54 protein-coding genes (1 of these 54 only partly in view) are annotated in these 56,488 nt (G+C 64.0%); 15 read left to right on the forward strand and 39 right to left on the reverse strand.

Going from position 1 to position 56,488, the window contains the following annotated elements; genetic code table 11:
• Positions 1 to 146 precede the first annotated feature (146 nt).
• Entirely contained in the window at positions 147 to 827 is a 681-nt protein-coding gene (locus tag I3J27_RS31675; protein ID WP_270162777.1) for a TetR/AcrR family transcriptional regulator, read from the reverse strand.
• Between the two features lie 444 nt (positions 828 to 1,271).
• A complete protein-coding gene (locus I3J27_RS31680; RefSeq protein WP_014439808.1) occupies positions 1,272 to 1,436 on the reverse strand; it encodes a Flp family type IVb pilin in 165 nt (54 codons plus the stop codon).
• A 303-nt stretch (positions 1,437 to 1,739) separates the two neighbouring features.
• On the opposite strand from I3J27_RS31680, the gene I3J27_RS31685 reads away from it, so the two are divergent.
• From I3J27_RS31685 to I3J27_RS31700, 4 genes are all read left to right on the forward strand, one after another.
• Positions 1,740 to 3,233 (forward strand): hypothetical protein, encoded by a 1,494-nt coding sequence (locus tag I3J27_RS31685; protein ID WP_270162779.1) that lies wholly within the window; start codon positions 1,740 to 1,742, stop codon positions 3,231 to 3,233.
• 1 nt (position 3,234) lies between these two features.
• Complete coding sequence (locus I3J27_RS31690; RefSeq protein WP_270162780.1) at positions 3,235 to 3,963, forward strand: hypothetical protein; 729 nt, start codon at positions 3,235 to 3,237, stop codon at positions 3,961 to 3,963.
• A gap of 156 nt (positions 3,964 to 4,119) precedes the next feature.
• Positions 4,120 to 4,656, forward strand: a complete 537-nt coding sequence (locus I3J27_RS31695; RefSeq protein WP_270162781.1) for a TetR/AcrR family transcriptional regulator — start codon at positions 4,120 to 4,122, stop codon at positions 4,654 to 4,656.
• A gap of 83 nt (positions 4,657 to 4,739) precedes the next feature.
• Entirely contained in the window at positions 4,740 to 5,591 is an 852-nt protein-coding gene (locus I3J27_RS31700) for a DMT family transporter (RefSeq protein ID WP_270162784.1), read from the forward strand.
• Positions 5,592 to 5,615: 24 nt separating this feature from the next.
• Here the strand turns inward: I3J27_RS31700 and I3J27_RS31705 are convergent, their stop codons facing one another.
• Positions 5,616 to 7,400 (reverse strand): hypothetical protein, encoded by a 1,785-nt coding sequence (locus I3J27_RS31705; RefSeq protein WP_270162785.1) that lies wholly within the window; start codon positions 7,398 to 7,400, stop codon positions 5,616 to 5,618.
• Between the two features lie 391 nt (positions 7,401 to 7,791).
• On the opposite strand from I3J27_RS31705, the gene I3J27_RS31710 reads away from it, so the two are divergent.
• Entirely contained in the window at positions 7,792 to 8,646 is an 855-nt protein-coding gene (locus tag I3J27_RS31710; RefSeq protein WP_270162786.1) for an alpha/beta fold hydrolase, read from the forward strand.
• Between the two features lie 107 nt (positions 8,647 to 8,753).
• Here I3J27_RS31710 and I3J27_RS31715 read toward each other — a convergent pair whose 3' ends face one another.
• From I3J27_RS31715 to tolQ, 12 genes are all read right to left on the reverse strand, one after another.
• The gene (locus I3J27_RS31715; protein WP_270162787.1) at positions 8,754 to 9,173 is read right to left on the reverse strand and encodes a DUF3052 domain-containing protein; all 420 of its coding nucleotides are present in this window, start codon (positions 9,171 to 9,173) and stop codon (positions 8,754 to 8,756) included.
• Between the two features lie 14 nt (positions 9,174 to 9,187).
• Positions 9,188 to 9,709 carry a DUF2867 domain-containing protein gene (locus I3J27_RS31720; RefSeq protein WP_270162789.1) on the reverse strand — a complete coding sequence of 174 codons (522 nt, stop codon included), beginning with the start codon at positions 9,707 to 9,709 and terminating at the stop codon, positions 9,188 to 9,190.
• Positions 9,710 to 9,794: 85 nt separating this feature from the next.
• On the reverse strand, positions 9,795 to 11,717 hold the full coding sequence (gene ftsH / locus I3J27_RS31725; protein ID WP_270162790.1) for an ATP-dependent zinc metalloprotease FtsH: 1,923 nt from the start codon (positions 11,715 to 11,717) through the stop codon (positions 9,795 to 9,797).
• Positions 11,718 to 11,982: 265 nt separating this feature from the next.
• Positions 11,983 to 13,056: a tRNA lysidine(34) synthetase TilS gene (tilS, locus tag I3J27_RS31730; RefSeq protein ID WP_270162791.1), complete on the reverse strand. Its 1,074-nt coding sequence runs from the start codon at positions 13,054 to 13,056 to the stop codon at positions 11,983 to 11,985.
• 71 nt (positions 13,057 to 13,127) lie between these two features.
• Positions 13,128 to 14,165 carry a tol-pal system protein YbgF gene (ybgF, locus tag I3J27_RS31735; protein ID WP_270162792.1) on the reverse strand — a complete coding sequence of 346 codons (1,038 nt, stop codon included), beginning with the start codon at positions 14,163 to 14,165 and terminating at the stop codon, positions 13,128 to 13,130.
• A 204-nt stretch (positions 14,166 to 14,369) separates the two neighbouring features.
• A complete protein-coding gene (gene pal, locus I3J27_RS31740) occupies positions 14,370 to 14,858 on the reverse strand; it encodes a peptidoglycan-associated lipoprotein Pal (protein WP_028152222.1) in 489 nt (162 codons plus the stop codon).
• A 279-nt stretch (positions 14,859 to 15,137) separates the two neighbouring features.
• The gene (locus I3J27_RS31745) at positions 15,138 to 15,866 is read right to left on the reverse strand and encodes an N-acyl amino acid synthase FeeM domain-containing protein (protein ID WP_270162794.1); all 729 of its coding nucleotides are present in this window, start codon (positions 15,864 to 15,866) and stop codon (positions 15,138 to 15,140) included.
• A 157-nt stretch (positions 15,867 to 16,023) separates the two neighbouring features.
• On the reverse strand, positions 16,024 to 18,357 hold the full coding sequence (locus tag I3J27_RS31750; protein ID WP_270162796.1) for a putative bifunctional diguanylate cyclase/phosphodiesterase: 2,334 nt from the start codon (positions 18,355 to 18,357) through the stop codon (positions 16,024 to 16,026).
• 356 nt (positions 18,358 to 18,713) lie between these two features.
• Complete coding sequence (gene tolB / locus I3J27_RS31755; RefSeq protein WP_270162797.1) at positions 18,714 to 20,084, reverse strand: Tol-Pal system beta propeller repeat protein TolB; 1,371 nt, start codon at positions 20,082 to 20,084, stop codon at positions 18,714 to 18,716.
• Positions 20,085 to 20,107: 23 nt separating this feature from the next.
• A complete protein-coding gene (gene tolA, locus I3J27_RS31760; protein ID WP_270162798.1) occupies positions 20,108 to 21,067 on the reverse strand; it encodes a cell envelope integrity protein TolA in 960 nt (319 codons plus the stop codon).
• A gap of 4 nt (positions 21,068 to 21,071) precedes the next feature.
• Positions 21,072 to 21,521, reverse strand: a complete 450-nt coding sequence (gene tolR / locus I3J27_RS31765; protein ID WP_270162799.1) for a protein TolR — start codon at positions 21,519 to 21,521, stop codon at positions 21,072 to 21,074.
• A 43-nt stretch (positions 21,522 to 21,564) separates the two neighbouring features.
• Complete coding sequence (gene tolQ / locus I3J27_RS31770) at positions 21,565 to 22,281, reverse strand: protein TolQ (protein WP_254116151.1); 717 nt, start codon at positions 22,279 to 22,281, stop codon at positions 21,565 to 21,567.
• 529 nt (positions 22,282 to 22,810) lie between these two features.
• Between tolQ and ggt the strand changes: the two genes are divergently transcribed.
• Positions 22,811 to 24,547, forward strand: a complete 1,737-nt coding sequence (gene ggt, locus I3J27_RS31775) for a gamma-glutamyltransferase (protein ID WP_270162800.1) — start codon at positions 22,811 to 22,813, stop codon at positions 24,545 to 24,547.
• Positions 24,548 to 24,776: 229 nt separating this feature from the next.
• On the opposite strand, the gene I3J27_RS31780 is transcribed toward ggt, so the two are convergent.
• From I3J27_RS31780 to I3J27_RS31805, 6 genes are all read right to left on the reverse strand, one after another.
• Positions 24,777 to 25,544: a serine acetyltransferase domain-containing protein gene (locus tag I3J27_RS31780; protein WP_270162801.1), complete on the reverse strand. Its 768-nt coding sequence runs from the start codon at positions 25,542 to 25,544 to the stop codon at positions 24,777 to 24,779.
• Positions 25,545 to 25,744: 200 nt separating this feature from the next.
• Complete coding sequence (locus tag I3J27_RS31785) at positions 25,745 to 26,236, reverse strand: DUF2852 domain-containing protein (protein ID WP_270162803.1); 492 nt, start codon at positions 26,234 to 26,236, stop codon at positions 25,745 to 25,747.
• A 121-nt stretch (positions 26,237 to 26,357) separates the two neighbouring features.
• On the reverse strand, positions 26,358 to 27,098 hold the full coding sequence (locus I3J27_RS31790) for a TetR/AcrR family transcriptional regulator (RefSeq protein WP_270162805.1): 741 nt from the start codon (positions 27,096 to 27,098) through the stop codon (positions 26,358 to 26,360).
• A gap of 127 nt (positions 27,099 to 27,225) precedes the next feature.
• Positions 27,226 to 27,591 carry a YciI family protein gene (locus I3J27_RS31795; RefSeq protein ID WP_270162806.1) on the reverse strand — a complete coding sequence of 122 codons (366 nt, stop codon included), beginning with the start codon at positions 27,589 to 27,591 and terminating at the stop codon, positions 27,226 to 27,228.
• Between the two features lie 58 nt (positions 27,592 to 27,649).
• Positions 27,650 to 28,054 carry a YciI family protein gene (locus I3J27_RS31800; RefSeq protein WP_270162807.1) on the reverse strand — a complete coding sequence of 135 codons (405 nt, stop codon included), beginning with the start codon at positions 28,052 to 28,054 and terminating at the stop codon, positions 27,650 to 27,652.
• A 163-nt stretch (positions 28,055 to 28,217) separates the two neighbouring features.
• Entirely contained in the window at positions 28,218 to 28,583 is a 366-nt protein-coding gene (locus tag I3J27_RS31805; RefSeq protein WP_270162809.1) for a nuclear transport factor 2 family protein, read from the reverse strand.
• A gap of 324 nt (positions 28,584 to 28,907) precedes the next feature.
• Between I3J27_RS31805 and I3J27_RS31810 the strand changes: the two genes are divergently transcribed.
• The 6 genes from I3J27_RS31810 to I3J27_RS31835 all read left to right on the forward strand — a co-directional run bounded on the left by I3J27_RS31810 (position 28,908) and on the right by I3J27_RS31835 (position 34,063).
• Positions 28,908 to 30,572 carry a methyl-accepting chemotaxis protein gene (locus I3J27_RS31810; RefSeq protein WP_270162810.1) on the forward strand — a complete coding sequence of 555 codons (1,665 nt, stop codon included), beginning with the start codon at positions 28,908 to 28,910 and terminating at the stop codon, positions 30,570 to 30,572.
• Between the two features lie 232 nt (positions 30,573 to 30,804).
• Positions 30,805 to 31,245 carry a DUF2846 domain-containing protein gene (locus I3J27_RS31815; RefSeq protein WP_270162811.1) on the forward strand — a complete coding sequence of 147 codons (441 nt, stop codon included), beginning with the start codon at positions 30,805 to 30,807 and terminating at the stop codon, positions 31,243 to 31,245.
• A gap of 70 nt (positions 31,246 to 31,315) precedes the next feature.
• Complete coding sequence (locus I3J27_RS31820) at positions 31,316 to 32,104, forward strand: SDR family NAD(P)-dependent oxidoreductase (RefSeq protein ID WP_270162812.1); 789 nt, start codon at positions 31,316 to 31,318, stop codon at positions 32,102 to 32,104.
• Positions 32,105 to 32,231: 127 nt separating this feature from the next.
• The gene (locus I3J27_RS31825) at positions 32,232 to 32,669 is read left to right on the forward strand and encodes a hypothetical protein (protein ID WP_270162813.1); all 438 of its coding nucleotides are present in this window, start codon (positions 32,232 to 32,234) and stop codon (positions 32,667 to 32,669) included.
• Positions 32,670 to 32,918: 249 nt separating this feature from the next.
• Entirely contained in the window at positions 32,919 to 33,260 is a 342-nt protein-coding gene (locus I3J27_RS31830) for a hypothetical protein (RefSeq protein WP_270162815.1), read from the forward strand.
• Between the two features lie 428 nt (positions 33,261 to 33,688).
• Positions 33,689 to 34,063 (forward strand): hypothetical protein, encoded by a 375-nt coding sequence (locus tag I3J27_RS31835; protein ID WP_270162816.1) that lies wholly within the window; start codon positions 33,689 to 33,691, stop codon positions 34,061 to 34,063.
• 109 nt (positions 34,064 to 34,172) lie between these two features.
• Here I3J27_RS31835 and I3J27_RS31840 read toward each other — a convergent pair whose 3' ends face one another.
• From I3J27_RS31840 to I3J27_RS31855, 4 genes are all read right to left on the reverse strand, one after another.
• Entirely contained in the window at positions 34,173 to 34,586 is a 414-nt protein-coding gene (locus tag I3J27_RS31840) for a VOC family protein (RefSeq protein ID WP_270172925.1), read from the reverse strand.
• Positions 34,587 to 34,627: 41 nt separating this feature from the next.
• The gene (locus tag I3J27_RS31845; protein WP_270162817.1) at positions 34,628 to 35,164 is read right to left on the reverse strand and encodes an SRPBCC family protein; all 537 of its coding nucleotides are present in this window, start codon (positions 35,162 to 35,164) and stop codon (positions 34,628 to 34,630) included.
• Between the two features lie 78 nt (positions 35,165 to 35,242).
• Positions 35,243 to 36,544, reverse strand: a complete 1,302-nt coding sequence (locus I3J27_RS31850) for an RNA polymerase sigma factor (RefSeq protein WP_270162818.1) — start codon at positions 36,542 to 36,544, stop codon at positions 35,243 to 35,245.
• Positions 36,541 to 36,909 carry a YciI family protein gene (locus tag I3J27_RS31855; RefSeq protein ID WP_270162819.1) on the reverse strand — a complete coding sequence of 123 codons (369 nt, stop codon included), beginning with the start codon at positions 36,907 to 36,909 and terminating at the stop codon, positions 36,541 to 36,543. The genes I3J27_RS31850 and I3J27_RS31855 overlap by 4 nt, the downstream gene beginning before the upstream one ends.
• A gap of 142 nt (positions 36,910 to 37,051) precedes the next feature.
• On the opposite strand from I3J27_RS31855, the gene I3J27_RS31860 reads away from it, so the two are divergent.
• Together I3J27_RS31860 and I3J27_RS31865 are read left to right on the forward strand one after the other, a co-directional pair.
• Positions 37,052 to 38,017 carry a 2-hydroxyacid dehydrogenase gene (locus I3J27_RS31860; protein WP_270162821.1) on the forward strand — a complete coding sequence of 322 codons (966 nt, stop codon included), beginning with the start codon at positions 37,052 to 37,054 and terminating at the stop codon, positions 38,015 to 38,017.
• A gap of 112 nt (positions 38,018 to 38,129) precedes the next feature.
• On the forward strand, positions 38,130 to 40,097 hold the full coding sequence (locus I3J27_RS31865) for a methyl-accepting chemotaxis protein (RefSeq protein ID WP_270162823.1): 1,968 nt from the start codon (positions 38,130 to 38,132) through the stop codon (positions 40,095 to 40,097).
• 2 nt (positions 40,098 to 40,099) lie between these two features.
• Here I3J27_RS31865 and I3J27_RS31870 read toward each other — a convergent pair whose 3' ends face one another.
• Complete coding sequence (locus I3J27_RS31870; protein ID WP_270162824.1) at positions 40,100 to 40,762, reverse strand: TetR/AcrR family transcriptional regulator; 663 nt, start codon at positions 40,760 to 40,762, stop codon at positions 40,100 to 40,102.
• A 128-nt stretch (positions 40,763 to 40,890) separates the two neighbouring features.
• Between I3J27_RS31870 and I3J27_RS31875 the strand changes: the two genes are divergently transcribed.
• Positions 40,891 to 41,535 carry a glutathione binding-like protein gene (locus tag I3J27_RS31875; RefSeq protein WP_270162825.1) on the forward strand — a complete coding sequence of 215 codons (645 nt, stop codon included), beginning with the start codon at positions 40,891 to 40,893 and terminating at the stop codon, positions 41,533 to 41,535.
• An 83-nt stretch (positions 41,536 to 41,618) separates the two neighbouring features.
• Here the strand turns inward: I3J27_RS31875 and I3J27_RS31880 are convergent, their stop codons facing one another.
• From I3J27_RS31880 to I3J27_RS31940, 13 genes are all read right to left on the reverse strand, one after another.
• Positions 41,619 to 42,386: a substrate-binding periplasmic protein gene (locus I3J27_RS31880; protein ID WP_270162826.1), complete on the reverse strand. Its 768-nt coding sequence runs from the start codon at positions 42,384 to 42,386 to the stop codon at positions 41,619 to 41,621.
• A 26-nt stretch (positions 42,387 to 42,412) separates the two neighbouring features.
• Positions 42,413 to 42,754 carry a c-type cytochrome gene (locus tag I3J27_RS31885; RefSeq protein WP_270162827.1) on the reverse strand — a complete coding sequence of 114 codons (342 nt, stop codon included), beginning with the start codon at positions 42,752 to 42,754 and terminating at the stop codon, positions 42,413 to 42,415.
• A gap of 86 nt (positions 42,755 to 42,840) precedes the next feature.
• Positions 42,841 to 44,559, reverse strand: coding sequence for a pyrroloquinoline quinone-dependent dehydrogenase (locus tag I3J27_RS31890; RefSeq protein WP_370691892.1), 1,719 nt, complete (start codon positions 44,557 to 44,559; stop codon positions 42,841 to 42,843).
• A 329-nt stretch (positions 44,560 to 44,888) separates the two neighbouring features.
• Positions 44,889 to 46,193 carry a TRAP transporter large permease gene (locus I3J27_RS31895; RefSeq protein ID WP_270162830.1) on the reverse strand — a complete coding sequence of 435 codons (1,305 nt, stop codon included), beginning with the start codon at positions 46,191 to 46,193 and terminating at the stop codon, positions 44,889 to 44,891.
• 31 nt (positions 46,194 to 46,224) lie between these two features.
• A complete protein-coding gene (locus I3J27_RS31900) occupies positions 46,225 to 46,818 on the reverse strand; it encodes a TRAP transporter small permease subunit (RefSeq protein ID WP_270162832.1) in 594 nt (197 codons plus the stop codon).
• Positions 46,819 to 46,827: 9 nt separating this feature from the next.
• Positions 46,828 to 47,829 carry a TRAP transporter substrate-binding protein gene (locus I3J27_RS31905; RefSeq protein ID WP_270162833.1) on the reverse strand — a complete coding sequence of 334 codons (1,002 nt, stop codon included), beginning with the start codon at positions 47,827 to 47,829 and terminating at the stop codon, positions 46,828 to 46,830.
• 39 nt (positions 47,830 to 47,868) lie between these two features.
• Positions 47,869 to 49,527 carry a hydantoinase B/oxoprolinase family protein gene (locus I3J27_RS31910; protein ID WP_270162834.1) on the reverse strand — a complete coding sequence of 553 codons (1,659 nt, stop codon included), beginning with the start codon at positions 49,525 to 49,527 and terminating at the stop codon, positions 47,869 to 47,871.
• 2 nt (positions 49,528 to 49,529) lie between these two features.
• Positions 49,530 to 51,614, reverse strand: a complete 2,085-nt coding sequence (locus tag I3J27_RS31915; protein ID WP_270162835.1) for a hydantoinase/oxoprolinase family protein — start codon at positions 51,612 to 51,614, stop codon at positions 49,530 to 49,532.
• 141 nt (positions 51,615 to 51,755) lie between these two features.
• Positions 51,756 to 52,577, reverse strand: a complete 822-nt coding sequence (locus I3J27_RS31920; protein WP_270162836.1) for an NAD-dependent protein deacetylase — start codon at positions 52,575 to 52,577, stop codon at positions 51,756 to 51,758.
• A gap of 37 nt (positions 52,578 to 52,614) precedes the next feature.
• The gene (locus I3J27_RS31925) at positions 52,615 to 53,745 is read right to left on the reverse strand and encodes a helix-turn-helix transcriptional regulator (protein WP_270162837.1); all 1,131 of its coding nucleotides are present in this window, start codon (positions 53,743 to 53,745) and stop codon (positions 52,615 to 52,617) included.
• An 80-nt stretch (positions 53,746 to 53,825) separates the two neighbouring features.
• Complete coding sequence (locus tag I3J27_RS31930) at positions 53,826 to 54,419, reverse strand: hypothetical protein (protein ID WP_370691893.1); 594 nt, start codon at positions 54,417 to 54,419, stop codon at positions 53,826 to 53,828.
• 182 nt (positions 54,420 to 54,601) lie between these two features.
• On the reverse strand, positions 54,602 to 55,438 hold the full coding sequence (locus I3J27_RS31935; protein ID WP_270162839.1) for an SDR family oxidoreductase: 837 nt from the start codon (positions 55,436 to 55,438) through the stop codon (positions 54,602 to 54,604).
• A 73-nt stretch (positions 55,439 to 55,511) separates the two neighbouring features.
• Positions 55,512 to 56,488: the 3' portion of a solute carrier family 23 protein gene (locus I3J27_RS31940; protein ID WP_270162841.1), read on the reverse strand. It continues 343 nt past the right edge of the window; 977 of the gene's 1,320 nt are visible here — the last part of the coding sequence; the start codon falls outside the window, past its right edge — the gene reads right to left on this strand; the stop codon is at positions 55,512 to 55,514.

The following is a 56,488-nucleotide window of genomic DNA, read 5'->3' on the forward strand; positions in this document are numbered from 1 at the left end:
CTGAGCGCGGCAAAACAAAAATGTCGAAAACAACCCCATGCACAGTAGCCGGCCGGTCCGGCTAAAATGCGCGGGTTTCGTGAAAAGACCTGCTCGTGCAACGACCTGAGCACGATCAGGCCGCACCCCCGGTCGCACGCCGCTTTTTACGCCCCGACCAGCGCTTTCGTGGTCGGGAGCAGCGTCTGCTGCACCACCAGCCCACGCGCGCGGGCGTCCATGACGCCGACGGCGCGCAGCGCCAGCAGGGTCACGGTCTGGACCGCATCGCGCATCTTGATGGGATCTTCGAGATTGTCGGGCGCGAGCGGCCCGACCAGGGCCTCGTGCAGCGCCCCGAGCAGCGCGGTGGCGGCAAGCGCGGTGTCCTGCGCCGGCAAATGGCCGGCGCGCACGGCGGCGTCGATCCGCGCAGCGATCTCGCCCGCGATCTCGCGCCGGCTGGCGAGGCGGGAGGCGCTGACATCGACATCGACGGGCTCGGCCAGGATGCCCCAGGCCAGCCTGCGCTGCGACAGCGTATGGACCGCCACGGTCGTGACGGCTGCCGCCAGCGCCGAGGACGGGCCCGGCGCAGCATCGGCCGCCCGGCGGATCGCGGCGAGTTCGTCGCGCGACACCTCGGCGATCAATTCGGAGATCAACTCAGCCTTGGACGGGAAGTAACGGTAGACCGTTCCGGCCGCGACACTGGCGCGAACCGCGACCGGCGCGATCTGCACCGCCGCCATCCCGCCTTCCGCCGCAGCCTCCCGCGCCGCCGCCAGTATCGCACTGCGCCTGGCCGCAAGGCGCTTAACCACTTGATGCGTCCGCCGATAAACCATGGCGCGCTTCCTGTCCCACACGCCTGCCGCACGCCCCGCGGCCGAACGCTTCGTCACTGCATAGATGCAAATCGCCCCGCAAGGACTGAACAACTATTCAGAGTGGATGACAAGACGCAAATGCGTGGAGCGTCACGGCGAACGGACGAACGCGCCATGCCCGGCGATGCGGGCTGGAGGACCCCTGAAGAAAGAGGGTGGGGGAAAGCCCTGCCTGTAGCTATCCTTCGAGACACCCGCCTGCGGCGGACCCTCAGGATGAGGACTCGTTTTGCGGCGAGGTATCAGATCCTCATGGTGAGGAGCCTGCAAAGCGGGCGTCCGGACGATGCTCCGCATCGCCGGCGAAACATGCAGGCCGAGCAGCCGCCGGCCGACTGTACCACCCCAAAAGAAAAGAGCCCCGTCGAAGACGGGGCTCTCAAAACTGTCAGATCGTCCGGCTTACTTCAGGCTGGACGAGATCGAGCCAAACTTGGTGTTCAGCGAGGTGCCGAGGTTGTTGACGACGGTGATGATCGCCAGCGCGATGCCGGCAGCGATCAGGCCGTATTCAATGGCGGTGGCGCCGGATTCGTCCTTCACGAAACGCGAAACGAGGTTCTTCATAGACTGCTCCCAAAGAGTACACGAGGCTTACAAATGGTCTGGTCTATTCGGCTTCCCAGCGCCGCCCGACCATGGAACCGAACGTAGGGGCAAAGAATTGCGCCGCAGTTAATTCGACTGCGTAAACACCGGGCGCATTGCGTGTATTCGCCGATGGTAAAGAGGAATTAAAAACAATCCGTTAAATTGCAGGCATCCGCGGCAGCGTCTGCGCCCGCGGGTTTACCCGAAGTTATGACCGCGCATGGTCCAATGCCGCCCGCTCGGCCAACCCGACAAGAACAAGCAGGACGACGAGGCGGCATGTCCCTCTCCTTTGCCAACAGCACCGTGGTGCAGAGCCGCGCACGCGCCCTGGTGCCGCTCTGCGTCGGTGCCGGCGTTTATCTCTTTTTCTTCTTCGTCGGCGACACCCTGCTTCAGGATTCCGACTCGTTCTGGCAGATCAAGATCGGGCAATGGATCCTCGATCACGGCGCCCTCCCCACCACGGACTTCTATTCCTTCACGCGGACCGGCGAGACGTGGATCTCGACGTCGTGGCTGTCGCAGGTTCTGTTCGCCTTCTCCCATGCGCAATGGGACTGGGCCGGGCCCGTGATCCTCACCGCGATCGGGATGGCGCTCACGGCCGCGATCTTCGTCTATCTGCTCGATGCGCAGATCGAGGCGCCGCGCGCGGTGCTGTTCGCCATGCTGGCGTTGCTGCTGACGATCCATCATGTGCTGGCGCGTCCGCATATCCTGGCGCTGCCCGTCATGGTGGCATGGGTCGGCCTGCTGATGGCGGCTGCCGATCGCAGAAGTGCGCCATCCTGGCATTGGCTGCCGCTGATGGCGCTCTGGGCCAACCTGCATGGCGGCTTCGTGCTGGGCCTCGCGCTGATCGGCCCGATCTCGCTCGAAGCAGTCGAGCATGCCGAGAAGGGACAGCGGCTGCGGCTGTTCCTGCGCTGGGTGCTGTTCGGGGTCGGCGCGCTGATCGCGAGCTGCTGCACGCCCTACGGCTGGCGGACGCTGATGGGCGCGACCAACATCCTCGGCCTCGGCGAGCTGCTGTCGGTGATTTTCGAATGGATGCCGGCGAATTTTGCGACCTTCACCGCGTTCGAAGGCGCGCTGCTCGGCCTGATCGCGCTCGGCTATTATCGCGGCATCGTGCTCTCGGCGCCCAGGATTTTCCTGATCCTGTTCCTGACCTGGAGCGCGCTGACCCATTTCAGAAGCATCGAAGCCTTTGCCTTCCTGGTGCCGCTTGTGCTGGCAAAACCGCTCGGCGAGATGTTCGCGCGTCCGCAAGGCGACGCCGCTGGCGGCGACCGCTGGCCGGCCCGCACCGTCACGGCACTCGGCGCGCTGATGATCGTTGCCGCCAGTTGGACCTCGACCTCGCTCTACATGGCGCACCACCGCTTCACCTTCACGATGACGCAGACGCCGGCTGCAGCGGCGGATCTGCTCGAGAAGCTCAAGGTGAAGCGCATCTTCAACGCCTATCAGTTCGGCGGCTATCTGATCTCGCGCGACATCCCTGTCTTCGTCGACGGCCGCGCCGAGCTCTATGGCGAAAAATTCGTGATGGACTTCTTCAAGGCGACGGAAGGCAAGAAGCCCGAGCTGCTGCCGCGCCTGCTGGATGAATACAAGATCGACGCGACGCTATTGGTCGCCGATGCGCCGGGCCCGCAAATCCTCGACCAGCTCAAGGGCTGGAAGCGGGCTTATGCGGATGACATCGCGGTGGTGCATGTAAGGGAGAAGGTGGAGGGCGGGGCGGCGGTCGCGCCGTCGAATTGAGATGTCCTCGCGCCTCAAACCGTGGCTTCTAGGGCTCGCTTCCGTCTTTGTCGTTGCAACGCTCGTCTTGCATCAGTGGGATCGCCCCCGGTTCTCCCTGAACCCGTTTTGCAGCGTACGCTTCGCATATCGCGTGGACGCCACTATCGAAGTTGACGGCCGCCAGTATGCATCGAAAGCGTTCGGCGAACTGCAGCACAATCGGATCAATACCGGAGGCGGATGCCTCCAGCCTGTTGGGTCCATAATCGCATTTCGCCTCGCAGATAGTCGTCTTGTTCTTCTCTATGCAACGCTCTGCCGCGATGCGGTCGCTATCTTCTCCGGCGGGCGCAACGCCTCGCCAACCGATCAGGGAGAAGAGGAGACTTTCGCGGATGACAGCTTCGTTGTCGCAATGAAGGAGCACAAAAAGGTCGACTTGATAGCCAATTGCAACGGCAAATTTCATGACCGATACGACGGTTACATTGTCGACAATGCGGATACACCAACCAAGTGGCGAGGGTTTACTTTCAACGGCACGAGTCCGCGAGATCCACGGCTCCTCTCGGCCATCGCGGAAGGCGCCAATCTTCCGCCTGACGACAGCATCGAGATCATCGCTCCAGCAACTCTGGAGACAGACTTCAAATATAATAGATGGGAATATAGCCCCAGCGGGATGCTTTATTCGCGCCGGCGCGTCAATCAAAAAAATAGTTACACTGCGACAGAGGAGCGAACCTAAGTTCCCACTCTCTCGATAACTACCTCCAACCGAATTGACCACTTGTGATTTAAAGACCAATCGGTTTATATATCGTTCATGCCTCGCCCAGCCCCACCGCAATTGCCCCGCGGCCGCCCCCGAAACTTCGATGTGGAGGCCGCGGTCGAACGCGCGATGAATGCGTTCTGGTCGCGCGGCTATCACGCCACCGCACTCCCGGACCTGCTTCGTGCAACGAAACTCTCGCGGGGCAGCCTTTATGCCGCGTTTGGTGACAAGCACTCGCTGTTCCTGCGCGCGCTCGATCGCTACATCGCGGATGCCGTGACAAGGATGGATCTCGAGTTTGCGCAAAGCAGAGATCCGGTCGAGGGCCTGCGGGCCTATCTTGCCGGCTATGTCGAGCGCACCAGCGGCGCCAACGGCCGGCGTGGATGCTTGCTGGTGGCCACGGCGATGGAGCTGGCTGGCGAGGACGCGACCGTCGCACGCCGCGTCGCGGGTTTCTTCAAGGCGATGGAGACCAGGGTGGCGGGTGCGTTGTGCCGTGCTCAAGCGGCGGGCCAGCTGGCCAAGGGAGTCGATCCCGCGAGCGCCGCGAAAATTCTCGTCTGCTTCGTCGAGGGGCTGCGCGTGGTCGGCAAGACGGCACCGGCTCAGGCCGCATCGCAAGCCACCGCTGACGCGCTGCTCGACCGCTTCATCGAGTAGGCAATCCAATCAGGTCCAGCCATGAACACCTCCGTCATCGATTGGCCCATATCTGGACTGAATGATCTTGAAAGGAAGATGCCATGACTGCGATCCAGATCGTCTGCGCCGTGGCCGTTCCGCTGCTCTGGGGCTATCAGTTCGTGGCCATCAAGGTCGGCGTTGCCGAGTTTCCGCCGCTGTTCTTCCTCGCCCTGCGCTTCGTCGCCATCGCGCTGCTGCTCGTTCCGTTCGTCAAAAGGCCCACGCGCGAGCAGCTCGGCCCTGTCGCAGTCATTTCGATCTTCCTGGGCGGCCTGAACTTCGGGCTGTTCTATGTTGGCCTTGGACTTGGCTCAGGAAGCTTGTCGGCCGTCGCCTATCAGCTTGCCACGCCCTTCGCCGTCCTATTGGCCTGGCCGCTGCTTGGCGAGCGACCGTCTCTCACCACGTCTGCCGGTGTGGTGCTTGCCTTTGCCGGCGTGGTCGTGCTGGCGACGGGACCAGCCTTGTCGGCAAGTGCACTTCCGCTTCTGCTTGTGGTCGGCGCCGCCTTCGCATTCGCGGTGTCCAATGTCCTGACGAAATGCTACGGCCCTTTTGATTCCCTGATGCTGATGGGCTGGTCGTCGCTGCTCACCGTGCCGCAGGTCATGTCGATGTCGCTGCTCCTTGAACACGGACAAACGGCAAGCCTCGTCGCCGCGGATGAAATTGGCTGGCTCGCGCTCGCCTATACGATCTTCATCGGAGGAATCTTGGGATTTGGCCTCTGGTTCTGGCTGATCGGGCGCTGCTCCATGAGCCGCGTCGCTCCCTTCGGCCTGCTGCTTCCGGTGTTCGCCCTGATGTCGAGCGTGCTGTTCCTCGGCGAGCCCGTGACCCCGAAGCTGATCGTCGGCGGACTGCTCGCGGTGTCAGGCGTGGCGATGACGCAGGTCAGGCCGAAGGCGTAATCAATTTGTCCCGCGGAAGTCGCATCATGAGGAGCTCCGGAGCCGGCCGTCAGGCGGCAGCCCGCGGACCGATGCGTCCTTCCGTACCGTGGGCTCGGTTGCGTCCGTTGAGTATACGCAGAGCCGCTTCGTTCGATAGACGGCGCCGCTCTGCGCTTCAGGGCTCTGACAGATATCGATGACATAGCCGATGCCGTTGCGCGACGCATAAGCCATTCGCTCCGCAAGCGAATTCAAGCCCTCGACATCCGTCAACCTGCTTCGCCACGTCGGATAATACGAAGGCGTCAACATCGCCGATCCGCCGCGCTTGAAGTCGACCCAGACGCGACGATGTGAGACGAACTCAAACACACCGCCGCGATCGAGCGCCATGTCGGCGATGCTCACTTCAGCCCGGCCATCAAGCTCCGGCCTTCTGGGCGTGAGGAACACCGCAGTCAAAGGCGTACTGCGCGCCCACTTGCCGACGTCGGTCCATTCCGCGACCGCCTCATTGCAGATCCGGTTGAAGTTGAGGCTGGACCTGATCGCGAGCGGGTATGCGACCAGAACGGTCATGGCAAGCACCAGATAGCCGATGGTGCGCTGGCGGGATGGGGCTGGTCCCGGGACAGTTGCTCGAAGAGCAAAGATCAGAACGGCGAGGACGGAGGCGAGGCCAGTCCAGCCATCAAAGCTCAGGAACAGGATGACAAGACAGGCCGGAAGGAAGGCCGCGTCCTTGTCGCGCCGCAACCAGTTCGTCGCCAGTGCCGCAATCGCCAGGGCAGCAAGCAGATGGATGACCGTTCCCGATCGCAGGAGATGAAGGTTGAGAATAAGCGGCGATGCGGTCACGAAGGGAACGGCGATGCCGATCAGGTAGACGAGGATCGCGCCCAAATAGGCGGCCTGCAAATCAGAGGCGGGCCGGCCCGGCCAGAACAGCGCGAGCGCTCCGATCAGGGTGACCGCCGACAGCCCCACGATGTCGGCGAGCGATGTCGAGTCTATCAGCACATGCCCTGGAAAATACTGGCGAAGGAAACCCGCAAGGTCGAACGGATGGCCAAATTCGGGATTTGCGAGAAACCCATTGAGCACGACCAGCCCAAGCGGCACGCACGGGACGAGGCCGATCAGCACGCGCAAGGAGATTTGGCCGATCGTCACTTTCCGCTGCGACAGGTGACGGATCCCGATCAACACCAGCGGCGGAACGAGCCAGACCGCAAAGAAGGCGTTGATGAAGAAGATGATGCCGACCGCGATGACCGCTGTTGTGTAGCGGCCGCGCGCGGCAAAGTAGATCGCCAGCAGGGCCACGCCATTCGCCATCTCCGAATGGGTGAAGTAGTTGATGAACAGGCCGCCGGAGCCGGCGTAGCTGTAGCCGTCAAGAAACGCGGTGAAGCAGACAACCAGACTGAAGACGATCTTGTCGCGCCTCTCCGTCACCCCGAGCAGGGAGGCGCAGCAGAGCAATCCGACAAAGCTGACCAGCCGGGAGAGGAAAAACAGGACGAAGAAGAGCAACGGAACGTCGTCGACATATCTCTCGACGCCGCTCAGCATCAGCCAGACGCCGGAAGCAAAGTACCGCAACGACTGGATAAACCCGTCGTCACGATACTGCGGCTCGTTGTAGAGTCCTGCGACGATCGGCAAATGATAGAGATTGCTGGTCAGGCCGAAGACAAATCCCGAGCGCAATACGGAGATCGCCGACGCGAACAAGGCGATCGAAAACGTCTCGACCCGGAAGTTCGGGGTGCTCGTCGCGCGAGCGCGGCGGACCATGTCAGAGGTGACGTTGACGTCCGCCATCGGGGTGCCGGAGGGAGTGACGGGTGCGCGGCTCAGCCTCGGTAAAGCGCCGTGATTACCGCCCGCCTTCAAGCGTCTAGCTGGCCGGGCCCGCGGAGCGACGAAGACGGATGACAGCAGAACTACCCCACAAACGCTAATGGCGGATTAATCAGAGCGCGAGAATTCGGCGCGCCGGGCTGACGGCAAGTTCCGAACCAAGCCACGTGACCAAATCGCTGCTGTCGGCGGCCTGTTGGTTCGCCGTCTGCATCTCATTGTCGCCGCACGCCCCCGATGGTTCGGCCCCTGGCGCTCGCAGTCATTCACGTCTCAGTGCTGTACCGTCCTGACGGTGGCGCGTCCGATTTGCGATGCGGTAATGTCGGATGGTCGAACAGGAATGCTGATCATGATGTTTCGCAATTTTTGCGCCGCGCTTGTCATCACGGTCTCGCTCGGCTCTGCGCAGGCGGCGCCGCAATGGCTGAGCCTCCCGCCGACGCCGACATTGCCCAAGGCGGCGCAAAGCGGCCTCGCTCCCGTCAACGGGGTGAAGATCTGGTACGCGGTCTATGGCCGCGGCGAGCCCGTCATCCTGCTGCATGGCGGCCTCGCCAACGCGAATTACTGGGGCCACCAGGTCCGCGCGCTGCAACGGCACTATCAGGTCATCGTCATGGAAAGCCGCGGGCATGGGCGCAGCAGCCGCAATCAGGAACCGTATGGCTACGATGTGATGGCCTCGGACGTGGTCGCCCTGCTCGATCGTCTCAAGATCAAGAAGGCTGCGATCGTGGGCTGGAGCGACGGCGCCATCATCGGCCTCGACATCGCCATGAAGCACCCGGAGCGCGTCAGCAGGCTGTTCGCCTTCGCGGCGAACTCCGATCCGTCAGGCGTTGCGGATATCGCGTCGAGCGAGGTCTTCAACGCCTACATCGCAAGGGCCGGCGAAGAGTACAAGCGCCTCTCGCCGACGCCGACGGAGTACAAGAACTTCGTCGCGGAGATTACAAAGATGTGGGAGAGCCAGCCGAAATGGACGGCGTCGGATCTTGCGGCCATCAAGGTCCCGACCTGGATCGTGGACGGCGACCACGACGAGGCGATCAAGCGTGACAACACCGAATTCATGGCGGCGAACATTCCCGGCGCCGGTCTGCTGATCCAGCCGCAGGTCAGTCACTTCTCGTTTTTGCAGGATCCCGAGCAGTTCAACGAGGATGTGCTGCGGTTTTTGGGGCGTGGAGCCGCGGCGAAGTAAGATATCGCAGGGTGGGCAAAGCGACAGCGTGCCCACCACGTCTGTCGTGACAATCAAGAGATCGTGGGCACGGCGCAAGAACGCCTTTGCCCATCCTTGCACTGTCGCTATTTCGCGGGCTTTGCCCGGTCCTTCACCGGGATCACGAGCTTCAAGCCGGACCAGACGTCGTCGACGGCGCAGACCTTGATATCGACGAGGCCGTTCGCAAGCGCGGTCTCGCGCACCAGCGTCTCGGTCACGTCGCTTACGACGCCTGACGCCTTCTTCGGCCAGGACGCCCAGATCATCCCGGCGGGCGCGATCGCCTTGCGGTAGCTGCGCAGCTTTGCAGCGAGACCTTTGGCTTCTGTCGCGAAGAGATGCACCACATCGAGTGGCGCCTTGGCGGTCTTTGCGATCGTCACGTCGTCAGGAAGCTCGCCGACAATGTCGCTGTAGGCGACCGAAAGACCGTCCACAAAAATGCAAAAGCCCGGCTTGATGCCGAGCTTTTGCACGGTCGACCTGCCGGAATAGCCCGCCATGACCGCCTGCCCTTTCACAAGCGTCGCGCCGCAACCGCGTTCGACATCAGGGCCCGAACGCCGGTGCGATGAAACGGAAGGATGACGAACAGATAGATCTTCCCGAAGACGTTGTGCACGGTGCAGACCGTCGTGACGACGACATCGGTCGCGACGCCTCCCTTCACTTTCAGCACTGACAATCTGAAATCGAGGTGCTTGTTATCGCGCCCCGCCACGATCTCGTTCTCGGCGATGAAATAGATCGGCCATGGCCCGATCTTGTCGCCGACCCGGTGTCCGCTCCTGATCGCGGGGCTCATGACCTCACCGATGGTCGGCGTGTCGAGCCCTGCGAACCTCGCGATGACGTTGCGGACGATCAGCAGCAGCTTCATCCAGAGCGGCGTATGCCCGAACAGCGCGAAGAAGATATCGACAATCCCGAGTTCCGGATGTGCCAGTGCCGCACGATAGGAATCGTGGAAATATGCACTCTCGACAAACTCGCGACCAAGCGCGCTGTCCGAGGGACAATTACAGTCGACGACGTCCATGGCGCCCCTCGAACAGTGTGCCCAACATGAAAAAACGGGCGCCGCGAGGCGCCCGTTCTGAATCAATCGTTGCAAGCCATCTCCGTCAGGCCTGCGGCTGCGGCTCCAGGCCGGGATCCGGGTCGGGCCGCGGGCGCGACTTGCCGGCCGGGGGCACCGCGGAAGCGCGCGGCGTGGTCGGTTCCAGCACGGACTCGCGGTTCGGCTTCTTGCCCTTGAGCAGGTCGACGATCTCGTCGCCGGAGAGCGTCTCGAACTCGAGCAGGCCCTTGGCGAGAGCTTCGAGATCGGCGCGCTTCTCGGTGAGAATGCGGGTCGCTTCGTTGTAGCCCTCTTCCACGAAGCGCCGGATCTCGGAGTCGATCTTCTGGACGGTCGCTTCAGAGGCGTTCTGCGTGCGCGACACCGACATGCCCAGGAACACCTCGTCCTGGTTCTCGCCGTAGGACACCGTGCCAAGCTCTTCCGACAGGCCCCAGCGCGTCACCATCATGCGCGCCAGACGCGTTGCCTGCTCGATGTCGGAGGACGCACCCGAGGTCACCTTCTCGCGGCCGAAGATCAGCTCTTCGGCGACACGGCCGCCCATCATGATGGCGAGGCGCGACGTCATCTGCTCCAGCGACATCGACAGCTTGTCGCGCTCGGGCAGTTGCATGACCATGCCGAGCGCACGGCCGCGCGGAATGATGGTCGCCTTGTGGATCGGGTCGGTCGCGACGACGTTGAGGCCGACGATGGCGTGGCCACCCTCGTGATAGGCCGTGAGCAGCTTCTCTTCCTCGGTCATGACGAGCGACTTGCGCTCGGCGCCCATCATCACCTTGTCTTTGGCTTCCTCGAACTCGGCCTGGGTGACCATGCGCTTGTTGCGGCGCGCAGCCGTCAAGGCGGCCTCATTGACGAGGTTCATTAGGTCTGCGCCGGAGAAGCCCGGGGTGCCGCGCGCGATGGTCTTGAGGTTGATATCGGGCGCCAGCGGCACCTTGCGGACGTGAACCTTGAGGATCTGCTCGCGGCCGACGACATCGGGATTGGGCACCACGACCTGGCGGTCGAAGCGGCCCGGACGCAGCAGCGCCGGATCGAGCACGTCGGGGCGGTTGGTCGCGGCGATCAGGATCACGCCCTCGTTGGCCTCGAAGCCGTCCATCTCGACCAGCAACTGGTTCAGCGTCTGCTCGCGCTCGTCATTGCCGCCGCCAAGGCCGGCGCCACGGTGACGACCGACCGCGTCGATTTCATCGATGAAGATGATGCAGGGCGCATTCTTCTTGGCCTGCTCGAACATGTCGCGGACGCGGGAAGCGCCGACGCCGACGAACATCTCGACGAAGTCCGAACCGGAGATGGTGAAGAACGGCACGTTGGCTTCGCCCGCGACCGCACGCGCGATCAGGGTCTTGCCGGTGCCGGGAGGACCGACCAGCAGCACGCCACGCGGAATGCGGCCGCCGAGGCGCTGGAATTTGCCGGGGTCGCGGAGGAATTCGACGATCTCCTGAAGGTCCTGCTTGGCTTCGTCGACGCCGGCGACGTCCTCGAAGGTGACGCGGCCATGCGCTTCGGTCAGCATCTTGGCGCGCGACTTGCCGAAGCCCATCGCCTTGCCGGCGCCGCCCTGCATCTGCCGCGACAGGAAGATCCAGACGCCGATCAGCGCGATGAAGGGCAGCCAGGAGACCAGCAGCGAGACGAACCAGGGCACGTTGTCGCCCGGCGGCTTCGCGGTGATCTGCACCTTGCTGTCATAGAGACGCTTCACCAGCGTCGGATCGCTCGGCGAGTAGGTCTGGAAGCTCGAGCCGTTGGTGAAGGTGCCGTGGATGTCCGGCCCCTGGATCACGACGTCGCGGACATTGCCGCGGTCAACTTCGCTCAGGAGCTGCGAGAAGGCGATGTCCTGCGAGGAGGCCCGCTGACCCGGATTCTGGAAGAGCGTGAACAACGCCAATAGCAGCAAGACAATGATGACCCAGAGGGCGAAATTGCGCAGATTGGCGTTCATCGATCTTCCTTCGTGGTCGCGCGGATCGCGGCCTGATCCTTGGGCGGTATCTTGGACGATTACTTTGTCAGTGCGAGGAAATCCCCAAGGAATCCTCTTGGTTAGACGCATACAATTTAGGTGCCGCCCCGGTCGCTGCCAAGGGAACGAGATGGGACTATTTATCCCATCTTAGCGCGATTCCCGCTGAAATAATGGCATCAAGGCCGGGGTTTTTCCTGCCTGGTTAAGGTGTCCTGACGCGGTCCATCGCAAATGGCCGGTGTCATGATCCGCCCCTGAACCGGCGCGCCGGCGCAGGCGTGATGTGGATACGCCCCCCGGCAAGGCTGATCAAGGCTCCCGCAAGGGTCTGCTTCAGGATCGCACGGCCATTTGCGGGTGCAGGGGGCCTTGCGGCCATTACCTGATTCACGGCCTGATCGAGCGCGGCCAGGAGGGCCTCGACCTTGCCGAGTTCCGCCGGCCCTTCACGGCCGAGGGCATTGACCGTCCGCAGCAGCAGCCGCAGCCGGACCTCCTCCGGCAGGAGGGCAAAGGCTTCGGCCTCGAAGCTTCGGCCATTCGCCTGCGGCGCATCGCCGCGCGCCCGGAGCTGAAGGAAGCGCTCGGCGCCATCGACCAGCACCTCGACCGCCGCATTGGCGCGCGCCAGCCTTGCGGCGAGCCGCGCCAGGCTCCTGCTATCGCCGCCCTCGGCCGCGAGTTGCGGCAGCAGCGCACGCAGCCGCGGCCGGGTGAAGGCGGTGTCGCGGTTGGTGGGGTCGTCGGCAAAGCCAATCCTGGCACGCTTCAGCGTCGCGACGAGCTGCGACTTCGGGACATCGAGCAGGGGACGCGCCAGCACGATGCCGTCACGCTCCGTCAGGCGCGCCATCGCCGACAGTCCGGCAAGTCCACTGCCGCGAAGCATGCGCATCAACAGGGTCTCGGCCTGGTCGTCGCGGGTGTGGGCGGTCAGCACATGGCTGGCGCCGGCCTTGCGCGCGGCCTCGTTGAGCAGGCGGTAGCGGGCTTCGCGCGCAGCGGCGGGCAATCCCGTGTCCGGCTTCGCGCCGCGCCAGCGCAGGGTCCGGTGCGTCAGCCCGAGCTCGGTTGCCAGCCCCTTCACCTCGCGCGCCTCGCGCGCAGCTTCCGGCCGCAGGCCGTGATCGACGGTGACGACAGTGAGCTGGGGGCCACGTGCAAGGCCGCGCCGCCAGCGCGCGGCGAGCCACATCAGCGCGACCGAGTCGGGCCCGCCGGAGACCGCGAGCACCAGTCCCGGCGCGCTTCTCAACCCGGCGAAGAGCTGCTTCCCCGCGCGCGCCGTGATCGGTGAATTGTCGTCGTCTGACATGACGTTGCCCAGCAGAATGAGCACCGTTTTAGCGCAGCGTTGTCCGCCTTGTCAGGGATGAATGCGGCGCCTCAGCACTTCACCCGCTTCTGCTCGCGATCGACCGCGGCTTTGACGCCGGCGGAGGCGCGCGGATATTTGCGGCCGACTTCGCCGAAGGCGGCGCAGGCGGCCTCCTTCTCCTTCAGAGCGGCCAGCGACTGGCCGAGCCGCAGCAGGGCATCCGGCGCCTTGGCCGATTTGTCGTACTTGGTGGTGACGGCAAGGAAGGCTTCCGCGGAGTCACGATATTGCTGGCGCTGGAAGTAGCTTTCGCCAAGCCAATATTGCGCATCGCCGAGCAGCGGGTCGCTCGGATATTTCTGCGCAAAGTTCTTCATCGTTTGCTCGGCGAGCGCGTAGTCCTTGCGCTGCATGTAGCCGATGCCGAGGTCGAACTCATCGCGCGGCGTGGCCGAGGGCGGCAGGGTCGCAAGGCCCGTGCCGCCCGACGGCGCGGGATTGCCCTGTTGGGCCGGCGGATAGCCCGGCTGTGTCGGCACCGCGGCTTGCGGGTAGCGGGGGCCGTTGTTGGAGAGATCGAGCGGCTCGCCATAGCCGCGGCCGCCGGGCGCACCTGCCTGAGTGCCTGCCGGCATCGGCTGCTGCCCGCCACCGAGCGCGCGCGGCGCGCCGGGTGCGTTCGGGTTCTGGCTCGGGTCGAAGGAATCACCGCGGCGGCGCGTGCCGGGCGCGCCCGGTGCCGGCTGCTCCTGAACGATCGGCGCGGCGGCCTGCGGCTGCTCGTAATTCGGCTGGGCCTGCTGCTGCTGGCGAGAGGCCGGCGCGACCTGGGTCGGCGCGATCTGGGCTGGCGGCATCGCCGAGACATTGGGCACCTGTCCGGGCGCGCCTGGCGCGCCGCCCTCGAGCGCCCGCAGCCGCTCTTCGAGCTGGCGGTTGCGATATTGCAGCTCTTCGTTCTGGCCGGTGAGCTGGCGCAGCTGGTTCTCCAGCCGCTCGATCCGCATCTCCGGGTCGTCGTCCGACTGCGCGCATACGGGCGCGCAGAAAGAGAGCAGCGCAGCGATCGCCACGGTGCCGGTAATTGCCTTGAATTTCGATGACATCTTGCCCTGACGACAAAAGCGGCGTGGCACGCGGCGGACCGTTGGCCGCGGCTCACAATGAGGAAGGGAGTACGCCAAAACTGTGACTGCCACCAAGGGGTTTTAGGTCACGGATTGCTGAAACGAAACCGGCGCCCGAGAGGGCGCCGGCATAATCGGTCTTTGAAGATGAACGGCGCCTGACTGAGCGTCAGTATCCCGGCGTCAGGAGCTCGCGTTCAGCACGGTGACGGCGCGACGGTTCTGCGACCAGCAGGAGATGTCGTTACAGACGGCGACCGGCCGCTCCTTGCCGTAGGAGATCGTGCGCATGCGGTTCGGATCGATGCCGCGCGAGGCAAGGAACGAACGCACCGACTGGGCGCGGCGGGCGCCGAGCGCGATGTTGTATTCGCGGGTGCCGCGCTCGTCGGCATGACCTTCGATGGTGAAGCTGTATTGGCGGTAGTTCTGGAGCCACTGCGCCTGCTTCTCCAGGGTCACGATCGCCTGCGGGGTCAGATCGGTCTGGTCGCTTTCGAAGAACACGCGGTCGCCCACGTTCACCACGAAGTCCTGCTGGCTGCCAGGCGTCGCCGCGTTGGCCATCGCATCCGTCGCAGCATTCTTGTTGGCGCAGGCGCCCATCGACAGCGCAATTGCAACCACTGCAGCCAGCTTCAATCCCTGGAGGATACGCATAGGATATTTCATTCCGGAGCCTCCACGCTCACGTTCGTCCACTGCTTCCGGTCTACAGGGGGTTGGTTAAGCGAACGTTCCGTCAACCTTGATGGAACCTTGCTTCAGCCGGTCAAATGCCCCCAACCCGCGAAAAGCACCCGTCATGGTTAATGGGTTGTAAATGTGGCGCGAGGGTGAAGGCAAGCCGCGCCGGTCGGCAAAACGCCGGTTTTTGCTGGAAATCTGGGCCGTGTGATCGGCGAACCGCCCCATAGCGGCCGGCGGCGATGCGGGGATCCCAGCCGGAATTCAGCCTTGCGCAGCACCCGCGACAAGCACGGGGCGCGGCACGGCGGCGCGGATGTTGTTACCGCGGTCGAACAGCATCCGCCGCTCGAAGGCACTCGAACGCATGATCGGAAAGCGGGTCAAGACGCGCTCGCGGAGGCTTCGGAAATCGGACGCCATCAGGGCGACCGGCTTCAACACGTTCGGAAACGAGCGCGGTTCCGTGATCGCCTCATGCAGAAAGACCCGGCGGTAGAATGCCTGATGCTCCGCCCGGACCTGCGCAAGCCCGGTGTCGGCATTGAAGTGTTCGCAGGCGAGATAAGCGAGGCGCAGGGTGACATAGGGCAGCTCCGGAAATCGCCCGGCCTGCTCAGGGTCGGCAACGAACCGCGCCGGATCGACGAAAACCTCGCCGCGGTCGAGACGGGGATGAAGCACGTCGCCGAACAATTCGGTCGCATAGGACATGCGCTGATCCGACGTCAGGACATGCAGACGGACGGAGCTGCAGAGCTCGCCATCGATGTAGATTCCGAAGGTCCAGGCGTTCGGCGCATCATCATAGCGATCGCTGACGCGATGCGCCTCGGACGGCAGGATCAATCCACCGTGCAGATAGGCCCGGTAGCGCATTTGATAGAGGCGATCTTTGTCTTCCGGAGTTTCGATGAGTCTGTAGTCGACCCGATCAAAAATCCCTGCCCCCCGCATAACCAACGGAGCGCGCGGCTCGGCCCGGGATTCCATCTGACACTCCACAACTCGTCCAACAACTTCCGCGAGTTTGAAAAGATTAACGCCTCCTTAACGGAATTGCAAAGGCTTGAATTGATTAGGGTTAATCCCCGTAGGACTACGGTGGACTGTAACGAGTTGAAACGATGAGAAATCTTGGAACGGGATGTCAGGCGAAGGAGCGCGAGGAGATCGCGACAACCTGATCTTCGTGCAGGCGACGGCCATGCGAGGCGTTGAGCAATTGGCGCACCCGCACCGCCGGGACCGGCCGGCTGAACAGATAACCCTGCCCCTCGCTCACCGTCCCGTCGGCGCTGATCAGCTCGAGCTGCTCGTTGGTCTCGATGCCCTCGACCACCACGGCCATGCCGAGATCGGCGGACAGCCGCGCCACGCCGCGCAGCAGCGTCAGCGGCCGGTCGGTGTCGATTCCCTCGAGGAAGGAGCGGTCGATCTTGACCTTCTGCATCGGGAAATTGTGCAGGTAGCTGAGGCTCGAATAGCCGGTGCCGAAATCGTCCAGCGAGATGCGCACGCCGAGCGCATGCAGCTGCGACAGGATGTCGTGGGTGAGCTGGGTGTTGCGCAGCAGCGACGACTCGGTGATCTCGATCTCGAGCCGATGGGCCGGCAGGCCCGAGACCTCGAGCGCGTAGCGGATTTCGCTGAGCACGTCGCGCTGGTGGAATTGCTGCGGCGAGAAGTTGACGGCGACGCTGACGCCGTCCGGCCACTTCATGCATTCCATGCAGGCGCGGCGCAGGATCCAGCGGCCGAGATCGACGATCAGGCCCATGTCCTCGGCGACCGGGATGATGTCGACCGGCGAGACCGTGCCGCGCACCGGATGATTCCAGCGCAACAGCGCCTCGCAGGTGGTGATCTTGCCGGACTTCAGGTTGACCAGCGGCTGGTAGAACAGCTCGAACTCCTCGTTGGCGAGCGCCTTGCGCAGGTCCAGCTCGAGGATGCGGCGGGCCTCGACGGTGGCCGCCATCTCGTCGCGGAAGAAGCAGAAGGTGCCGCGGCCGTCGGCCTTGGCGCGGTACAGCGCCATGTCGGCGTTCTTGAGCAGCGTGTCGGCGCTGACGTCGCCGTCCGGCGAGGTCAGCGCGATGCCGACGCTGGCGCCGATTTCGACCAGATGATTGTCGATGCGGTAGCGCTCGCTCAGGCGTTCGACGATTCGGCGGGCAAGGCTGGCTGCGTCCTCGGGCGAGCTGATGTTCTGCTGGAACACGACGAACTCGTCGCCGCCGAAGCGGGCGACGAAATCCTCGGGGCGCAGCATCTCGCGCAGACGGTTGGCGACCGCGCACAGAAGCTGGTCGCCGCAGGGGTGACCGAGCGTATCATTGACTTGCTTGAACTGGTCGAGGTCGACGAACAGCAGCGCGCAGAGGCGTTCAGAGCTGTGCGAGATCGCCAGCAGCCGCTCGATCTCGTCGCGGAAGCTGACGCGGTTGGGAAGCGCCGTGAGCTCGTCGTAGCGGGCCAGATGGCTGATCTTCGCCTCGGCGCTCTTGCGCTCGGTAATGTCCTCCAGCAGGACGACGGCGCCTCCGTCCGTCATCGGCTGAATGGTCCATGACAGCGTCCGCCCCCGTGCGGGGTCGGGGTCCGTGGTCACGATCTCCTTGTTCTGAAGCTCGCGGATGTCGTGCAGGATCAGATCGCCGCTCTCCCTCGATAGCGAGACGGACTCGATGCACGCCGCGATGATCTGGGATGCGCTGGGGCCGCTCTGCACGAGGTCGTCGGGCAGGTTCATCATCTCGCCGAAACGATGATTCATGACCGCGAGCTGGCCGTCGACGTGGAACATGCACAGGCCGTGCGGCATGTTGTTCAAGGCGGTGTCGAACCGGCCGGCGAGTGCGGCTTCGCGCTCACGCGCGACCAGCGCGCGCATGAATATCCGGTGCAGATTGGCCGACAGTCCCATCAGCGACAGGAGGAAGGCGGCGCTCACGACCGCCATCGCGACGTAGAACGGCGTGCCGCGCAACGCCAGCGCGATCACGATGGGAACGAAGACGAGGCTGACCTGCAGCTGGAAGATCCACTGTCGGCCATAGGCCCTGCCGGCGCCGCCTGCCGCAATTCCGGTGGTGACGGACAGGGCGATCATATGGGCGACGGCATCGTCGCTGCTGAACAGGGTCGTCGAGCACCAGGTGCCGATCGCGGCCGCCTGAACCATCGCCCCGACCTGGTAGCGCGTCTGCCAGTGCGACGCCTCCCTGGTCGTCAGCGTCAGCTTGCGCCTCTGGTACAGGTACAGGTTGAACGCGCGGAAGATGCCGGCAACGACGAGAAGCCCGACGCAGGCCCAGATAAGTGGTTCTCCCGTCTTCAGCGCAGTCATCGCGGCGCCGATGGAGACGAATACCAGGCCGGCCAGCAGAGGACGGGGGGCTTCGAACAGCGAATCGATCAGCGCTGCCGAAACCGTCGGCGAGGCCTGCTCGGATTCTCCGCTCTGGCTTGCGAACTGCATTTGTGTTTGTACGCGTCCTGTCTGGCGCATACTTTTACCCAGCCGAGATGAAGCCTTTCTGAGGGAACATCGTTAAAGGCGAGTTGTTTTTCGGCAATAGCGAACCGGTTTCTGCTGACATATCAAGCAACTAGGCAAGCTTTGCCGAGCACAAGGTGAAGGAAAGCTTGCTGTTCCCGCCAAGCCCGAAAAAATCGGCGCATTTTTTCGAAAACATCGCGCGGCTGAACACGCGATGTTTTAGCTCGATGGTTCTAGAGCCTGATCCGGAAAAGTGCGAAGCGGTTTTCCGAAAAGATCATGCCCAAAACAACAACCTAAAGCGCGATGACTATTCACCGTAATCTCATCGCGCTTTAGCCGGGTGTCGAGGACAGCAGCGGCGACCAGGCCGGGTCGGAAGCGAAGCCCGGCGTCGGCACCTTGAGCTCGTTGCGACCGGAGATGTCGACGGAGTACAGCGACGGTCCGCCGTTGCCGCCTGGATCGCGGAAGAACATCAGCACGCGGCCGTTCGGCGAGAAGGTCGGGCCTTCATTGTGGAAGCCCGAGGTGAGCAGCCGCTCGCCGGAGCCGTCAGGCTTCATGACGCCAATCGAGAATTGCCCGCCGCCCTGACGGGTGAAGGCGATGTAATCGCCGCGCGGCGACCACACCGGCGTCGAATAGCTGGCGTTGGTGTCGTCCTTGGAGAAGGAGATGCGCTGCGCCGCTCCGCCGCCTGCCGACATCACGTAGATCTGCGAGCGACCGCCACGATCGGACTCGAAGCAGATGCGGGTGCCGTCCGGTGAGTAGGACGGAGACGTGTCGATCGCCGGCGTGTCGGTGAGGCGCGTGGTCGAGCGCGAGCGCAGATCCATCGCGAACAGGTTGGAATTGCCACCCTGCTGCAAGCTCATGATGACGCGCTGGCCGTCCGGCGAGAAGCGCGGCGCGAAGGTCATGCCGGGGAAGTTGCCGACGATCTCGCGCTGGCCGGTCTCGATGTTGAAGAGATAGACCTTCGGATCGCCCTGGCCGAATTCCATGTAGGTGATCTCTTGCGAGTTCGGCGAGAAGCGCGGCGTCAGCACGAGGTCGGAGCCGCGGGTCAGGTAGCGCACGTTGGCGCCGTCCTGGTCCATCATCGCGAGCCGCTTGACGCGGCGCTCTTTCGGCCCGGTCTCGTCGACGAACACGACGCGGCTGTCGAAATAGCCCTTCTCGCCGGTCATCTGCTCATAGATCTGGTCGGAGATGATGTGGGCGATGCGGCGCCAATATTCCGGCGAGGTGAAATATTGCTGTCCCGTGAGCTGCTGGCCGGTGACCACGTCCCAGAGGCGGAATTCGGCCTTGAGCCTTCCGTCCTGCCCCCGCGTCATGCGGCCGGTGACCAGCGCCTGCGCGTTGATGGTCTTCCAGTTCTGGAATTGCGGCGCGACGTCGATGTTGCTGATGCGCTCGATGAAGGCAGCCTGGTCGATCGGGGCGAACAGGCCCGAGCGCTTCAGATTGTTGGTGATGACCTGCGTGACGCCGTTGCTGACATCGCCGTCGGCGGGAGAGCCCGGCACGAAGTTGGAGATCGCGATCGGAATCGGCCGAAACTCGGTGGGATCGATGCGGAGCCGCCCCTGCTGGGGCTGGGCCTGAGCAAGGACACGTCCGCCCCCGAGCATCGCGAGCGTCGATCCGGTCAGGGTCATGAAGCGGCGGCGGTTCATCGAACTCACGTCATTCATTGCAAAATTCTTTTGTTCGGATGTCACAACATGTCTTTCAGACCGAAAGTCATCGGAATGAGCTTCCAGGTGTCGTATTGCTGTTTCGGCAAGAATGAATAGACCTGACACTGCACGATGGCGCGCTTGGCGCTTTCCGCCACAGCCTGGGCGATCGACCGTGACGGTCCTCGCACTGCGACGATGACTGGCTCGGACGCGAGCGAGCCGTCGATCTTCATGGGAATGTCGATGTCGGCTTCATACAGGTTGGCGTCCTGCCCGTTGTAAGTGGGCGTGAAGCAGCGCTTGACCGCACCCTGGAATGCACCTTGCCAGGTCGCGACGTTGTTGGCGGACGTTCCCGTGGTCGATCCCAGCGCCGCCGACGCATTCAGCGCCGCGCCGGAGAGCTCGTGCCGGGTCGCGGAACGCTTGTCGAGATCGCGCTGGATCTGCGCGGGGTCGAACGAGCGCTCCTTCGGCTTCGGCTGCTGCTGAGGCTGCACCGCCGCGACCTTCTGCTCAACGGGCTTCGGCGGCGGCTTCTTGGTCTCCATCTTCTTCTGGAGCTCGGCGATCGGATCTTCCTTGGCCGGATCAGGCTTCTTTTCCTGTGGCTTCGGTTCTTCCTTCGGCTTGGCCTCGGCGACGGGCTTGGGCGGCTCGGGCTTCTTCTCGACCGGTTTCTCGACGGGCTTCGGCGGCGGCTCGGGCTGCGAGTTGGTCTTGATCAGCTCCTTCTTCTCGGTGACCTTGCCGACGGCATCTTCCTCGGGCTTGGCTTCCGCGATCTTCTCGACCTTGGGCTTCGGCTCTTTCTTGTCGCCGGTCTTCTGCCCCGACATCATCTTCGCGAGCTGATCGCTGGAGATGATGTCGACCGGAAGCGACTCTTCCGGCGCGATGAAAGCCTTGCTGCTAAAGGTGACCAGCCCCCATCCCAGCACGAGGATGTGCAGAGCAATCGACGCAACGAATGTCTTGTCGACGTTCACCCTCACTGGCTTACCCCTGATCCGCCTCGGTGACGAGCGCCAGCTTCTTGAAGCCTGCCCCCGACAACAGGCCCATGACCCTGGCCACCGTGCCGTAATCTGCCTTCTTGTCGGCACGCAGATAGATGCGTTCCTCGAGCCCGCCGCGCGCGTCCGTGATCGCCTTCAGCTTCGGCACCAGATCGTTGATCGCAACCTCGGCGTCGTTGATGAACACCTTGCCCTTGATGTCGACCGACATCTGAAGCGGCTTCTGGTCGTTGTTTTCGAGGCTCTTGGCCTGGGTCTGCGGCAGGTCGAGCGGCACGCCGACCGTCAGCATCGGCGCCGACACCATGAAGATGATGAGCAGCACCAGCATCACGTCGACCATCGGCGTGACATTGATCTCGGCCACGACCGGCTTGCGCCGGCCACGGCGTCCGCCGCCTCCGGACGAACTCGCTACGTTCATCGCCATGATCGAATGCCCAAATTGCCCTTCACACTATACATGCCGTCCGTCAGCCTCGCTCGTCGATCTGACGGGAGAGAATGGCTGAAAATTCATCGGCGAAGCCTTCAAGTCGCTGGGCCTGCCGGTTCACCTCGGAGGTGAACTTATTGTAGAAAATAGTGGCAGGAATGGCGGCGATAAGGCCGACGGCGGTCGCAAACAGCGCTTCGGCAATACCGGGAGCCACCACCGCCAGAGAGGTATTTTTCGACGCCGCGATCGACTGGAAGCTCGACATGATGCCCCAGACCGTGCCGAACAGGCCGACGAAGGGGCCGGCGGAGCCGACGGTCGCGAGCACCAGCAGGCGGCGTTCCAGGCGCTCGACCTCGCGCGCGATCGAGACGTTCATCACCTTGTCGATGCGCATCTGGAGGCCGGCGACCGAGCGCGCGTGGCTCTCGAACGAGCGCTTCCACTCGCGCATCGCCGCCACGAAACAGGCCGCCATCGAATGCGTCGGCTTGGCCGACAGGGTGCGATAGAGCTCCTCGATCGACTCGCCGGACCAGAAGGCCTGCTCGAAGCGGTCCATCGAGCGGCGGGTGCGCGCATAAAGGAAGATCTTGTCGATGGCGATGGCCCAGACCCACACCGAGCAGGCGAGAAGCCCCAGCATGACCCCTTTCACGATCCAGTGAGCCTGCCAGAACAGCGCGATCAGCGACACGTCCGCGGAAGCGGCAACCGGAAGGGCTGACTGAGCCACGTCGGCCGGATTCATAAGCAGTATCCTCTCAAGGCGATCGTTACCTGATGTCTCCGGCAAGCAAATGGCTGCCGGTTCCCCAACAGCCGCGCAAACCGGCGCGGCCGGCAAGCCCGCTCAAAGCCTTGTCTTTCTGGGGTGCAGGGGCTCATCCAAAGCCGGCCGCCTGCATTCCCTGCCAAGATGTCAAAACTATGGGCCTCAAGCTCGGCTCCGGGCGTGACTGTCCGCAATTACCAGAGCCCGCCGATGGTTAACGTGCGGTTACCATGGGCGAATTTGGCTGCCGGAAAGGTAGGCCGCGCAGGGGGATGGGGACGGCGGGGTGCGAGACAGGATGTCGCGTGGCGTTGCCGGATAGGGAGCTGCGGGCCCCGCAATGCGGCCGGTTCCCTTCCCCTTACGGCTGTTCAGACGGGTGTTCGGACACATCGTGGACACTTCCAACAGCAAGGAGGCTGTCGGATACCGTTCCACGAGCTGATAGGCTGCGCTCGCGAACAACAACGTGCCGGTATCACCGGCCCAGCCTGAGGAGCGTCCAGTGCCGAAACCACAAACCCATGTGCGGTGGATCTTCGCCGCGATCGTATCGGTCAGCTTCGTCGCGTTCGGCCCCGCGCGCGCGGCGTCGGTTGCGCCGGTCGCCGCCGAAAACGGCATGGTCGTCTCCGCGCAACATCTGGCGACCCAGGTCGGCGTCGACGTGCTGAAGCGCGGTGGCAACGCCGTCGATGCCGCTGTGGCTGTCGGTTATGCCCTGGCCGTCGTCTATCCGGCAGCCGGCAATCTCGGCGGCGGCGGCTTCATGACCATCAATCTCGCCGATGGCCGCAAGACCTTTCTCGACTTCCGCGAGACGGCGCCCAAGGGCGCGACCGCCAACATGTATCTCGACAAGGATGGCAACGTCATCAAGGGCATCTCGACCAAGGGACATCTCGCCGTGGGCGTTCCAGGATCCGTCTCGGGCATGGAATATGCGCGCGAAAAATACGGCACCATGAAACGCGCCGACCTGCTCGCCCCCGCGATCCAGCTCGCCGAGCAGGGCTTTGCGCTGGACCAGGGCGACATCGACCTGTTGCTCACCGCCACTCAGGATTTTCGGGACGATCCCGCCTCCGCCGCCATTTTCCTCAATAACGGTCAGCCGTTCCGGGTGGGCGAGAAGCTGACGCAGTCGGAGCTCGCCAAGACCCTGCGCGAGATCAGCAGCAAAGGCACCGATGGCTTCTACAAAGGCTGGGTCGGCGGCGCCATCGCGGCATCGAGCCAGGCCGGCAAGGGCCTGATCACGCAGGATGACCTCGACAATTACAAGACCCGCGAGCTCGCCCCGGTCGAATGCGACTATCGCGGCTACCATGTGATCTCCGCGCCGCCGCCGAGCTCGGGCGGCGTCGTCATTTGCGAGATCCTCAATATCCTGGAGGGCTATCAACTGAAGGAGCTGGGCTACCACTCCGCGCAGGCCGTGCACGTGCAGATCGAAGCCATGCGGCACGCTTACGTGGACCGCAACAGCTATCTCGGCGATCCGGACTTCGTGAAGAATCCGCTCGACCGCCTCCTCGACAAGAATTACGCGACCAAGATCCGCGCCGTGATCGATCCGAACAAGGCCGGCGTCTCCAAGGACATCAAGCCGGGCGTTGCGCCGCATGAGGGCAGCAACACCACGCATTATTCAATCGCGGACAAGGACGGCAACGCCGTATCGGTGACCTACACGCTGAACGACTGGTTCGGCGCCAAGGTGACGGCGGCCAAGACCGGCGTCCTGCTGAACGATGAAATGGACGACTTCACCGCCAAGGTCGGCGTACCGAACCTGTATGGCCTGGTGCAGGGCGAGGCCAATTCCATCGCTCCCGGCAAGCGGCCGCTGTCCTCGATGAGCCCGACCATCGTCACCAAGGACGGCAAGACGGTCATGGTGGTGGGGACACCCGGCGGCAGCCGCATCATCACGGCGGTCTTGCAGACCATGATCAACGCGATCGATTACGGCATGAATGCGCAGGAAGCGGTCGACATGCCGCGCATCCACCAGCAATGGCTGCCGGACCTGACCAACGTCGAGACTTATGCCCTGTCGCCGGACACGCAAAAGATTCTGGAAGGCATGGGCCACAAGTTCGGACCGCCGCAGCCGGCCAACCATCTGGCAGTCATCATCGTCGGCGCGCCGTCACTCAACGGCAAGCAGGTCGGCAACAACCGCTACTATGGCGCCAACGATCCCCGCCGCAACTCGGGGCAGGCCGCCGGGTATTAGATGGACGCCGGTTCGCGTCAAGAAAACGCGTCAAAACAAGAATCCAGAGCCGTGATTCCATCGGAACGAAAACGGCTCTGGAGACGGCGGAGTGCCTCACCACTTCTCCTTGGAGGTCCGCACGTCGAGCTCGAACGACCAGGCACGTTCGGGCTGGCGGTACAGGAAGGCGAAGGCATCGACGATGCCTTCGATGTCGATCAGGCTGCCCTCGGATCTCCTTGATGGCTCAAGCCGCAGTGGCAGGCTCAGGGCAGTTGGTCAGCCGTGCGGGATTGCCGACCGCCGTGCAGCCGCCGGGAACGTTCGATGTCACCACCGTGCCGGCACCGATCTTGGCAAATGCGCCGATGCCGATGTCGCCGAGGATCGTTGCGCCCGCGCCGATATAGACCCCACGGCCGATGCGCGGCGAGCGCGCCGGCAGGTCACTACTGCGGCCGATGCTGACATTCTGGAGGATGGTGACCTCGTCGCCGATCATCACATTCGCGCCGATCACGATGCCGGTGGCGTGGTCGAGATAGACCGACGAGCCGATCTGTGCGGCCGGATGAATGCTGACCTGCAACAGGTTCGACGCCTCGTTCTGGAATAGCAGCGCCGCGTCGCGATGGTCATGACGCCAGAGCCAGTTCGAGACGCGCCAGGCCTGCAGCGCGACATAGCCCTTGAAATGCAGCAGCGGCGGCAACAGCCCGGCGATGGCGGGATCGCTGCGCCCGATGGCCTGCAAATCGCAGCCGGCGATCTCGATCAAGCCCGGCTGGCCGTGAAAGGCGGCGCGGGAAAAGGCGGCGAAGCGCGCACGCGCGGCCGCATCCTGGCCAAGCCTGCGTCCGATCAGGTCGGCGAGCACAGCCGCAAAATCGTCATGGGCCAGGACGGCATCGGCAACGGCCTTGCCGAAGACCGGATCGGCAGACACGGCACGCTCCGCTTCGCCGCGGATCTCCTGCCAGAGACTGTCGCTTGCCTTGATCGCAGCTTTGGCCATCGCCGCCTCCGGTCTGTCGCTACCCGTGACGGCGAATATAGGCGGTCCGGATCAAGGCGCCAAAACCAAACCGCCCGCCTGCGGGTTGCGCAGGCGGGCGGCTCGGGGCCATCAGGACTTTGGGGGCATGCGCCTGAAGGCTTTGAGAGGTGTCCAGATCAACCTTTCCAGATCAGCCTTTTCAGTTCAGCCTTTTCAGTTCAGCCTTGCGGCTGGTCGGTCGGCGGCGGGGTCGGGCGCGTCTTGTGCTGGGCCATGAACTGGTCGAACTCTTCCTTGTCCTTGGCGTGACGCAGACGGTCGAGGAAGTTCTTGAACTCGACCTGCTCCTCCTCGAGCCGGCGCAGCGTTTCAGAGCGGTACTCGTCGAAGGCGCGGTTGCCGGAGGTCGGCGGACCAAAGCCGAAGCCGAAACCATGGCGCTCCATGCGGCCGCGCATGCGGTCCATCTTGTACTGCATCCGCTCCATCTTGTTCTGCCAGCGATCCTGATTGCTCCAGCACGACATTCTTCTGCTCCCGAGTGTGAAAAAGAGAAGGGCAAGTCCGATCGGCCACCAGATGATGAAGCCGAGGATGGTCACGGCGATCCAGCCGGGATGCCAGGGCGTGTCCAGCATGCGGGGACGCTCATATTGTTGGTATTGGTCCGAAGGGCCGCGCCATCGATTGACATCAGCGGTGTAGGCCATTTCCCATCTCCATCACGGCACCAGCGCCGTTGTGAATGTAAATAACATTTACATAGCTAGACCATCCCGCGATTTTGTCAAGCTGGCCGCCTGACACGCCCGCGTGATTATTCGCGCAATTTTATTTCGGCTTGCCCCAGGGCCCGCCCGGCGGCATGCCTGAACCGGAGGGAGCCTCCGGCGGGATCGGCGGCGGCTCGGCGCCCTTCGCAGACGGCCGGCGGTCGGTCGGGAAGCCGAGGCCGCGCAGATAGATCAGCACCTCGGCCTCCAGCAGCTCGTCCGGCGACATCGGCAGTTTCCGGCGCGCGGCATCGCCACGCGAGAACAGCGAGGCGACGCCATGCGCCATCGACCAGATGTGCAGCGCCATCATCATCGCCGGCGGGCGCGGCGTGCCTGGCGGCGCCAGTGCCGCAAGCCGCTCGGCGGCAGCGCGAATGATGTTGAAAGCGCGCTCGCTCGCAGCCTGGAGCGCCGGATTGGCATCGACCGGCAGGCCGGATTCGAACATCGCGTTGTAGAAGGCCGGCTCGTCGCGGGCGAAGGCGAGATAGGCCCTGCCGACACGCTCGAACGCCGTGACCGTATCGGGCCGCCCGTCGTCCCAGGCCGCGGTCAGGCGCGCCTCGAACTGCTCGAAGCCGCGCTGCGCGATCGAGGACAACAGCTCGTCGCGGTCGCGGAAATGACGGTAAGGCGCCGCAGCGCTGACGCCGGCCATGCGCGCGGCATCGGCGAAGGTGAAGCCGGCCGCGCCCTTCTCGGCGATCAACCCGAGGGCGGCCTGCAACAGGGCTTCCTTCAGATTGCCGTGGTGATAGCCGCGCTCGGCGCGGCGCTGCTCCTTGCGCCAGCTCATGTGAACGACCTTTACATGAGCTGGGCGAGAAGGTCACTAGCGGGAAGCGGGTTGTGATTAACCCCGTAATTCGACGGCTCACCGGGCCGATGCGCCCGCATCGGCCCGGAAACGCCCACGTCCGAGGCTACATCTGCGGAATCGCCAGGACCGGCATGACCTCGATCGCCTCGCCGGGAAAGATCGCAAAATGCGGATGGTTCTCGAACAGTTTTGCGGCTTCCTCCTGCGAGGCGGCCCGCACCACGGTGAAGCCGGTCAGCGCATTGCTGATCTCGGCGATGCCGCTCGCGTCGATCCTGCGGGTCTTGCCGAGCGGGCCGCCCAGTTCGACGATGACGGCCTTGTGCTTCTCGACCCAGCCGTGCCAGGCGGCCATGCCCTCCCGCTCCCTCGCCTTCCGTTCGGCCTCGGGCAGCGCGTGCCAGGCCTTCATTTTTTCGCCGCTCATGCTGCCGAGATAGACGGCGAGGAATTTGTGTTCGGTGCTCATCGGTTCTCTCCTTGTTGATCGGTTGACGGCAGCCGCGATGTCATCGCGACCTCTGCGGCTACTTCTTCAGTTCGCCAAAGCCGGCGGCGGCCGCCTGCACCTCCGGCGGAAAATCGGCCATCTCCTGCACCTGGCGGATCTCGATGATTTCGTTCGGCGAGGCCGGGCACTTCCTCGCCCAGGCGATCGCTTCCTCCCGCGAGGCGACCTCGATCATCCAGTAGCCGCCCAAGACTTCCTTGGCTTCAGTGAAAGGACCATCGGTCACCACAGGCGCGCCGGTCGCGAACGAGACGCGCGCACCCATTGACGGCGGATGCAGGCCGTCGAGCGTGATCAGCACGCCGGCATCCTTCAGCGCCTCGTTGTAGCGCATCATCGCCGCGACGCGTTCGGGATCGAGTTGCACGTCCGGCGGCGCGGTCTCGTAGCCGAGCGGGATCATCAGCATCATGAATCGCATGGAGCATTCCTTGTCTTCGCGGTCATTCCGGAGGGCGCCGCGAGGCGCAGATCCGTAAATGACTGGGAACGGCAGGCCGATCCGGCGCCGCTCCCCTTCAAGACGAACGAACCCGTACGGAACCGACACGGAAACAGAAATTATTTCGGGGCATGATGCCGTGCTAGCGCGGCTGCGGGAGGAAGCGGCCGTCCTGCCGGGCAGCGCCGAAATAGACGTCGATGCGCCGGACCTTGCCGCCGGCGAAGGTGAAGAACTCCGTGTTCCGAAAGCTCCTGCCATCTGTCGCCAGACAGAGATAGGTGACGAAGGCCTCGTCGCCCCGGACGAAAATCCGTTCGATGTCGTGCCGCGCGATCCAGCCGGTGCCCTTCCAGCAACGCTCGAAATAGGCCGATTTGTCGAGATCGTCGTCGAACGGACTGGTGAAGCGGAAATCCTCGGCCAATGCGTCGGCGACGCCTTGCCGATCATTGGCGAGATAGGCGGCGAAGAGGTTTCGAATCAGGCGGTCGGGATCATCGGGCATTGGTCAACCTCCGGGGAGAGAACTCCCTGCAAGACGATGCACAACCGACGATGCCGACAATTGTCTGCAGCCGCGCACATGCGGCATGCCCAAATCGCGCCCGTATAACTACGGCTGCATCGCTGCCAGTTTATGAATTCAGACGTGAATATGAATCGAGAACGTTCGTAACCTGAATGAGATGCGCCCCGCATGGAAAACTCTGGAAAGCCCGCAGGTCTTTGCAAGGGTTTACAGTTGCTCAACGGGCATGTGCAACTTTTGGGTCATCCGAGACGGCGCCCTGATTCATTGAAGCCGCCTTCGAATCTTACGGAGTGACAATTGTTCAATTTCCAGAGCAAGAAGGTCAGGCACGCAGTTGCAGAGGTCGAGGCGCTCGACCGGTCGCAGGCTGTGATCGAATTCGGTCTCGACGGCACCATCCTCGATGCCAACGAGAACCTCCTGAAGATGAGCGGCTATACGCTCGCCGAGATCAAGGGCAAGCATCACAGCATCTTCGTCAGCCCGGCCGAGCGGGAGAGCGCGCGCTACCGCGACTTCTGGGCCAGCCTGAACCGCGGCGAATTCCAGACCACCCAATACAGGCGCTTCGGCAAGAACGGCAAGGAAGTCTGGGTCCACGCCTCCTACGCGCCGCTGCGCGACGAGAGCGGCAAGGTGATCAGCTTCATCAAGTTCGCCACCGACATCACGGCCTACAAGATGAGGACCATGGAGGACGCGGGCAAGATCGCCGCGATCAGCCGTGCGCAGGCCGTGATCGAGTTCAGCATGGACGGCACCATCCTCACCGCAAACGAGAATTTCCTCAACGTCGTGGGCTACTCGCTCGACGAGATCCAAGGCAAGCACCACAGCATGTTCGTGACGCCGGAGGATCGCGCCAGCTCGGCCTATGCCGATTTTTGGGCGCGGCTGAACCGCGGCCAGTTCGAGGCCGCCGAGTACAAGCGGTACGGCAAGGGCGGCAAGGAGATATGGATCCTGGCCACCTACAACCCGATCCTCGACGATATGGGCAGGCCGTTCAAGGTGGTGAAGTTCGCGACCGACGTCACCGCGCAAAAGATGAAGGCGGCCGACAATGACGGCCAGCTCGCCGCGATTCAAAAGTCGCAGGCGGTGATCGAATTCAACATGGATGGCACGATCCGCACCGCCAACCAGAATTTCCTGAACGCGATGGGTTACTCGCTGGCCGAGATCAAGGGGCAGCACCACTCCCTGTTCGTCGAGCCGAGCGACAAGAATTCGGCGGCCTATCGTCAGTTCTGGGAAACACTCAATCGCGGAGAATACCAGGCGGCAGAATACAAGCGGATTGCCAAGGGTGGCCGCGAGATCTGGATCCAGGCCTCCTACAACCCGATTCTGGACCTCAACGGAAAGCCCTACAAGGTGGTGAAATACGCCACCGACATTACCGCGCAGGCAATCGGTCGCAAGAAGGCCGACAATGCGCGCGGGCTGATCGAGGCCGTCGCCGCCGGCAGCGAAGAAATGAGCGCCTCGATTCGCGAGATCTCCGAGACCATGACGAAATCGCGCGAGACATCGAAGGTGGCGACGACTCGCGTCGAGGCCGCGGATAACCAGGCGCAGCGACTGAACGCGGCAGCGCAGGCGATGAGCGGCATCGTCGAGATGATTTCGGGGATTACCGGCCAGATCAATCTGCTCGCGCTCAATGCCACCATCGAATCGGCGCGTGCGGGCGAGGCCGGTCGGGGGTTTGCGGTGGTCGCGTCCGAGGTGAAGAGCCTCGCCAACCAGGCCAAGCAGGCCACCGACACGATCACGTCCGAGATCGACGCGCTGAACACGATTTCCGGTGATGTTGCGAGCTCGCTGACCGCAATCAAGGCCGCGATCGCCAATGTCAACGAGTATATCGCCTCCACCGCCGCAGCGGTCGAGGAGCAGAGCATCGTGACGGCCGACATGTCGGCCAACATGCAGCGCGCGTCGGCGGAGCTGTCGTAGGCGGCTTCCATCGCCGCCTGGCCCGCCCTTCGCCAAGCATCGAGATCGGCGTGGCCGGCACGGCATGGAATGACGTGGATGGTCGGCAATTCATCATTGCTGTGCTTGCCGATCGAAAAATGGTTGCACAATCAATGCGTGTATGGCCTATTGCGCCACGGGGATGAGGAAACAGCGAGGCTATCGTTAGCCGTTCGCGGTTTGCCGTCGATTTGGGGCTGAGACTGTTCTTATGAGATCGAAGATCGGGGCGCTGCCCCTTTTGCTTGTCGGATTTTTGTTGGCGAGTTGCGCGAGCCCACGTGGTCTTGATGAACCGCCCTTGCAGCTGCCACCATTGAAGCCGGGATTGGGCCGTGTCTACTTCACCCGGCCGGGCGAATTTGCAGGGTCGGCCGTTCAGCCCGAGATTCGGATGAACAATGAAGTCGTCGGCAGGTCTGTGCCCGGCGGGTTCTCTTTTGTCGACCGCCCCCCGGGGAAATACGCCGTAACAACGGCCACTGAGGTCGAAAATGCGGTTACGTTCCAGCTGGCTGCGGGCGAGACGAAGTACATCAAGACAGCAGTGACACCCGGCATCCTCGTCGGCCATGTCACGCCGACGCTTGAATTCCCCGAGCAGGGACAATCCGACATCAGCCGCCTCAGATATGTCGGCACCAAATTCTGATTCCTCTTTGGATCCCTTGCACGGGACCAACTAAACTGTCATGCCGCAGGCCAGAGTAAAGGACCGCGTCATGACCTCCTCTCCCTCCAAAGTTGCCCTCGTCACCGGCGCTGCGCGCGGGATTGGGCTGGCGACGGCGAAGCGCTTTCTCGCCGACGGGTGGCGCGTGGCGCTGCTCGATATCGAGGGAGAGCAGCAGGCGAGCGCGGCGGCGGCGCTGAACAATCCCGATGACACGCTGGCGATCACCTGCGATGTGTCCGACGCGGCGGCCGTGGGAGCTGCGATGGCCGCAGTCACGGCCCGCTTCGGTCGGCTCGACGCTCTCGTCAACAATGCCGGCGTCGCCGTGTTCGCGCCGGCGCTGGAGACCAGCGACGCCGACTGGAACAGGATCATGGCGGTCAATCTCACCGGCCCGTTCCTGTGCACCAAGGCGGCCGTGCCGCTGATGCGCGAGCAGGGCGGCGGCGCCATCGTCAACATCACCTCGATCTCGGCGGTGCGCGCCTCGACGCTGCGCTCGGCCTACGGCACCAGCAAGGCGGGCCTTGCGCATCTGACCAAGCAACTCGCGGTCGAGCTCGCTTCGCTCAACATCCGCGTCAACGCGGTCGCGCCGGGGCCGGTCGACACCGCGATGGCAAAGCAGGTGCACACAAGGGAGATCCGCGCCGACTATCACGACGCGATTCCGCTCAATCGCTACGGTCTGGAAGAGGAACTCGCCGAAGCGATCTACTTCCTGTGTTCCGAGCGATCGAGCTACATCACCGGCCAAATTTTGGCCGTTGATGGCGGCTTCGATGCAGCCGGCATCGGCCTGCCGACGCTGCGCGGCGAGCGGCGGAACGGGTAGGCACGGGATTTGTAGGGTGGGCAAAGGCGCGCAAGCGCCGTGCCCGCCATTCATCCCGACTTTGCGGCGCCAATGGTGGGCACGCGACGCTTTGCCCGCCCTACGTCACAGCGCCCTTGGAGGCTTCATGCGACGCGTCCCCTTCCTCAAAGCCCTGATGCTCGCATCCGTACTCTTCAGCGCGGCGCCCGCCACGGCCGAAATCCGCATCATCCAGTCGCCGGGTGGACAGGTCGGGCCGTTCCTCGATCTGTTCGAGAAGGTGCGCGCAAGCGGCGAGCGCGTGGTGATCGACGGCCCCTGCCTGTCCGCCTGCACGCTGGTGCTGAGCATCGTGCCGGGCGAGCGCATCTGTGTGACGAAACGCGCCGTGCTCGGCTTCCATGCAGCGCGCTCGGTCGACCGGCGCGGGCGCTTCTATGCCGAGCCGGAGGCATCCGAGGCGGTGCTGGAAGCCTATCCCGGGCCGGTGCGCGACTGGATCAGCCGCCACGGCGGCCTCTCGTCCAGATTGCTTCTGCTGAAGGGACGCGACCTTGCCGCGATTTATCCGCGCTGCCGGTGAGGATCAGGCGGCCGCGAGCGGTATGACCGGGTTGAATCCGCCGCTGTCCGGCGATTAAGCAGTTTTGCAAAATTCCGACTGTCCGGACACGAAATCCGCTCATCCGCTTCGCAATGCCTGCTCAATTTACGCGGTTTCCATTCTTTCCCGGCAGGATATGATGGTGTCGTCCGGATTGAGGCCGCCAGCAGCGGTCACAGACCAGGATCGTTCCGCTTTTTCAAGATTGACCATTTTCAAACGGCTCGCATGCAGCCCATCGATTTTCGCTACCGCCTGTCGGACCAGGGACGCATTGTCCTTGGCCAATTGAGTTCCGAGGAAACCGTCGAGTTCGAGGTGCTGTCGCGGCGCGACCGCGAGGGTCTCATGGACCTGCCGTCCGAGCTGCGCCTGCTCGAGCTCTATGTGAAATATGTCGGCTCGGATGCTCGGCCGGCGCTCGCGCCGTCGATGCCCGCCTGGCAAGCGAGCGGGCCACTACAGCGTCTGAGGCCGCCCGCGCGAACGACACTGCCGCTCAACTACATCTTGTCGATGCTGTTGATCGCAAGCGCCAGCTTCACGCTCATCGCTTTGCTCGTGAGCTAGCAGGCAGGCACGCCGGCGGAATTGCGCCGGATACGCGCTACGTCAGGCCTAGTAGAGTGTCTGAATCATCTGCGCCAATTCCATACTCGCGCAGATGAGCATACCCCAGAGTGCAAAGTTGATCTGTAGCGCCGCCGCCATCGGTCGCTCCCCTTCCAAATCACGTCCGCCCTAGTTTGTAGAATTTATGACCAGATGATTAGCGATTCTGACGCGTAGTTCACAGCCTAATATTACGCCAGTTATTGTGCGATGCGGTCCACATCAATTCATGAAGCGGCCTCACTGCTCTCGCAATGTGATGCAAGAGCAGGATTTCATATTCGGCCATGCCGGCCACGTCGTTTCCCTTAGGTTCCATTTAACCGGCGCGATGCAAGCTTCCGCGTGTGGAGTTTGCGTGTCGCGTACCGCACCAAGGGTCCGGCATGATGCGACATGGCCTCGTCTTGCTCACTTTTTGCGCAGCGCTCATGGGATGCGCGGTGGCGCCGGCGCAGGAGCGACGGCCGATCGCATGGGACGGCCTCGGCCAAGACCCGAACAAGCACCCGAACAGAGCCTCTAACCGTTCCTCGGTCACAAAGCAGCGTGCAGCGAACCCGGCGCCTGCGCAGGACAGTCCCAATCAGGAGCGGGAAAGAGTGCTCGGCACCTTGCGGCCGTACTCCGAGGCGTGGTGGGCGGTCCATGACGAGATCGAAGCGGAGAACGACAGGCAGCTCGGCACGAAGCTGGTGATCTGCCCGCGCTGCGTTCAACAGCCGTCGCCGGATGACGACGTGACCGGATCGCTCCGCTGAGGATACGGCCGATCGAGCATGATGTGAGGACTTGATGTGGGTCCCCTCTCCCGCAACATTGGAGAGAGGGGATCGCGGTTCAACAACTCATGCGGGCGACCTGCGCCTGTCACATTCCCTCGGCCGGGCAGTTCACCATCCAGGGAATGCCGAACTTGTCGACGCACATGCCAAAGCCCTTGGCCCAGAACGTCTTGCTGAAGGGCATGGTGACGCTGCCGCCGTCGGCGAGCGCGTTGAACTTGCGCTCGCCATCCGCGGGGTCCTTGACCGTGAGCGAGATCGAGAAGCCCTGGGCTTTATGAAAATGCTCGGGTGGCGCGTCGGAGGCCATCAATACGCTGCCGTCGGGCAGCGACATCCGCGCATGCATGATCATCTTCTCGCGGCCCGGCGAGGCCGGCATCTCCGGTGGCGCGTCCGAGGCGCGCAGCATGGCGTCGATCTTGCCGCCGAGCACCTTGACGTAGAAGTTGAACGCCGCTTCGCAGGTGTCCTGATAGAACAGATAAGCATTGAGCATCATTTCTCTCCTCTTCTTCGCTTCCTTCGGCAGACGGGGTGTTATTTCTCGGTGAGCTTCTTCAGGCTGGCGAGGCCGGCCTCGAAGTCCTTGCCGATCATGCTGTCCATGTTGATGAAGACCTGCATCAGCTTGGACATGAACGGCGCGGGACCGTACATCGCCCATGTGACCAGTGTGGCATCGCCTTGCGGCACAAAGGTGAACTCGGCGGTGTTGTGGCCCTCGAACGGGCGCTCGAAACCGAGCTTGATGCGCAGCTTTGACGGCCCGTTCGCCTCGAGGATCTCCATGTGGCCGGCACCGACATTGTTGTTGCCGTCCCAGGCATAGGTCGCGCCCTTGCCTGCCGCGGTTCCGCCAAATGCGCGCTTCATGGCGGGATCGCGGGTCTCATAGGGCGACCAGCCGGTCCAGCGGTGGAAATCGGCGACCTGCGGATAGATCGCATCGACCGGCGCCTTCACGGCAAGCGAGCGCTCGACACGAAATGTGTCGGGTTTTGTCAATGCGAAGACGAGCACTGCGGCTACGCCGACCGCGAGCACAACGGCAATGATGGCAATGGCTTTCAGCATGAACGGCTCCCTGGATACGGGATTAAGACGAAGGGCGGGGGCTGGGGCCGACAATTGGAAGCGCAATTATTTTCGCGGTCACTTCGCCTTCGCGCCCTGCCGGGCTCCGCCATTCGCGCCCTTCGGCTGGCTGTCCCTGATCAGGCGATCGATGTGCATGCGGATGTGGGCGGCTTCCGCGGAGGTGTTGGCAAGGGCGATGGCGCGGTCGAAGGCGATGCGGGCTTCGTCGTTACGTCCGAGCTGCATCAGGAAGGCGCCGCGGACGCCGTAGAAATGGAAGTAGTTGGCAAGTTTCGGCGCCAGCGGCTCGATCAGGTCAAGCGCGGCTTGCGGCCCGCGCACCTTGGAGACCGCGACCGCGCGATTGAGCGTCACCACCGGCGACGGCTGCACCAGTTCGAGCGCGCCATAGAGCAGGTCGATCTGCGTCCAGTCGGTCTCGTCCGGCGTCGACGCGCGCGCATGCAGCGCGGCGATCGCGGCCTGGATCTGGTAGGGACCGCTACGGCGATGCCGCATCGCCTTGTCGATCAAGGCGAGGCCTTCCGCAATCATGGTGCCGTTCCACAGCGTGCGGTCCTGGTCGTCGAGCAGGATCAGCGAGCCGTCGGCAGCAAAGCGCGCGGCGCTGCGCGCATGCTGCAACAGGATCAGCGCCGTCAGTCCCATGATCTCCGGCTCGCTCTGGAACAGCCGCAGCAACAGCCGCGCCAGCCGGATCGCCTCCTCGCACAGCGGCTTGCGCAGTTCTGCGGTATCGCCGCTCGCCGAATAGCCCTCGTTGAAGATCAGATAGATCATCGCGGCAACGCCGGCGAGCCTTTCAGAGCGCTCGACCGCGCCCGGTGTTTCGAACGGCGTCCCGGCTTCTGCGACCTTCGCCTTGGCGCGGGTGATGCGTTGCTCCATCGCCGCGTCCGAGACCAGGAAGGCGCGCGCGATCTGTTTCACGGTGAGACCGGAGACGATGCGCAGCGCCAGCGCGATCTGCTGCGTCGCCGGCAGCTGCGGATGGCAGCAGATGAACATCAGCCGCAAAATGTCGTCGCGATAGTGCGAGCCGTCGAGCCGGTCTGCGAGCGCGCCTTCGGCATCGTCGAGGTCGGAGATGGCCTGATCGTCCTCCGGCAGCGGCTGCTGCTTGCGGGTGCGGCGGACCTCGTCGATGGCGACGTTGCGCCCGACCATGATCAGCCAGGCCGCGGGGTCGCGCGGCGGCCCGTTCTGTGGCCAGGTCTTCAGCGCGCGCAGGCAGGCGTTCTGGAACGCTTCCTCGGCAGTGTCGAGATCGCGGAAATAGCGCAGCAGCGCGCCGACCGCCTGGGGGCGCGCCGAGGTCAGCGCAGTCTCGATCCAGGCGGTGTCGGTCTCGCTCACGCCGGGATTCCTCCGGGCCGGAACACGCCGACGGGACGCACCTCATAGGCGCCGCCGGGATTGGCAGCGCCGAGGTCGCGCGCGACATCGAGCGCGTCATCGAGGTTCTTGCAGTCGACGATGTAGAAGCCGAGCAGCTGCTCCTTGGTCTCGGCATAGGGGCCGTCGAGCACCAGCGGCGGGTCTTCCTTGCGCAGCGTCGCGGCCGCGGTGGTCGGCAGCAGCCGCGCCACCGGACCGAGCCGGCCCTGGCTCGTGAGCTTCTCCTGCACCACCGCGAGCTTCTTCATCACGGCCTCATCCTGGTCCTTGCTCCAGGAGCCGACGAAGTCCTCGTCGTGATAGCAAAGGATCGCATAAAGCATGGGCAGCACCTTCCTGAACGCGTGTTTTGAAGACGATCCACTATGCATCGCCCCGACAGGGCTGCGGAAAAAATTTGCGAGAAAAATCCGTCGGATCGTGCCAAGGAGGGCCACCAAAAGCGGAACCGACGAGGCACTACGAATGACCAAAGGCATACTGGCCGTCCTGATCAACAGCACACAGCAGAACTGGCTGCCGGAGCGCTGGAAGGCCCGGTTCGACGCGGTCTGCGGCGGACGCCGCGTGGTGCTTCTGCCGGATGCCGGGCTCGATCCGGCCGAGGTGCACTATGCGGCCGTGTGGAAGCCGGTGCCGGGCGACCTCGGATCCTTCCCCAATCTGCGGGCGATCTTCAATCTCGGCGCCGGCGTCGATGCGTTGATGGCGGACAAGAGCCTGCCCGATGTGCCGCTGGTCCGCGTCGCCGTGCCTGATCTCACCAACCGCATGACCGAATATGTCGCGCTCCACGTGCTGATGCACCACCGCCAGGAACTTTACCTGCGCGACTCGCAACGCGCGAAACGCTGGGAGCCGCTCTATCAGTGGCCGGCCAGCGCCGTGACGGTCGGCATGATGGGCCTGGGCACGCTCGGCGCGGACGCGGCCGACGTGCTGCGCCGGCTCGGCTTCCGCGTCGCCGGCTGGAGCCGCAGCCCGCGCACCATCGAGGGCGTCGAGTGTTTCCACGGCACCGACGGAATGGATGCCTTCCTGCGCAAGACCGACATTCTCGTCAGCCTGCTGCCGCTGACACCTGATACGCACGGCATTCTCAACCGTGACGTCTTCACAAAGCTCAACCGCAAAAGCCCGCTCGGCGCGCCCATCCTGATCAATGCCGGTCGCGGCGGCCTTCAGAACGAGGCCGATATTCTCGCCTGCCTCGACGACGGCACGCTGGGCGCCGCCTCGCTCGACGTCTTCGTGCAGGAGCCGCAGCCGGCCGACAGCCGGTTCTGGACCCATCCGAAGGTGGTGCTGACCCCGCACAATGCGGCCGACACCGACGCGGATGCGATCTCGGCCTATGTCGCCGAGCAGATCGCGCAGTTCGAAGCCGGCGGCGCGCTGGAGAACGTGGTGGATCGGGTGCGGGGGTACTAGCACTCGCCGGCGCCTCACCGACCACAACCAACCCGCGCCCCCGCCCCGTTCACGGTCTCTTAGCGAGAAGTTGATAGTCGTTCTTAACCAACGGTGAAAGAACGAGTCGGACATGCGCGCGAGCCTCGGCCTCAGGATGCGGATCACGGTGGCGCTGGCGGTGACGGCGGCGGCCACCGCGCTGTTTGCAGTGCTCGGGGCGATGTGGATCATCGCGGGGATCATCGACCGCGCCGACCAGCGTGAGCTGCGCAGCCATTACGATGCCCTGCAATCGCGCATCGCCGAGGAATCGCACCGCGCAGCCGCGATGAGCGCCGTCGTGGCGGCGATGCCGGCGACGCAGGAGGCCATGGCGAAGCAGGATCGCAACGCCTTGATCGGCCTGTTCGGGCCGGTCTTTGCCGCGACCAAGTCGGAGTACGGGGTCGAGCAGTTCCAGTTCCACGTCGCGCCGGCGACCTCGTTCCTGCGCGTTCACCAGCCCGCCAAATTCGGCGACGACCTCTCCAGCTTCCGCAAAACCGTCGTCGCCGCCAACCAGGACCATAAGGTCGTGGTCGGCCTCGAGGGCGGCGTGGCCGGACTCGGCATCCGGGGCGTGGTGCCCATTGCGCAAGGGGCCAAGCCTCTCGGCTCGGTGGAATTCGGCCTGACCTTCGGCCAATCCTTCCTCGACGACTTCAAGGCCAACCGCCATGTCGATGTCGCCTTCCATCTCGCCGACGGCTCCGCCTTCAAGCTGTTCGGCGGCACGCTGAAGGGCAAGAGCTTCTTCGATGCAGCCGATTACGGCCGCGCCACCCAGGGCGGCTTCACGGTAAAGCAGGCCAAGCTCGACACCACGCCGGTCGCCGCCCTGCTCGGACCGATCAAGGACTTTTCCGGCAAGCCGCTCGGCGCCGTCGAACTGGTGATGGACAATGCCGATTACGAGGCGTCCGCCGACCGCGCCTGGATGCTGGCGATCGCGATCGCCGCGCTGGGACTCGTGCTGGCGGCGATCGTCGGCTATCTCATCGCCCGCAGCATCTCGCGCCCGATCATCTCCATTACCTCCGCGATGCGCGAGCTCGCCGACGGCAAGCTCGACGTCGCCATTCCCGTCAGCAAATCGAACGACGAGGTCGGTGCGATGGTGAAGGCGGTCGCAGTGTTCCGCGACAATGCCGTGAATTTCAACAAGCTGCAGGCCGATCAGCTCGAGGCCAAGGCGCAATCCGAGGCGGAGAAGCGCCGCGCCTTCGCCGCGCTTGCCGACAATTTCGAGGCAAGCATCCGCGACGTCGTCACCACGGTGTCCTCGGCCGCGGTCGAGATGGAGCACACCGCGCGCTCGATGTCGGCCATCGTCGAGCAATCGCGGCAGCAGACCCGCACGGTGTCGTCGGCCTCGGCGCTCGCCTCGGAGAACGTGCAGACGGTTGCGGCCGCCGCGGAGGAATTGTCCTCGTCGATGACCGAAATCAGCCGCCGTCTCGCGCATGCGACCGAGGTGGTCGGCAAGGCCGCAAGCGACGGACGGGCGTCGAATGCGCGGGTGCAGAGCCTTGCGGATGCGGCGCAAAAGATCGGCGACGTCGTCTCCTTCATCAACGGCATTGCAGGCCAGACCAATCTGCTGGCGCTCAACGCAACCATCGAGGCGGCACGCGCGGGCGAGGCCGGCCGCGGCTTTGCCGTGGTCGCCTCCGAGGTGAAGGCCCTCGCGACCCAGACCGCGAAGGCGACCGAGGAGATCGGCGCGCAAGTGACGGCGGTGCAGGGCGAGACATCAGGCGCGGTGGACGGCATCCAGTCGATCTGCGCGACGATCCAGCAGGTCGATGAAATCTCGGCCGCGATCGCGGCCGCCGTCGGCCAGCAGGGCACGGCGACGCAGGAGATCGCGCAGAACGTCCAGCAGGCTGCCGCTCGTACCGGCGAGGTCTCGCAGAACATCGCGGGCGTCACCGACGGTATCGCCGCGACCGGCACGGCCGCGGAGGAAGTGCTGGGCTCGGCGATCGAGCTCTCAAAACAGTCGCAGCGGCTGCGGGACGAGGTGGATCGTTTCCTCGCGCATATTCGCGCGGCTTAGCGCTACCCCTTAACTCCCACCATCACGTCGATCGCGCCCTTTACGATCGCCTCCAGATCCTTGCGCGAGACGCTGGCGCGGGAGCGGATGGCGATCGAGTGCACGGTCGACGATGCGACCTGCGCCAGCACGGCAGGATCGGCGCTCTCCGGCAATTCGCCTTTCTCCTTGGCGCGGCGAAAGCAATTCGTGAAAGCCTTGTCGAGCTCCGACAGGCCATCCAGCACCATGGCGCGGATCTCGGGATCACTCACCGCTTCGGACGCCGCGGTCACGACCGTGAAGCAGCCGCGCGGACCGGTCTCGCCGGAGAGATAGATGTTCAGCGCGGAAGCGAAGATGCGCTCGAGCCGTTGGCGCACCGGCATCTCCTGGCGAAAGATCTCCACCATCGCTGCGCGCGCTTCCTCGCGATAGCGCTGGTAGCTCTTGATGTAGAGCTCGCGCTTGTCGCCGAACGCGCCATAGAGGCTCGGCCGGTTCATGCCGGTGGCTTCGCTTAAATCGTCCAGCGACGTCGCCGCAAAGCCCTGCCGGCGGAACAGGTCGAGCGCCTTGCCGAGCGCGATTTCGGGCTCGTAGGCGCGCGGGCGGCCGCGGCGCTTCGGCTCGCCGCGGCGCTCGGGCTCATTGGCAGCAGCTGGCGGCTTTGATTTTTGTACCATTTCGCAAATTAATCCTTGACCAAGCCTATATTATGCAAGATGGTACAAAAATCAATCTGGCCAGGTTGAGCGACAGTCCGAAAGTCACACGAGAAGAGTCACAGAGGAATTGCCCAAGGAGGCCCAAGATGGATCTTTATTTCTCGCCCCTCGCCTGCTCCATGGCGACCCGCGTCGCGCTGTATGAAGCCGGCGCCGAGGCGAATTATCTCGAAGTCGATCCGCCGACCAAGAAAGTGCTGAACGACGGCACCGACTTCCGCACCGTCAACCCGATCGGTCTCGTGCCGACATTGCGTACCGACGAGGGCGTGGTGGTGACCGAGAACGCGGCGATCCTGCAATATGTCGCCGACCGTTTCCCGCAATCCGGCCTCGGCGCGGCGCAGGGCATCGATCGCACCCGGCTGCACCAGTGGCTCTGCTTCATCGGCACCGAGCTGCACAAGGGGCTCTTCATCCCCGTGCTCGACCGCAAGGCGCCGCAGGAGATGAAAGCCTATGCGCTGGAGAAGAACCTGTCGCGGCTCGACTATCTCGACAATTACCTGAAAGGCCGCGACTTCCTGCTCGACCATTTCAGCGTCGCCGATGCCTATCTGGTCACGGTCATCAATTGGACCATGGCGACGCCGCCGATCGAGCTCGCCAAATGGCCCAACGTGAAGGCCTATTACGAGCGCCTGCGCCAGCGGCCGTCGGTCGCAAAGGCGATCGCCGAGGAGTTCGAGCTGTACAAGGCCGAGCAGGCGCGGAAGAAGGCGGCGGCGTAAGGCCAAAGCCGGATCTGATAGTTCGCCTGCCAGCGCCGTCGTCCCGGCTAGGCCGGAACGACGGCGTCCTTTGAGCAGTTCAGCTATTTCGGCGCTTGCAGCACGATCCCATAGCGACCGTATATCCGATCGATCGTGCCGTCGTTCCGCAGCCGCTCCAGCGCGCCGTCGATGGCTTCGCGCAGCGCATCGTCCGGGCGGATCATGCCGACGGCGACGTTCCAGTTGAGGTCGGCTACGCTCTCGTCGCGGTCCAGGATCCGGAGCGCCTTGTCCGGATGCGTCAGATTGAAATAGCTCGCGGCGGTGGGCGTGACTGCGGCGGCATCGATCTCATGGTTCGACACGGCCTCGAGGCTGTCGCTCTCGAAGCCGAAGGTCGATATGGGCACGTGCCGTTGACCGATGATCATGGCTGCGACGGATCCGACCTGCACCCCCACTTTGGTATGCTCGTTGAGGCTCTGGAACGAGGCGAGCGTGCTGGACGACGGAACCGCGAGCGCGACACCCGCGCGATAATACGGCTTCGAGATCCTCAAGCGGGTTTCGCCTTGCGCTTCGCGGTCGGCGATGACGTCCAGAACAATGTCGCAGCCGGCGCTGCGCATTTGGTACTGCGTGATGATCCAGTCGAGCCTCAGCGAGACACCGAGCTCGCGCGCCAGCACCCGTCCCAACTCGACCTGAAAGCCGGGCGGATCTCCAGCCTTGCGCGCAAAGGGAAGCGAGTTGGGATGCGCGCAAAGCCCGATCTCGCCACTCGAGCGGACCGCCTCCAGGGTTCGCGCCTGCGCCGGTCCCGACAGCCCGATGCCGGCAGCGACGATGACCGGGACAATTGCCTTCATTCCGCATCCTCATCTGGATGGATCGTTCATCCCTCGCGCGGCTTCAAGGCGCGGATGTATTTGACGATCTGCTCGATCTGGGCCTCGGTGAAGGCGCCGTCGAATGCCGGCATCGCGCCCTGCTTGCCGTGCTTGATGCGGTTGCGGATAAAGTCGTCGTCGCGCGGCGAGTTCATCAGTTGCGGCCCCTTGCCGGCAGCCCGCCCGCCGTCGGAGTGACAAAAGCCGCAAGTCCCCGCGAACACCTGCTCGACCTCAAATGTCCCATTCTCGGGCGCAGGCGTGGTGGATTGCGCCTGAGCCAGCACAGCGCACAGCAACGAGGCGCCCAGCACGGCCGGACTCGTCTTCAAATGCAGTTTCAACACGTCCGCTCCATTCCGCAAATCACGTGCGGCCGCTTCGATCGACCGGAGAGCGGCTTGCGCCCGCTCCCCGGCTGATCGTTTGCAGACTATTTCAGGCTGAAGACGACGAGGGCACCGTCGTCACGCGGCATGCTCTTGTAGACGCCGCCGAAGTTTGGCGCGTACTCGTCCGCCAGCATACCGCCAAAGCCTGCGGTCACGGCGACGTATTGCTTGCCGCCGGCGGAGTAGCTGACGATGCCGCCCTGGTGACCGGTACCGTTGTTGTGCTTCCACAGCTCGGCCCCGGTCTCGGCATCGTAGGCGTGCAGGACGCCGCGAGAGTCGGGCACGAACACGAGATTACCCGCGGTCGACAGCACGCTCCCAAGCGGCGGCTCGGGATAGCGAACCTCCCATTTCTTCGTTCCCGTGATGGGATCGCGCGCGTCGAGGTGTCCATAGATCTCGCCGCCCGGAGGAGGCGCCATCTTGAAGTCGGCGCCGATGTTGAGCTGGACCTGCGGTGCGGTCACCGGCGTCGTCTTCTGGACTTCCAGCGTCATGCACCATTCCTGGCCAATCTTGTAGTAGAGACCGGTCTTCGGGCTGTATGAGCCGGCGTTCCAGCTGACACCTCCGCCAATGAACGGACACAGCGGCGGTTCAGTGACCTTCCCTGCAGAGAAATCACGACGGCCGATCAGCTCGCCGGTCTTGGGATCGATATCCTTGACGAAGTTGATGTTCTCAACCAGGCGCCAGACGTTCTTCACGCCGAGATTGCGATCGTAGACGAAGACGAAGCCGCCCTTGTTCGGATGCACCACGTATTTCTGGCCGTCACGCTCGAGCATCACGAACTCGCCGACGGCGCTGTCGAAGTCCCAGGCGTCGTGCGGCAGCTCCTGATGGTAGAATTTCAGCTTGCCGGTTTCGATATCGAGGCCGATCACCGAGCTCGTATAGAGATTGTCGCCGGGACGCGCACCTTGCGTCTTGTAGTCGGCGCCCGACCAGTCGTAGAGCGGCGCCGGGTTCGCGGTGCCCCACAGGATGGTGTTGGTCTCGGAATCGTATGTGCCCGGCATCCAGCCGCCACCGCCGCCGGTGCGCCAGGAATCGTTGCCCCAGGACTTCATGGCCTCGTCGGTGCCTGCGACTGTCAGGAACTCCCACTTCTTCTTGCCGGTGGTGGCATCGACGGCGAAGATCGGGCCACGGCCCGGCCATTCACCGCCTTGCGAGCCGATAATCACGGTGCCCTTCGCGTAAAGCGGCGCGCCGGTGAAGCCGACCGTGAGCTTCTGTGAATCGATCAGCCTGGTTTCCCAGAGGACCTTTCCCGACTTCGCATCCAGCCCGAAGAGACGACCATCCATCGTACCGACGAACACCTTGCCTTCACCGAGCGCTACGCCGCGGTTGTAGGGCGAGTGGGTCTGCCGGCTGATGAGCGCCTCATCGAGCTCCGGAAAGTACGACCAGATCACCTCGCCTGTCGCGCCGTTCAGCGCGAAGACCCGGCTGTAGGAACCCGAGTAATAGAGCACGCCATCGGCCACGAGCGGCATCGACTGCAGGCCGCGCGTCGATCGCCCGGGAACGTGCATCCAGGCTACGCCCAGATTGCCGACGTTGTTCGCATTGATCTGCGCGAGCGGGCTGTAGTGATGGGACTTGTACGAACCGTGATAGGTGAGCCAATCGTTCTGACCGGCGGACTCGATCCGGGACGTATCCACGGTTTGAGCCAACGCCGCCGACGCTGCAAGTGCCGTAACGGCAAGAACAGCTAAGCCCGAGCTGAGCCACTGCTTCCTCATATGCATTTCCTCCCGCTTTTGTTTGTATTGATTGCGTCTTGTAAGCGCCGCTGCGAGGGGGTGTTTGCAGTTCAGTACGCGTCGATCGTTCTCCATCGGGCATGAGCTGCCGACAGATATCCCTCTCTCTCGGCGCATATCGCCAAAGGAGCTACGTTCACTGGAGTGGTCGCTGTTGCACTTCTGCTCGCCGTCAAAGACTACGCCGGATCACAGGGAGTGCAAAGATGGAATGCGCGCACGGCGTGAATATGACGCGAGGGCCAATTTTGAAACGACAGTCGCACTGACCGTTTCGTCTCAATCGGCAAATCTCGGACCGAAGCGGGTTACCCGTACAGCACGCGCGGCAGCACCGTGACGATGCCCGGCCAGATTGTCAGCAGCAGCACGAAGCCGACCATGATGAGGAGATAGGGCATGGTGACGCGCGCGATGTAGCCGAGACCGTCGTCGGTGAGACCCTGGATCACGAACAGATTGAATCCGACCGGCGGCGTGATCTGCGCCATCTCGACGGCGAGCACCAGGAAGATGCCGAACCAGATCTCGTCGAAGCCGGCGCCCTTCACGATCGGCAACACGATCGGCAGCGTCATCACGATCATCGAGAAGCCGTCGAGGAAGCAGCCGAGGACGAGGTAGAAAATCACCAGCACCACGATCAGCATGAAGGGTGACAGGCCGAGGCCCTTCACGAAGGCGGCGACCGCCTGCGGGATGCCGAGGAACGCTGCGGCGTTGCCGAGGATCGAGGCACCGAGCACGATCAGCGCGATCATCGAGCAGGTCACGACCGAGCCGATCAGCACGTCGCGCATCACCTGCTGCGACATCGAGCCCTGCGCCCAGGCCACCAGCGCGGCGCCGAGCACGCCGACCGCGGCGGCCTCGGACGGCGTCGCGAGCCCGCCATACATCGAGCCGAGCACGCAGGCGATCAGGAACAGCGCCGGCGCGAGATCCTTCAGCGCGGCAAAACGCTCGCCCCACGGCACCTGCGAGAGTTTGGCTTCCGTCTCAGGCACCATGCTGCGGTTCAGCGTCGTGTGCAGCATCACCCAGCCCATGAAGGTGCCGGCCAGCAGCAAGCCTGGCAGCACGCCGGCCGTAAAAAGCTTGAGAATAGAAACGTCGCCGAGCACGCCGTAGATGATCATGATGTTGGACGGCGGGATCAAAAAGCCGAGCGTGCCGGCGCCGGCGAGCGAGCCGATCGCGATGTCGCGCGAATAGCCGCGGCGCGTGAGCTCGTTGAGCGACATGCGACCGATCACCTGCGTGGTCGCCGCCGATGAGCCCGAGATCGCTGCGAAAATGGTGCAGCCGATCACGTTCACATGCAGCAGGCGGCCGGGCAGAAGCCCGGCCCAGGGCGCGAGCCCCTGGAACAACGAGCGCGACAGGCGGGTGCGAAACAGCAGCTCACCCATCAGAATGAACAGCGGCAGCGCCAGCAGCTCCTGCGTGGTCAGGATGTTCCAGGCGTATTGCGGCAGCAGCTTGTCGAGCGGGATCGAGCGGAACATCGCGAGCAGCAGCGTCGCGGTGAGCGCGAGCGTGAGGCCGATCCAGACGCCGCACGCCAGCAGTGCAAACAGGATCGCGAACAGGGCGACGACTTCGATGGTCATGCAATCCTAAATCCGGAAGCGAGCAAAACAGTCATTCGACGGGCGTGGCCTTCATGCGGTGATCCTCCAGCGGCAGGCCGAGCGCCGCCTGGATCGCACGCGCCAGGAACTGAAGCGTGAGCAGCAGCATGCCGAAGGCGACCACCGCTTGCGGAAACCATAGCGGCGTATCGCTGGAGGTCGAGACCTGGCCGCGCACATAGGCGCCGTAAGCGAATTTCGCCATCGCCGAGGTCAGGAACGCCATGAAGGCGAAGCCGGCCGCCGCTGTGAGGACCTCGAGCACGCGTTGCACCGGCGCTGGCACATTCTTCAGGAGCAGCACGACGCGGATGTGGCCGCCGGTGCGCAACGTCATGGCGGCTCCGAAGGTGAAGGACGCCGCCATCAGGTAGGAGGAGTACTCCCAGGCGATCGATATGCTCGGCGGGAAGAACGACAGGAAGTTCGAGAGGAAGCGCGTCGCCACCTCGCACAACATCAGCAGGGTCAGCATCAAGAGGCAACCGCCGCCGATCCAGCCGTCGAGCCGGCCGAGGCGGTCGATGCCGTCGAGCAGGATGCGCAGCGGCGCAGGCGCCGCTGCGTTGAGGCTCTGCGGAGCTTCGGGCGAGACGCTCACCACGGCTTCACCTCAGCCGCGCTTCATTTCGGCAAGATAGGCTTTCACCGGCTTGTCGGCCGCCGGCACGCGCTTGAGGAACGCGTCGAGCTGCGGCGCGGTCTTGGTGCGGATGTCCGTCATCATCGCATCTGACACCGGGATCACCTCCATACCGCCCTCCTTCAGACGATTGAGGCTGTCGACATCGGCCTTGAGCGAGTTGGCCCAGAAGGCGGGCTCCATCTTCGCAGCGATATCAGCGACGAGCTTTTGTTGATCGCTGCTGAGTGCTTTCCAGGAATCGAGATTGACCGTGAGCATCTGCGACGACCAGACGTGGTTGGTCGGGTAGATGTATTTCAAAAATTCCCAGAACTTGCCGTCGACACCCGACACCGCCGAGGTGGAGACGCCGGAGACCGCGCCGGAGGCGAGCGCCGGAATGGTCTCGCCCCACGGGATCATCACCGGCGCCATGCCGACCACCGCCAGCATGTCGACGGCGTTCTTGTCGGGCACGCGGATCTTGATGTTCTTGAGGCCCTCGACGTCGGCGACCTTGACCTTGAGATGCAGATATTGCGTCGGCCACGGCACGATGTAGAGGATCTTCTGGTTGTTGCGCGCGGCGACCTTCTCGTATTCGGGCCGTACATATTTGTGCAGCACCTTCAACTCGTCCATCGAGCCGCACAGGAACGGGATGCTCTCGACGCCCATGAAGGGCTCGTCGCCGATTTGCTGGATGTTGAGCACGTCGGCGAGCGGCACGAGGCCGTCGCGTACGGCGCGGAGGTGCTCGGGGCCCTTGAAGCCGAGCTGGCCGCCGGCCTTCACGGTGATCGCGACGCCGCCGTTGCTCTGCTTCTTCACCTCTTCGGCAAAGGCCATCGCGTTCTGGGTGTGGAAATTGCCGTCGGGCCACACCGTCGACATGTCCCAGCTGACCGTCGCGGCCCGCGCGCGGGTCGAGATGTGGCCAGCGGCGAGCAGCGTCGCTGCGCCCGCAGTGAAGTTCCGTCGCGTGATCATCGAGCCCCTCCGTTCACGACGCGCGCATCGCCTGATGCGTCACCGCGTGTATCCATAAACTGCAACCGCATTGTCTGAAGACACGAGGCCGCTTTCGATGTCGTCATTGACGGCCGCGCGATCGCGCTCCGTGGGAGCGCCGATGCCAGCACCGCCGGGCGTGAGGACCACGAGCCGGTCGTCCGGCGGCACCTGCTGAAAGCCTTTTCCACGCAGCTTCTTGCCGGACTTCAGCCCGACATAGCCGGCCTCGCCGTTCTGGCCACCGTCGCGTCCGCGCGGCGGATGGTCGATGCGGTCGAACGCCGCCAGGATGTCGAACGGCGCATCGACGCCGCTGCCGACCTCGATGATCTGGCCGAGGCCGCCGCGGGTGCGCCCTGCCCCGCCGGAATCCGGACGCAGCTCCTTGCGCCAGAAGATCAGCGGCGTCTGCGTCTCCGCGATCTCCACCGGCGTGCCGCGCACGCCGCTGGGATAGGCGGTCGCCGACAGGCCGTCCTTGCCGAAGCGCGCGCCGGTGCCGCCATTCGACGTCACCGCCATCGAGAATCCGTAATTGCCGCCGACGCCGGAGCGGGTTTGTCCGCGCACGTTGAGATTCCACAGGCACGAGGTGCCTTCCGCGGGCACCCGTTCGGGAATGATCTGGCGCAGGCAGCCGAACACGACGTCGGGCAGCATCTGGCCGATGATGTGGCGCGAGGCGACCGGCGCCGGCTTCGGCGCATTCAGGATCGCGCCTGCAGGCGCCGAGACCGTCAGCGGCGAGAGTGAGCCGGCATTGTTCGGGATCTGCGAGGCGACGACGCAGCCGAGGCCGAACACGGTGTAGGCCGTGGTGTAGGACAGAGGCACGTTGATGCCGAACTTCGAGGCGGCCGAGGTGCCGTCGAAATCGACGTGAATGCCTTCGTCCGAGATCGTCAGCGTCGCCGCCAGCGTCACCGGCGCGTCATAGCCGTCAACCACCATGGTGTTGTGCCAGCTTCCCTTCGGCAGCTTTGCGATCTCGGCGAGCACAGCCTCGCGCGAGCGGTCGCAGACGTAATCGCCGAGCTCGTCGAGCGTGTCGATGCCGAACTCGGTCATCATCTCGACCAGGCGCTCGCAGCCGACGTCGTTGCAGCCGGCGAGCGAATAGGTGTCGCCCTCGGTGTCGATCGGCAGCCGCGTGTTGGTGCGGATCATCGCCATCAGCGTCTCGTTGACGACGCCCTGGTCGATCAGCTTCAGCATGGGGATGTAGAGTCCCTCCATGAACACGTCGGTGGCGTCAGGGCCGAAGCCGATGCCGCCGATGTCCATGAGATGGCTGGTGCAGGAGAACAATGCGACCGGCTTGCCGTCCTTGAAGCAGGGCGTGGTGACGACGAAATCGTTGAGATGGCCGGTGCCCATCCAGGGATCGTTGGTGATGAAGGCGTCGCCCTCTTTCATCGTCTCGATCGGAAAGTGGGCGATGAAGTGCTTGACCGATTCCGCCATCGAGTTGACGTGACCGGGCGTGCCGGTCACTGCCTGCGCCAGCATCCGCCCCTTGAGGTCGAACACGCCGGCCGAGAGATCACCGCATTCGCGCACGATCGGGCTGAAGGCGGTGCGGAGCAGCACCTGCGCCTGCTCCTCGACCACGGCGATCAGCCGGTGCCACATGATCTGAAGGTCGATCAGGCTCGCGCCATTTGCCTTGCTCATGATCAGGCCGCCTTCCGTTCCATGACGATGCTGCCGGCACCGTCGATATGCGCGTCAAAACTGGTGGAGACGAAGGTCGAGGTTTCGTCCTCGGCGATCACGGCGGGCCCCGCAATGGTCGCGCCCGGCGCCATGTCCTCTCGGCGATAGAGCGGGATCTCGATCACCTCGCCCGCCCGGCCGTCGAAGAACTTTCGGCTGCCGGACGCCTTGCCTGCCGGCGTGCGCGCGACGGCCGCGACGGTGGATGGATTACGCGCATCGGTGGTCGCGAGCACCGACCAGCTCAGCACCTCGATCGCGGCCCCCGGAATCGATCGCTCGAACAACGCGGAGTAATCTGCCTCGAACTTCTGGCGCAGGCCGGCGAGATCGGTCGATGTCAGCCGCCGGTTCGGCAGCTCGACCGAGATCTCATGGCCCTGGCCGACATAGCGCATGAAGGCCGCGCGGCGCTCGCGCACCGGTGCACCGGCTGCGCCGGGCTCGACCAGCGCGCGCGCCTCGGTCACCATCTCCTGCAAGAGATCGGAGACCGCCTCGGTGTCGAAATCATCGAGCCGCACATGGCGGCTACGCACCAGCTCATAGGCGATGGGAGCTGCGAGGAATCCGACCGCCGAGCCGACGCCGGCATTCGAGGGCACGATGACCCTGGAGACACCGATCTTCTCGGCGACACGCGCCGCATGCAGCGGCGCGGCGCCGCCGAACGCGATCAGCGTGTGCTGGCCGACGATCTCGCCGCGCTCGACCGCGTGCACGCGCGCCGCGCTCGCCATGTTCTCGCAGACGACCTCGTGCACGGCATAGGCCGCAGTCTCCGCCGACAGGCCGAGCGGCTCACCGATGCTGCTCAAAAGAGCCTTCTTCGATAGCTCCGGATTCAGCTTGATTGTACCGCCAGCAAAGGCGTCGGGATCGATCATGCCGAGTGCGACATCCGCATCCGTCACCGCCGGACGCTGGCCACCGCGGCCGTAGCAGGCCGGTCCCGGCTCCGACGAGGCACTCTCCGGGCCGACCGTGACGCGCTTCATCGCGTCGATATGGGCGATCGAGCCGCCGCCGGCGCCGATCTCGACCATCTCGATCACGGGGATGCGGACCGGCAGGCCGGAACCCTTGAGGAAGCGCGCGGCGCGATCGACCTCGAACACGCGCGAGGTTTCGGGTTGGTATTTTTCGATCAGGCAGATTTTTGCGGTGGTGCCGCCCATGTCGAAGGAGAGCACCTTGCTCTCGCCGAGCCGCGCTGCGATCTGTGCCGAGAAGATCGCACCGCCGGCGGGACCGGACTCGACGAGACGCACCGGAAAACGCCGCGCCGTCTCGATCGAGGTGACGCCGCCGCCGGAGGTGACGAGATAGATCGCGCCGCGGAACTGTTCGACCTGCAAGGCATCCGCCATGCGGGCGAGATAACCGTCGATCAGGGGTTGCACATAGGCGTTGGCGACCGCAGTGGAGGTGCGCTCGTATTCGCGGATCTCCGGACACACCGCCGAGGACAATGTGACGGAGATGCCGGGCATCTCCTCACCGAGGATCGCGGCGGCGCGGCGTTCGTGCTCGGGATTGGCATAGGAATGCAGGAAGGCGATCGCGACGCTCTCGACCTTCAATTCACGCAATTTCGGCGCGAGTGAACGCACGGCCGCCTCATCCAGCGGGAGACGAACGGCACCGTGCGCGTCGATGCGCTCGGGCACGGTGAAGCGCAGCGACCGCGGCGCCAGCGGCCTCGGCTTGTCGATGGCGAGATCGTACTGGTCGTAGCGGCTCTCGGTGCCGATATCGAGCACATCGCGAAAGCCGTCCGTCGCGATCAGCGCGGTCTTGGCGCCGCGGCGCTCGATGATGGCGTTGGTCGCCAGCGTCGTGCCGTGAATGAAGACGTCGATGTCGCTGATATGTGCGCGCGCGTCGGTGAGAATGAGACGCATGCCGTCCAGCACCGCCTGCTCGGGCCGCTGCGGCGTCGTCAGCACCTTGCGGGTTTTGCGCACCTCGCCCACGTCCAGCACGATGTCGGTGAACGTGCCACCGATATCCACGGCAAGCCGCACTTCGGCTCCCTCAAGCATTCCAAATTCTCCGTGCTGATCGTCAAGACTGCGGTCGAAAACGCAGCAATTTCCATGCCATGGACGACATGGATCACGCCGCGCCCGGCTATTCTGCTTGGCACCTATGCAATAGGCAAGACGTGTTCGCGTCGCGCCCGATCAGAGCAGGAATGCAAGCGCGGCTTCACAGCGCTCCTCGACCTTGAGCGTCAGGAGGTCGTCGGCGCGGGTGCGTCCGAGATTGACCGCGGCGATCGGGATTTGCCGTTGCGCCGCAGCCTGGACGAAGCGGAAACCGGAATAGACCATCAGCGAGGAGCCGACGATCAGCATGGCGTCGGCCTGCGCCAGATGATCCTGCGCAGCGGCGACGACATCGCGCGGAACGTTCTCGCCGAAGAACACGACGTCGGGCTTGAGGAGACCGCCGCAGGCTTCGCAAGGAGGCACCTTGAACGACGAAAAGTCGGAGTGCTCGAGATCGGCGTCGCCGTCGGGCGCATCCGCAGCATCGAGTGTCAGCCATTCCGCATTGGCGCGGCCGAGCGCGTTCTGGAATTCGTTGCGCGGTGTCTTGGCGCCGCAGCCCATGCAACGGACCAGATCGAGCCTTCCGTGCAAATCGATCACCTGCCGGTGGCCGGCGGATTGATGCAGCCGGTCGACGTTCTGGGTCAGCAGCATCCCGCAACGGCCGCTCTCCTCGAGCCGGGCCAGCGCATGATGGGCATCGTTCGGCCTCGCCTGGCCGAAACGCCGCCAGCCGATCAGGCTGCGCGCCCAATAGCGCTGACGCGTAGGCTCGTCCGACATGAAGGCCTGGAAATTGACGGGTTGGGTCCGCTTCCAGTTGCCGTGGTTGTCGCGATAATCGGGAATGCCCGAATTGGTGCTGCAGCCGGCGCCGGTCAGCACGAACAGATTGTCGTGGCGGCCGACGAAATCCCGGAGCGGTTGGTTTGCCAGCGGAGGATTTGCCATGGCGCAGATGTAGTCTGCGCCGGCCGGTTTTGCCAGATCAGGGCCGCTGCGAGGGCTCGAACCCGGCGATCAGCTTCACGAGCTCACTCTGCCGCGCCGTGCCGGTCTTGCGGAAGACGTTGTGGAGATGCGTCTTGACGGTGGCCTGTGTCAGCCCGAGAGCCTCGGCCAGCGCCTTCACTCCGCTGACCTTCATGACGGCGTCGATCACCCGAATTTCGCTCGCCGTGAGCTTGTACAGCTTGGCCAGCGCCTCCAGCGGCGGCGGACTTGCGGGCGAGCTCCTGCGGACGAAGACCGCGGCCACGGCGGAATGCAGCGCGCCGGTGCGCTGACGGTCGCCGGAGGTCAGCGGCAGCACGCTGGCGAACCAGCGGCCTTGCGAGGTCGCGAGCGGAATCGGGCCGCCGCTGTCGGCCGCCGCATTGCCATTCTCGGCGGCCACGAGCGCCTCACGCAACGCGCGCTGCGCATCGGGCGCGGCAGCGACCAATATTCCATTTCTTTCGGTGAGCAGCGCGGCCTCGTCCAGCATCGCCCGTCCGGGCACGTTGGAGAAGACGAGGCGTCCGTTGGGACCGACCAGGAACACGGCAGCCGAGACATTGTCGAGCGCCTGGGTCAGAACCGCCTGCGCCGTTTTGCTCTGGTCGAACAATCGTCCGATCGAGACCGCGCGCTGGAAATGCGGAACGATCAGCCCAAGCCGACGGCGATCATCGGCATCGGCGAGGCCGTCCGTCTCGTGCATCCGGACGGCAAGGACCGAGGCGCTCGTCGCACTCTTCTCGAGGTTCGCGCCGAGAGCATCGATGATGCCCTGCGGCTTCATCCACTCGGCGTAGAAACGCGTCTCCACGATTTCCTCGAAAGGAATGAGGTCAGTGGATCCCCACACGACACCGGCCTCGATGAAGGCGCCGGCTGGAAAACAGGGATTGAAGGGAAGATACTTATCGAAATAGAGCTGAGTGAAGTGCGGATCCTCGTTGAACATATGCAGCGCCGCGGAATGCTCCGTGGCCGCATCGTGCCAGAACAGGGCGCCGGAGGAGCCGCCCACGAACAGGCAAGCCTGCTCCAATGCACGCGGCCACAGGGTGGGATCGAGCGCGGCATCGTAGACGAGGCCGATCAGCTCTGACAGCAAAGCGGCTTCAGACGTCACGGCCGGCTCTCGAACATTTCGAACAGCACATTTGGCATTCGCGCCTTCAATGATTCAGCCGCATCGGCGATATCACCCGGTCATTGCGTTGCAGACTGCGCCGGCGGTTTTGCAGGCACGCCTGGCTTCGGCGGCGCTGATTGTTTCTGCGAGACGACAGCCTTGCCGGCCGGAGGCTCGGGCGTGGCGGGCGCCACCGGTGCGGACTGGCCAACGGACAGCGACACGCCGAACACGCGCCATTGTCCTTCGACCGGCGCGAAAAGCAGCTCGAAATTCACCTGCGAAGGCACCGACGGGAAAAATCCGGCCATGTGCAGCAGACCGCTCGACTCGATCTGCGGCAACAGCGACAATTGCGGATCGATGACGGCAACGCCGGAGAGATCGATCTTGTCGCTCCGCTGCTTGGCGAATATTTCGGCGAGCCTTGCGGCGGTGTTGACCTGGAAACCAGGCGCGCCGAGATCGCGCAGCACGGTGTAATTGCCGGTTCTGTTGGCGTGATCGAGTGCGAGCAGCGTCGAACGGATCAGCATCAGCACGCCGTTGCGGTCGATGTTGGCCGGCTTGGGGCTCGCTTGCGGCTGCTGTGGTGGCGCCTGATGCGGCTGCGGAGGCGTCTGCTGCGCAAAGGTCGCGACCGCCCCCAGTGCCAGGAGCCCAATAGTCAAACCTCCAAGGCCCGCGCCCCACCATCGCAGTCTCATCGCAAACAGATCTCCGAGCCGCCGGGAATGTGCGGCAGGCGACAGACGCGGACATCAACCTTTCGGTTGAGTTCGCCCCCGCATGCCGCGCTGGCGGCCCGGTTTTTTCCGACTGTTGCTGGATTGCATCGCGACGCGTCGCAGGCTTAGCTGGCCCAGTTATCGCGGAACTCGGGGAACAGCGTCAGGCCTCCGCAGGCGTAGAGGGTCTGCCCGGTGATGTAACTGGCATCATCAGAGGCGAGGAACGCGAACACGGCGGCGATCTCTTCCGGCGTGCCGACGCGGCCCATGGGAATGTGGCTGGTGACGACGCCGCGCTTTTCGGGATCACCGGTCCAGGCCGCGTTGATCGGCGTGTCGATCGCCCCGGGCCCGACCGCATTGACGCGAATGCCCCGGCCGGCGAATTCCAGCGCCAGCGTACGCGTCAGATTGGCCATGCCGCCCTTGCTGATCGAATAGGCGAGATAGCCGGGCTTGGGAATGATCTGGTGGACACTCGAGCAGTTGATGATGCTGCCGCCACCGCCGCGCGCGACGAAATGGGCGAGCGCCTTCTGGGCGCAGAGCACGGCACCATTGAGATTGACGTCGATGATGCGCCGATAGGTCTCGATGTCGAGCGCCTCGCTCGGTGACTCCCGCTGGAAGCCGGCATTGTTGACCAGACAGTCGAGGCGCTTCCAGCGCGCCAGGACGGTCTCAAACATCGCGGCAACCTCCTGCTCATTGCTGACATCGGCCTTGACCATGGCATGATCGAGCCTGCCATGGCCGCGATCGCTCGATGCCGTCCGCACGAGTGCGAGCGTCTCTTCGGCCCTTTCGGGGTGATCGAAATAATTGATGGCGACGGTCGCGCCCTCCTGTGCGAGCCGGATGGCGACGGCGCGGCCGATGCCTTGTGAAGCGCCGGTCACCAGCGCGTATTGGCCCACGAGGCGCGAGTGAAACGAAGTCGAGCGAATGGTTTGTGGCATGAGTTCTCTCCGGAGATGGCTGATCATCGATGGAACCGGCTTTTTGTTCCATGCCTTAGTGCATCGCTGCGATTCACTCGGCGCGCCGGGCGAGCGGCGAGGTCAGGATCTGATACAGGATGATGGCGCCAAAGGTTGCGGTGCCGATCCCTCCGATCGTGAAGGCGCCGAATTTCAGCGTTAGATCGCCCGCTCCTGCGGTCAGCGCCACGGCGACGGTGATCAGGTTGGCAGGATCGGCGAAGTCGACCTTGTTCTCGACCCAGATCCGGCCAGCCATCGCCGCGATCAATCCGAACAATACGATCGAGAGACCGCCGATGACGGGACCCGGGATCGACAGGATCAGCGCGCCGAATTTCGGCGAGAAGCCGAGCAGGACCGACACCGCGGCTGCGAACGCGAACAGCAAGGTCGAATAGACCTTGGTCGCCGCCATGACGCCGATGTTCTCGGCATAGGTGGTAACGCCGGTGCCGCCGCCGCAGGCAGCCACGATGGTCGCGAGGCTGTCGGCGAACAAAGCGCGGCCGAGATAGGCATCGAGGCTCCGGCCCGTCATGGCGCCGACGGCCTTGATGTGACCGAGGTTCTCGGCGACGAGAATGACCGCAACCGGCGCAATCAGGAAAATCGCATCCACCTGGAAGCTCGGCGTGGTGAAGCTCGGCAGGCCAATCCACGGCGCGGCCGAGAGTTGCGCGAAGTCGATCGGCTTACCGAAGCCGAGGCCATTCGCAAACAGCAGATACAAAAGATATCCGCCGATCGCGCCGAGAATGATCGGCAGGCGGCGCCACAGGCCTGGCGCGGCCACCGCCACCACGCCGATGATCAGAACCGTCGCGAGCCCGATCCCGGTGTCGAACGTGTTGGCACTCACCGCCTTGACCGCCACGGGCGCGAGGTTGAGGCCGATCGCGGCGACCACAGCGCCGGTGACGGCCGGCGGCATCAGGCGCTCGACCCAGCCGACACCGGACCACATCACAATCAGCGCGATCACGCCGTAGAGCACGCCGGCGCCGACGATGCCGCCGAGCGCAACCG

The organism is Bradyrhizobium xenonodulans, assembly GCF_027594865.1.
GTDB classification, from domain to species: Bacteria; Pseudomonadota; Alphaproteobacteria; order Rhizobiales; family Xanthobacteraceae; genus Bradyrhizobium; species Bradyrhizobium xenonodulans.

Bases quoted from the DNA above. Each gene is read 5' to 3' on its own strand.
- I3J27_RS31860 (WP_270162821.1), top strand. From the start codon at position 37,052: ATGACCAAAGGCATACTGGCCGTCCTGATCAACAGCACACAGCAGAAC.
- I3J27_RS31715 (WP_270162787.1), bottom strand. From the start codon at position 9,173: ATGGCGGGCTATTCCGGCAGGTCGACCGTGCAAAAGCTCGGCATCAAG.
- tolR (WP_270162799.1), bottom strand. From the start codon at position 21,521: ATGGCGATGAACGTAGCGAGTTCGTCCGGAGGCGGCGGACGCCGTGGC.
- tilS (WP_270162791.1), bottom strand. From the start codon at position 13,056: ATGTCAGACGACGACAATTCACCGATCACGGCGCGCGCGGGGAAGCAG.
- I3J27_RS31800 (WP_270162807.1), bottom strand. From the start codon at position 28,054: ATGCGATTCATGATGCTGATGATCCCGCTCGGCTACGAGACCGCGCCG.
- I3J27_RS31795 (WP_270162806.1), bottom strand. From the start codon at position 27,591: ATGAGCACCGAACACAAATTCCTCGCCGTCTATCTCGGCAGCATGAGC.
- I3J27_RS31840 (WP_270172925.1), bottom strand. From the start codon at position 34,586: ATGCTCAATGCTTATCTGTTCTATCAGGACACCTGCGAAGCGGCGTTC.
- I3J27_RS31675 (WP_270162777.1), bottom strand. From the start codon at position 827: ATGGTTTATCGGCGGACGCATCAAGTGGTTAAGCGCCTTGCGGCCAGG.
- I3J27_RS31820 (WP_270162812.1), top strand. From the start codon at position 31,316: ATGACCTCCTCTCCCTCCAAAGTTGCCCTCGTCACCGGCGCTGCGCGC.
- I3J27_RS31780 (WP_270162801.1), bottom strand. From the start codon at position 25,544: ATGGCCAAAGCTGCGATCAAGGCAAGCGACAGTCTCTGGCAGGAGATC.
- I3J27_RS31720 (WP_270162789.1), bottom strand. From the start codon at position 9,709: ATGGACGTCGTCGACTGTAATTGTCCCTCGGACAGCGCGCTTGGTCGC.
- I3J27_RS31745 (WP_270162794.1), bottom strand. From the start codon at position 15,866: ATGGAATCCCGGGCCGAGCCGCGCGCTCCGTTGGTTATGCGGGGGGCA.
- I3J27_RS31825 (WP_270162813.1), top strand. From the start codon at position 32,232: ATGCGACGCGTCCCCTTCCTCAAAGCCCTGATGCTCGCATCCGTACTC.
- pal (WP_028152222.1), bottom strand. From the start codon at position 14,858: ATGAAATATCCTATGCGTATCCTCCAGGGATTGAAGCTGGCTGCAGTG.
- I3J27_RS31920 (WP_270162836.1), bottom strand. From the start codon at position 52,577: ATGGCAAATCCTCCGCTGGCAAACCAACCGCTCCGGGATTTCGTCGGC.
- ybgF (WP_270162792.1), bottom strand. From the start codon at position 14,165: ATGTCATCGAAATTCAAGGCAATTACCGGCACCGTGGCGATCGCTGCG.
- I3J27_RS31700 (WP_270162784.1), top strand. From the start codon at position 4,740: ATGACTGCGATCCAGATCGTCTGCGCCGTGGCCGTTCCGCTGCTCTGG.
- I3J27_RS31865 (WP_270162823.1), top strand. From the start codon at position 38,130: ATGCGCGCGAGCCTCGGCCTCAGGATGCGGATCACGGTGGCGCTGGCG.
- I3J27_RS31855 (WP_270162819.1), bottom strand. From the start codon at position 36,909: ATGCTTTATGCGATCCTTTGCTATCACGACGAGGACTTCGTCGGCTCC.
- I3J27_RS31690 (WP_270162780.1), top strand. From the start codon at position 3,235: ATGTCCTCGCGCCTCAAACCGTGGCTTCTAGGGCTCGCTTCCGTCTTT.
- I3J27_RS31750 (WP_270162796.1), bottom strand. From the start codon at position 18,357: ATGCAGTTCGCAAGCCAGAGCGGAGAATCCGAGCAGGCCTCGCCGACG.
- tolQ (WP_254116151.1), bottom strand. From the start codon at position 22,281: ATGAATCCGGCCGACGTGGCTCAGTCAGCCCTTCCGGTTGCCGCTTCC.
- I3J27_RS31785 (WP_270162803.1), bottom strand. From the start codon at position 26,236: ATGGCCTACACCGCTGATGTCAATCGATGGCGCGGCCCTTCGGACCAA.
- I3J27_RS31805 (WP_270162809.1), bottom strand. From the start codon at position 28,583: ATGCCCGATGATCCCGACCGCCTGATTCGAAACCTCTTCGCCGCCTAT.
- I3J27_RS31880 (WP_270162826.1), bottom strand. From the start codon at position 42,386: ATGAAGGCAATTGTCCCGGTCATCGTCGCTGCCGGCATCGGGCTGTCG.
- I3J27_RS31685 (WP_270162779.1), top strand. From the start codon at position 1,740: ATGTCCCTCTCCTTTGCCAACAGCACCGTGGTGCAGAGCCGCGCACGC.
- I3J27_RS31915 (WP_270162835.1), bottom strand. From the start codon at position 51,614: ATGCTTGAGGGAGCCGAAGTGCGGCTTGCCGTGGATATCGGTGGCACG.
- I3J27_RS31935 (WP_270162839.1), bottom strand. From the start codon at position 55,438: ATGCCACAAACCATTCGCTCGACTTCGTTTCACTCGCGCCTCGTGGGC.
- I3J27_RS31830 (WP_270162815.1), top strand. From the start codon at position 32,919: ATGCAGCCCATCGATTTTCGCTACCGCCTGTCGGACCAGGGACGCATT.
- I3J27_RS31790 (WP_270162805.1), bottom strand. From the start codon at position 27,098: ATGAGCTGGCGCAAGGAGCAGCGCCGCGCCGAGCGCGGCTATCACCAC.
- I3J27_RS31705 (WP_270162785.1), bottom strand. From the start codon at position 7,400: ATGGCGGACGTCAACGTCACCTCTGACATGGTCCGCCGCGCTCGCGCG.
- I3J27_RS31695 (WP_270162781.1), top strand. From the start codon at position 4,120: ATGAATGCGTTCTGGTCGCGCGGCTATCACGCCACCGCACTCCCGGAC.
- ftsH (WP_270162790.1), bottom strand. From the start codon at position 11,717: ATGAACGCCAATCTGCGCAATTTCGCCCTCTGGGTCATCATTGTCTTG.
- I3J27_RS31845 (WP_270162817.1), bottom strand. From the start codon at position 35,164: ATGCTGAAAGCCATTGCCATCATTGCCGTTGTGCTCGCGGTCGGCGTA.
- I3J27_RS31895 (WP_270162830.1), bottom strand. From the start codon at position 46,193: ATGACCATCGAAGTCGTCGCCCTGTTCGCGATCCTGTTTGCACTGCTG.
- I3J27_RS31815 (WP_270162811.1), top strand. From the start codon at position 30,805: ATGAGATCGAAGATCGGGGCGCTGCCCCTTTTGCTTGTCGGATTTTTG.
- I3J27_RS31875 (WP_270162825.1), top strand. From the start codon at position 40,891: ATGGATCTTTATTTCTCGCCCCTCGCCTGCTCCATGGCGACCCGCGTC.
- I3J27_RS31910 (WP_270162834.1), bottom strand. From the start codon at position 49,527: ATGAGCAAGGCAAATGGCGCGAGCCTGATCGACCTTCAGATCATGTGG.
- I3J27_RS31890 (WP_370691892.1), bottom strand. From the start codon at position 44,559: ATGAGGAAGCAGTGGCTCAGCTCGGGCTTAGCTGTTCTTGCCGTTACG.
- tolB (WP_270162797.1), bottom strand. From the start codon at position 20,084: ATGAATGACGTGAGTTCGATGAACCGCCGCCGCTTCATGACCCTGACC.
- I3J27_RS31835 (WP_270162816.1), top strand. From the start codon at position 33,689: ATGATGCGACATGGCCTCGTCTTGCTCACTTTTTGCGCAGCGCTCATG.
- I3J27_RS31710 (WP_270162786.1), top strand. From the start codon at position 7,792: ATGATGTTTCGCAATTTTTGCGCCGCGCTTGTCATCACGGTCTCGCTC.
- I3J27_RS31905 (WP_270162833.1), bottom strand. From the start codon at position 47,829: ATGATCACGCGACGGAACTTCACTGCGGGCGCAGCGACGCTGCTCGCC.
- I3J27_RS31680 (WP_014439808.1), bottom strand. From the start codon at position 1,436: ATGAAGAACCTCGTTTCGCGTTTCGTGAAGGACGAATCCGGCGCCACC.
- I3J27_RS31870 (WP_270162824.1), bottom strand. From the start codon at position 40,762: ATGGTACAAAAATCAAAGCCGCCAGCTGCTGCCAATGAGCCCGAGCGC.